This window comes from Streptomyces sp. NK08204, assembly GCF_020400585.1.
Classification (GTDB): Bacteria; Actinomycetota; Actinomycetes; order Streptomycetales; family Streptomycetaceae; genus Streptomyces.
This window is the reverse complement of record NZ_JAINVF010000034.1, coordinates 1-55883: the sequence shown is the minus strand read 5'-3', so window position 1 is coordinate 55883 and position 55883 is coordinate 1. Positions and strand designations below refer to the sequence as shown.

At 69.2% G+C, this 55883-nt stretch carries 52 protein-coding genes and 9 pseudogenes (1 of these 61 running past the window's edge); 28 read left to right on the top strand and 33 right to left on the bottom strand.

Annotation, left to right across the window (positions count from 1 at the left end; genetic code table 11):
* A protein-coding gene (locus tag K7G59_RS31800) for an MFS transporter (RefSeq protein ID WP_225840151.1) crosses the window boundary here: on the top strand, positions 1-333 show its end. It extends 1290 nt beyond the left edge of the window; 333 of the gene's 1623 nt are visible here — the last part of the coding sequence; the start codon falls outside the window, past its left edge; the stop codon is at positions 331-333.
* Between the two features lie 793 nt (positions 334-1126).
* Here the strand turns inward: K7G59_RS31800 and K7G59_RS35460 are convergent.
* Positions 1127-1294: a winged helix-turn-helix domain-containing protein gene (locus K7G59_RS35460; protein ID WP_374114316.1), complete on the bottom strand. Its 168-nt coding sequence runs from the start codon at positions 1292-1294 to the stop codon at positions 1127-1129.
* A gap of 158 nt (positions 1295-1452) precedes the next feature.
* Here K7G59_RS35460 and K7G59_RS31790 point away from each other — a divergent pair.
* Positions 1453-2210: pseudogene (locus K7G59_RS31790) on the top strand (transposase family protein); the annotation flags it as partial.
* Between the two features lie 39 nt (positions 2211-2249).
* Here K7G59_RS31790 and K7G59_RS31785 read toward each other — a convergent pair.
* The 5 genes from K7G59_RS31785 to K7G59_RS31765 all read right to left on the bottom strand — a co-directional run bounded on the left by K7G59_RS31785 (position 2250) and on the right by K7G59_RS31765 (position 5479).
* Positions 2250-3056, bottom strand: a complete 807-nt coding sequence (locus tag K7G59_RS31785) for a DUF1963 domain-containing protein (protein ID WP_225840150.1) — start codon at positions 3054-3056, stop codon at positions 2250-2252.
* Positions 3057-3361: 305 nt separating this feature from the next.
* Positions 3362-3961, bottom strand: coding sequence for a transposase (locus tag K7G59_RS31780; protein WP_225840156.1), 600 nt, complete (start codon positions 3959-3961; stop codon positions 3362-3364).
* 28 nt (positions 3962-3989) lie between these two features.
* Positions 3990-4382 carry a hypothetical protein gene (locus K7G59_RS31775; RefSeq protein ID WP_225840149.1) on the bottom strand — a complete coding sequence of 131 codons (393 nt, stop codon included), beginning with the start codon at positions 4380-4382 and terminating at the stop codon, positions 3990-3992.
* Positions 4383-4424: 42 nt separating this feature from the next.
* Complete coding sequence (locus K7G59_RS31770; RefSeq protein WP_225840148.1) at positions 4425-4652, bottom strand: transposase; 228 nt, start codon at positions 4650-4652, stop codon at positions 4425-4427.
* A gap of 146 nt (positions 4653-4798) precedes the next feature.
* Positions 4799-5479, bottom strand: a complete 681-nt coding sequence (locus tag K7G59_RS31765) for a triacylglycerol lipase (protein WP_225840147.1) — start codon at positions 5477-5479, stop codon at positions 4799-4801.
* 277 nt (positions 5480-5756) lie between these two features.
* On the opposite strand from K7G59_RS31765, the pseudogene K7G59_RS34840 reads away from it, so the two are divergent.
* From K7G59_RS34840 to K7G59_RS31740, 5 genes and pseudogenes are all read left to right on the top strand, one after another.
* Positions 5757-5921 (top strand): annotated as a pseudogene (locus K7G59_RS34840) (NAD(P)-binding protein); the annotation flags it as partial.
* A 401-nt stretch (positions 5922-6322) separates the two neighbouring features.
* Entirely contained in the window at positions 6323-6877 is a 555-nt protein-coding gene (locus K7G59_RS31755; RefSeq protein ID WP_225840146.1) for an FAD-dependent oxidoreductase, read from the top strand.
* Between the two features lie 55 nt (positions 6878-6932).
* Positions 6933-8213, top strand: a complete 1281-nt coding sequence (locus tag K7G59_RS31750; RefSeq protein WP_225840145.1) for an MFS transporter — start codon at positions 6933-6935, stop codon at positions 8211-8213.
* Between the two features lie 5 nt (positions 8214-8218).
* On the top strand, positions 8219-8512 hold the full coding sequence (locus K7G59_RS31745) for a sulfurtransferase TusA family protein (RefSeq protein ID WP_225840144.1): 294 nt from the start codon (positions 8219-8221) through the stop codon (positions 8510-8512).
* A 277-nt stretch (positions 8513-8789) separates the two neighbouring features.
* Positions 8790-9158: a VOC family protein gene (locus K7G59_RS31740; protein ID WP_225840143.1), complete on the top strand. Its 369-nt coding sequence runs from the start codon at positions 8790-8792 to the stop codon at positions 9156-9158.
* Positions 9159-9507: 349 nt separating this feature from the next.
* Here K7G59_RS31740 and K7G59_RS31735 read toward each other — a convergent pair whose 3' ends face one another.
* From K7G59_RS31735 to K7G59_RS31725, 3 genes and pseudogenes are all read right to left on the bottom strand, one after another.
* The gene (locus K7G59_RS31735) at positions 9508-10068 is read right to left on the bottom strand and encodes a hypothetical protein (protein ID WP_225840142.1); all 561 of its coding nucleotides are present in this window, start codon (positions 10066-10068) and stop codon (positions 9508-9510) included.
* Positions 10069-10947: 879 nt separating this feature from the next.
* On the bottom strand, positions 10948-12204 hold the full coding sequence (locus K7G59_RS31730; protein ID WP_225840155.1) for a PP2C family protein-serine/threonine phosphatase: 1257 nt from the start codon (positions 12202-12204) through the stop codon (positions 10948-10950).
* Between the two features lie 151 nt (positions 12205-12355).
* Positions 12356-12619 (bottom strand): annotated as a pseudogene (locus K7G59_RS31725) (DUF6193 family natural product biosynthesis protein); the annotation flags it as partial.
* A 297-nt stretch (positions 12620-12916) separates the two neighbouring features.
* On the opposite strand from K7G59_RS31725, the gene K7G59_RS31720 reads away from it, so the two are divergent.
* A complete protein-coding gene (locus K7G59_RS31720) occupies positions 12917-13819 on the top strand; it encodes an RNA repair domain-containing protein (RefSeq protein ID WP_225840140.1) in 903 nt (300 codons plus the stop codon).
* Between the two features lie 241 nt (positions 13820-14060).
* Here K7G59_RS31720 and K7G59_RS31715 read toward each other — a convergent pair whose 3' ends face one another.
* A complete protein-coding gene (locus tag K7G59_RS31715) occupies positions 14061-14387 on the bottom strand; it encodes a putative quinol monooxygenase (protein ID WP_225840139.1) in 327 nt (108 codons plus the stop codon).
* Positions 14388-14499: 112 nt separating this feature from the next.
* On the opposite strand from K7G59_RS31715, the gene K7G59_RS31710 reads away from it, so the two are divergent.
* Positions 14500-14940, top strand: coding sequence for a hypothetical protein (locus K7G59_RS31710; RefSeq protein WP_225840138.1), 441 nt, complete (start codon positions 14500-14502; stop codon positions 14938-14940).
* A gap of 610 nt (positions 14941-15550) precedes the next feature.
* Here the strand turns inward: K7G59_RS31710 and K7G59_RS31700 are convergent.
* The gene (locus K7G59_RS31700) at positions 15551-16489 is read right to left on the bottom strand and encodes a GDSL-type esterase/lipase family protein (RefSeq protein ID WP_225840137.1); all 939 of its coding nucleotides are present in this window, start codon (positions 16487-16489) and stop codon (positions 15551-15553) included.
* 117 nt (positions 16490-16606) lie between these two features.
* Positions 16607-17242 carry a transposase family protein gene (locus K7G59_RS31695; RefSeq protein ID WP_225840136.1) on the bottom strand — a complete coding sequence of 212 codons (636 nt, stop codon included), beginning with the start codon at positions 17240-17242 and terminating at the stop codon, positions 16607-16609.
* Positions 17243-17457: 215 nt separating this feature from the next.
* Here K7G59_RS31695 and K7G59_RS31690 point away from each other — a divergent pair.
* Positions 17458-17754, top strand: a pseudogene (locus tag K7G59_RS31690) (hypothetical protein); the annotation flags it as partial.
* 26 nt (positions 17755-17780) lie between these two features.
* Here K7G59_RS31690 and K7G59_RS31685 read toward each other — a convergent pair.
* Both K7G59_RS31685 and K7G59_RS31680 read right to left on the bottom strand, forming a co-directional pair.
* Positions 17781-18335: an NIPSNAP family protein gene (locus K7G59_RS31685; RefSeq protein ID WP_225840135.1), complete on the bottom strand. Its 555-nt coding sequence runs from the start codon at positions 18333-18335 to the stop codon at positions 17781-17783.
* Positions 18332-18802 (bottom strand): hypothetical protein, encoded by a 471-nt coding sequence (locus K7G59_RS31680; protein ID WP_225840134.1) that lies wholly within the window; start codon positions 18800-18802, stop codon positions 18332-18334. Before K7G59_RS31680 ends, K7G59_RS31685 begins: the two co-directional genes overlap by 4 nt.
* A 57-nt stretch (positions 18803-18859) precedes the next feature.
* Between K7G59_RS31680 and K7G59_RS31675 the strand changes: the two genes are divergently transcribed.
* Entirely contained in the window at positions 18860-19789 is a 930-nt protein-coding gene (locus K7G59_RS31675) for a YafY family protein (RefSeq protein ID WP_225840133.1), read from the top strand.
* A gap of 1014 nt (positions 19790-20803) precedes the next feature.
* Here K7G59_RS31675 and K7G59_RS31670 read toward each other — a convergent pair.
* Complete coding sequence (locus tag K7G59_RS31670; protein WP_225840132.1) at positions 20804-21778, bottom strand: YafY family protein; 975 nt, start codon at positions 21776-21778, stop codon at positions 20804-20806.
* Positions 21779-21858: 80 nt separating this feature from the next.
* Here K7G59_RS31670 and K7G59_RS31665 point away from each other — a divergent pair, with 80 nt between their 5' ends.
* The 4 genes and pseudogenes from K7G59_RS31665 to K7G59_RS31645 all read left to right on the top strand — a co-directional run bounded on the left by K7G59_RS31665 (position 21859) and on the right by K7G59_RS31645 (position 24557).
* A complete protein-coding gene (locus K7G59_RS31665; protein WP_225840131.1) occupies positions 21859-22593 on the top strand; it encodes an alpha/beta fold hydrolase in 735 nt (244 codons plus the stop codon).
* Positions 22594-22936: 343 nt separating this feature from the next.
* Positions 22937-23290, top strand: a complete 354-nt coding sequence (locus K7G59_RS31660; protein ID WP_225840130.1) for a hypothetical protein — start codon at positions 22937-22939, stop codon at positions 23288-23290.
* Positions 23291-23435: 145 nt separating this feature from the next.
* Positions 23436-23859: pseudogene (locus tag K7G59_RS31650) on the top strand (transposase); the annotation flags it as partial.
* Positions 23860-23903: 44 nt separating this feature from the next.
* Positions 23904-24557 carry a class I SAM-dependent methyltransferase gene (locus K7G59_RS31645; RefSeq protein ID WP_225840129.1) on the top strand — a complete coding sequence of 218 codons (654 nt, stop codon included), beginning with the start codon at positions 23904-23906 and terminating at the stop codon, positions 24555-24557.
* Between the two features lie 46 nt (positions 24558-24603).
* Here K7G59_RS31645 and K7G59_RS31640 read toward each other — a convergent pair.
* From K7G59_RS31640 to K7G59_RS31615, 6 genes and pseudogenes are all read right to left on the bottom strand, one after another.
* Positions 24604-25289: pseudogene (locus tag K7G59_RS31640) on the bottom strand (transposase); the annotation flags it as partial.
* Between the two features lie 627 nt (positions 25290-25916).
* Positions 25917-26373, bottom strand: a pseudogene (locus tag K7G59_RS31635) (transposase family protein); the annotation flags it as partial.
* Positions 26370-27038, bottom strand: a complete 669-nt coding sequence (locus tag K7G59_RS31630) for an HAD family phosphatase (protein WP_225840128.1) — start codon at positions 27036-27038, stop codon at positions 26370-26372. The pseudogene K7G59_RS31635 and the gene K7G59_RS31630, both read right to left, overlap by 4 nt.
* A gap of 45 nt (positions 27039-27083) precedes the next feature.
* Positions 27084-27833, bottom strand: coding sequence for a hypothetical protein (locus tag K7G59_RS31625; RefSeq protein ID WP_225840127.1), 750 nt, complete (start codon positions 27831-27833; stop codon positions 27084-27086).
* A gap of 838 nt (positions 27834-28671) precedes the next feature.
* Positions 28672-28947 (bottom strand): hypothetical protein, encoded by a 276-nt coding sequence (locus K7G59_RS31620; protein ID WP_225840126.1) that lies wholly within the window; start codon positions 28945-28947, stop codon positions 28672-28674.
* 44 nt (positions 28948-28991) lie between these two features.
* The gene (locus K7G59_RS31615; protein ID WP_225840125.1) at positions 28992-29222 is read right to left on the bottom strand and encodes a hypothetical protein; all 231 of its coding nucleotides are present in this window, start codon (positions 29220-29222) and stop codon (positions 28992-28994) included.
* Between the two features lie 102 nt (positions 29223-29324).
* On the opposite strand from K7G59_RS31615, the gene K7G59_RS31610 reads away from it, so the two are divergent.
* Together K7G59_RS31610 and folE are read left to right on the top strand one after the other, a co-directional pair.
* The gene (locus tag K7G59_RS31610; protein ID WP_225840124.1) at positions 29325-29774 is read left to right on the top strand and encodes a hypothetical protein; all 450 of its coding nucleotides are present in this window, start codon (positions 29325-29327) and stop codon (positions 29772-29774) included.
* A gap of 1 nt (position 29775) precedes the next feature.
* A pseudogene (gene folE, locus K7G59_RS31605) lies at positions 29776-30431 on the top strand (GTP cyclohydrolase I FolE).
* A 322-nt stretch (positions 30432-30753) separates the two neighbouring features.
* Here folE and K7G59_RS31600 read toward each other — a convergent pair.
* Entirely contained in the window at positions 30754-31212 is a 459-nt protein-coding gene (locus tag K7G59_RS31600) for a MarR family winged helix-turn-helix transcriptional regulator (RefSeq protein WP_086880703.1), read from the bottom strand.
* Between the two features lie 63 nt (positions 31213-31275).
* On the opposite strand from K7G59_RS31600, the gene K7G59_RS31595 reads away from it, so the two are divergent.
* Entirely contained in the window at positions 31276-31644 is a 369-nt protein-coding gene (locus tag K7G59_RS31595) for a VOC family protein (protein ID WP_168512773.1), read from the top strand.
* A 118-nt stretch (positions 31645-31762) separates the two neighbouring features.
* Here the strand turns inward: K7G59_RS31595 and istB are convergent, their stop codons facing one another.
* Complete coding sequence (gene istB / locus K7G59_RS31590) at positions 31763-32557, bottom strand: IS21-like element helper ATPase IstB (RefSeq protein WP_225840154.1); 795 nt, start codon at positions 32555-32557, stop codon at positions 31763-31765.
* A 1128-nt stretch (positions 32558-33685) separates the two neighbouring features.
* On the opposite strand from istB, the gene K7G59_RS31585 reads away from it, so the two are divergent.
* Positions 33686-33913 (top strand): hypothetical protein, encoded by a 228-nt coding sequence (locus K7G59_RS31585; RefSeq protein ID WP_225840123.1) that lies wholly within the window; start codon positions 33686-33688, stop codon positions 33911-33913.
* On the opposite strand, the pseudogene K7G59_RS31580 reads toward K7G59_RS31585, so the two are convergent.
* Positions 33906-34178, bottom strand: a pseudogene (locus K7G59_RS31580) (UTP--glucose-1-phosphate uridylyltransferase); the annotation flags it as partial. The gene K7G59_RS31585 and the pseudogene K7G59_RS31580 overlap by 8 nt on opposite strands.
* A gap of 425 nt (positions 34179-34603) precedes the next feature.
* Between K7G59_RS31580 and K7G59_RS31575 the strand changes: the two are divergent.
* Positions 34604-35881 (top strand): triacylglycerol lipase, encoded by a 1278-nt coding sequence (locus K7G59_RS31575; RefSeq protein ID WP_225840122.1) that lies wholly within the window; start codon positions 34604-34606, stop codon positions 35879-35881.
* A 622-nt stretch (positions 35882-36503) separates the two neighbouring features.
* On the opposite strand, the gene K7G59_RS31570 is transcribed toward K7G59_RS31575, so the two are convergent.
* Entirely contained in the window at positions 36504-36641 is a 138-nt protein-coding gene (locus K7G59_RS31570) for a hypothetical protein (protein ID WP_225840121.1), read from the bottom strand.
* Between the two features lie 371 nt (positions 36642-37012).
* Here K7G59_RS31570 and uppS point away from each other — a divergent pair, with 371 nt between their 5' ends.
* Positions 37013-37792, top strand: a complete 780-nt coding sequence (uppS, locus tag K7G59_RS31565) for a polyprenyl diphosphate synthase (protein ID WP_225840120.1) — start codon at positions 37013-37015, stop codon at positions 37790-37792.
* Between the two features lie 98 nt (positions 37793-37890).
* A complete protein-coding gene (locus K7G59_RS31560) occupies positions 37891-39300 on the top strand; it encodes an oxygenase MpaB family protein (protein ID WP_225840119.1) in 1410 nt (469 codons plus the stop codon).
* Positions 39301-39705: 405 nt separating this feature from the next.
* On the opposite strand, the gene K7G59_RS31555 is transcribed toward K7G59_RS31560, so the two are convergent.
* The gene (locus tag K7G59_RS31555; protein WP_225840118.1) at positions 39706-40974 is read right to left on the bottom strand and encodes a glycoside hydrolase family 3 N-terminal domain-containing protein; all 1269 of its coding nucleotides are present in this window, start codon (positions 40972-40974) and stop codon (positions 39706-39708) included.
* A 370-nt stretch (positions 40975-41344) separates the two neighbouring features.
* Here K7G59_RS31555 and K7G59_RS31550 point away from each other — a divergent pair, with 370 nt between their 5' ends.
* From K7G59_RS31550 to K7G59_RS31540, 3 genes are read left to right on the top strand one after another with little or no spacing between them, the layout of a single operon-like run.
* Complete coding sequence (locus tag K7G59_RS31550) at positions 41345-41713, top strand: hypothetical protein (RefSeq protein ID WP_225840117.1); 369 nt, start codon at positions 41345-41347, stop codon at positions 41711-41713.
* On the top strand, positions 41713-43017 hold the full coding sequence (locus K7G59_RS31545; protein ID WP_225840116.1) for a lanthionine synthetase C family protein: 1305 nt from the start codon (positions 41713-41715) through the stop codon (positions 43015-43017). The genes K7G59_RS31550 and K7G59_RS31545 overlap by 1 nt, the downstream gene beginning before the upstream one ends.
* Positions 43014-46121, top strand: coding sequence for a lantibiotic dehydratase (locus tag K7G59_RS31540; protein WP_225840115.1), 3108 nt, complete (start codon positions 43014-43016; stop codon positions 46119-46121). Before K7G59_RS31545 ends, K7G59_RS31540 begins: the two co-directional genes overlap by 4 nt.
* 78 nt (positions 46122-46199) lie before the next feature.
* Here K7G59_RS31540 and K7G59_RS31535 read toward each other — a convergent pair whose 3' ends face one another.
* Positions 46200-46754 (bottom strand): GNAT family N-acetyltransferase, encoded by a 555-nt coding sequence (locus tag K7G59_RS31535; protein WP_225840114.1) that lies wholly within the window; start codon positions 46752-46754, stop codon positions 46200-46202.
* Between the two features lie 538 nt (positions 46755-47292).
* On the opposite strand from K7G59_RS31535, the gene K7G59_RS31530 reads away from it, so the two are divergent.
* The gene (locus K7G59_RS31530; protein WP_225840113.1) at positions 47293-47643 is read left to right on the top strand and encodes a hypothetical protein; all 351 of its coding nucleotides are present in this window, start codon (positions 47293-47295) and stop codon (positions 47641-47643) included.
* A 198-nt stretch (positions 47644-47841) separates the two neighbouring features.
* Here K7G59_RS31530 and K7G59_RS31525 read toward each other — a convergent pair whose 3' ends face one another.
* Together K7G59_RS31525 and K7G59_RS31520 are read right to left on the bottom strand one after the other, a co-directional pair.
* Positions 47842-48063, bottom strand: a complete 222-nt coding sequence (locus tag K7G59_RS31525; protein ID WP_225840112.1) for a hypothetical protein — start codon at positions 48061-48063, stop codon at positions 47842-47844.
* A gap of 524 nt (positions 48064-48587) precedes the next feature.
* On the bottom strand, positions 48588-49505 hold the full coding sequence (locus K7G59_RS31520) for an alpha/beta fold hydrolase (RefSeq protein WP_225840111.1): 918 nt from the start codon (positions 49503-49505) through the stop codon (positions 48588-48590).
* A 113-nt stretch (positions 49506-49618) separates the two neighbouring features.
* Here K7G59_RS31520 and K7G59_RS31515 point away from each other — a divergent pair, with 113 nt between their 5' ends.
* Complete coding sequence (locus K7G59_RS31515) at positions 49619-50308, top strand: TetR/AcrR family transcriptional regulator (RefSeq protein ID WP_225840110.1); 690 nt, start codon at positions 49619-49621, stop codon at positions 50306-50308.
* A gap of 165 nt (positions 50309-50473) precedes the next feature.
* The gene (locus K7G59_RS31510; protein WP_225840109.1) at positions 50474-51538 is read left to right on the top strand and encodes a YihY/virulence factor BrkB family protein; all 1065 of its coding nucleotides are present in this window, start codon (positions 50474-50476) and stop codon (positions 51536-51538) included.
* A 479-nt stretch (positions 51539-52017) separates the two neighbouring features.
* Here K7G59_RS31510 and K7G59_RS31505 read toward each other — a convergent pair whose 3' ends face one another.
* From K7G59_RS31505 to K7G59_RS31490, 4 genes are all read right to left on the bottom strand, one after another.
* A complete protein-coding gene (locus K7G59_RS31505; protein ID WP_225840108.1) occupies positions 52018-53085 on the bottom strand; it encodes a Ku protein in 1068 nt (355 codons plus the stop codon).
* A gap of 497 nt (positions 53086-53582) precedes the next feature.
* Positions 53583-54410 (bottom strand): M55 family metallopeptidase, encoded by an 828-nt coding sequence (locus K7G59_RS31500; protein WP_225840107.1) that lies wholly within the window; start codon positions 54408-54410, stop codon positions 53583-53585.
* 22 nt (positions 54411-54432) lie between these two features.
* Complete coding sequence (locus K7G59_RS35455; RefSeq protein ID WP_225840153.1) at positions 54433-54861, bottom strand: winged helix-turn-helix transcriptional regulator; 429 nt, start codon at positions 54859-54861, stop codon at positions 54433-54435.
* Positions 54862-54886: 25 nt separating this feature from the next.
* Entirely contained in the window at positions 54887-55792 is a 906-nt protein-coding gene (locus K7G59_RS31490) for an NADP-dependent oxidoreductase (RefSeq protein WP_225840106.1), read from the bottom strand.
* Between the last annotated feature and the right edge of the window lie 91 nt (positions 55793-55883).

Sequence of the window (55883 nt, the reverse complement as noted above, 5' to 3'; positions counted from 1 at the left end):
AGTGTGATCGGAACCGCAGTGGGCGGCACGATCATGTCGATCATGTACCGCCGTGCGATCGAACCTTCGCTGGAGGGTGCACCCGGTCCGGTGCGGGATCAGGCGCGCGTTTCCGCCGAACAGGCCCGCCACGTCGCCACCGCTGTCCACCGGCCCACTCTTGCTCAGGCTGCTGATAATGCGTTTATCCATGCTATGCACGTCGGCGCGGGCTGGATCGCGGTCATCGCGCTCCTCGGAGCAGCTGTGCTGCTGATTACCTTGCCTACTGCCGAAAAGAAGAAGGGTCCGATACCGAAGCCGGACTACGAAAAGGCCCGCGGCTCCGTCTGACTGGCTGTTCGCTATCCGTCCTCTTGGTAGCTCGCGGTTGTCGAATCCAGCGAGAGGCAAGAGGCCCTGTTGTCGAAGTGTCGCGTGGTCGTGTTCGCCGAGTCCAGTTCGTCCGCTCCGGGTGTGACTGTCTCGCCCATCGGTTCGGGAACGCGACCGACCGGAGCGTCGGCCGCGGTACGGCTCGGACATGAGCGATGCGGAGTGAGCCCTGGGGCGGGATCTGCTGCCGGCGCCGGGGTGGCGTGCGGGCCGGGGCGGGCGTCCGGAGGGCTACTGCCACCGGCAGATGATCGACACGGTGCGTCACCTCGTCGACAACGGCATCAAGTGGCGGGCGAGGCCGCCGGCTTCCCGCCGTGATCATGGGTGTATGCCTTCTTCACCCGCTGGCGGGATGCAGGGCTGGTGGCCGAGCTGCACGACCGGCTGCGCGAAGCCGTCCGCACAGCTGAGGGCCGAAGTCCGGAGCCGACCGGGGCGTGGTGGACTCGCAGTCGGTGAAGGCGGACGCCACCGTTTACTCACGCCTCGCGGGGTTTCGACCCTGGGAAGAAGACGGGTCGCCGAGCTGGGTGCGGGCCCGGACGAGGAGGCGGCAGAAGTCGCGCCGTCCGAAGCCCTTCGGCTCGTCCTTACGGCCCCGGTACTCCCGCAGTCCGTAGACCAGCCTCGACCTGGACTTCGGCTTGAAGCAGCACATGCCCACCATGGACAGACGGCCCGTTTCCCCGGCCGCGGGCCCTCACGAGGGCGTGCGGCCGACCCGGCCCAGTCCTGGCCCGCGGCGGCGTCATCGACTGCCCAGCCTCGCCCTCGAAGGCGATCGACGCACCCCGGGATGCATCTCCACCGCGTGGTCGTCCCGCTCGATCGCCCGCCGGGACGGCTGCTGCCAGGACCAGCCGTGCCGCTTCAACAGCAGCCAGGTGCCCTCGACCGTGTACGAGACGTGAAGCAGCCGGCCGATCAGCGTCTTGATTCTCGCCAGGGTCCACCGCTGGTCCGGCCAGCCGTGCGCGAGCGGACCACTCCAGCTCCCGCTCCAGCCGCTCCACCTGGGCCAGCCCCAGCCTCGGGCACCCCGGCGAGCCCTCCACGGGTACCTCTCAGCGTTATCTGAGCTCCTTGATCGAGGAGTTGACCCAGCCGTGGCAGGCGAGTGTCGAAGGCCGTCGTCACGGCGCCCGACATGGGGAGAGAAAAAAGGGCTGCAAGCGCCGGCGCCCGGCATCAGCTCGTCTTCGTCGACCGACTGATGGCCACCCTCACCCACCTGCGGCACGATCTCCCGCACTCCGTGCTGGGACTGCTGTTCGGCGTCGACCGCTCCACCAGCACGCGGGCCGCCGGGGAGATACGTACTCTCCTGGCCCAGCGGGGCTGCGCGATACCCGACCGGCCCGGCTTGGCCTGCGCCTGCGCGCTGGCGGACGTGTTCGCCCATGCCCAGGCAGAGGGTGTCGAGCTCCGACTGGACGCCACCGAGATCCAGGTCCGTCGGCCCGTGGCCCCCCGCGGCGGACGACGTGCGTTCGTCTCGGGCAAGAAGAAGCAGAACACCATGAAGGCCACCGTGATCGCCGACCACACAGGGCTCAACGTTATGGACCCATGCCCTGCGACCCCGGCGCATGCATGACGCGACCGCTGCCCGCGACGAAGGCATCGCTGCTTCCAGCACTTTCCCGACGTGGAGGTCCTCCTGGACGACGGCTACCCCGGTCTCAGACGCGATCACCCAGCCAGGCGATCACACCGCCCCGGAAGCCGGACAAGAGCACACTGCCCGACGTCCACGCCCGCTGGGAACGGGACCGCCGCTGGCACTCATCCGACCGCATCACTGTCGCACACGCCCGGCCGACCACAAACGCCAAAGCGATTCACCCGCTGAGGTCCGCCGACCTCAGCTGTCAGTGGCAGTCGAAGCGCCAGCCCCACGGAAGGCCGGGGCACTGGCGGCAATGGAAGAAATAGACACCACCGCAGTCGCCCAACTGAATGTCGCCGGTGATGGTCAATAGGTGCTCCATGCGGTGTCCGCTTTCGCAGTTCGGCCAGTCGGCAGGCTGCGTCCAGGCGGGCCAGCCGCCGACCTTCGTGCCGATGATGTTGGAGTCGGGTGGCCATATGGAGCCGCCCGTCGGCAGCCGGAGACGAGGTTCCCAGGTGTCCCACATGTCCTTGGGTAGATCAAGCCACCTCGGATAGTCCTCCGCAACAATCGGGGACAACGTGGACGGTTCCGGCATGTTGTCCTCGTCGTACTCCCCCTCGCTCACCCCAGGGATCTCGGACAGCAGCCCTCCAGCAACGACCTCCGCCTCGTTGCGCCAGTACAGTTGCGGCATCACCGGCCCGGGATCCTGCTCATGTATCAGCGCGCACCACACCAGCTGCAGCAGGTCCTTCCCCGCCGGGAACTCCAACCCCGGCACGTCCCGGGCGAACAACTGGAGGATCGGCACCATCGGCACCGCCCCCGGGACAATCTCGGTGCGATTGCGCCAGTCGGACCCGAACGTCCAGTGGCCTTCCTGCGCGCAGTACGGCCACGGCTCGTCCGCGGGCCACAGCAACTCGCCCCCCAAGGAGCTCTCCCGCGCGCCGGGGTCGCCGGGCTCCGGGTTGAGGAGGATCGTTTCCCGAGCAAGGCCCGCGTACTCCGGTATCAGGGTGCGCAGATCCTTCGCGGGCAAGTCGGGTATGTCTCCGGGCATCATGGCTCCTCACGCGTACAAAGATCGACGGGACGTTGCGGGCACGTTAGTGCCTGCCACCGACAACCCCGCACAGCAACAGTCGTCTCATCACACCCCTTGAGCTTGACTCTGTCGGGGATCTTGCTGTCGTCTGCTCAGTCTCTGGCGGACCGCCAGGACCTCGGCCAGGGGACCCCGTGCTGGTCCAGAAAGTCTTGGAAGGCGGTCGGCGGCCGGGACGGGGGTGTTTCTCCGGTCGACGGCCGTCGGCTGAGGCGCTCAATGTGTGCGGCGATGGCTGTGAACGCGTGCTGTAGGTGGGCTTACTGCTGTCCCCGGTAGCGGCAGCGGCGCATGCCGTGTCCGTGGGCGAACTCGTTGATGGTGCCTTCCACTCCGGAGCGGACCGCATAGCGGGCCTGCCATTCGGGTGTCTTTTGCTCGGCGCGGACTCGGAGTTGCAGGTCGCGGAGTTCTCGCGGGGGGAAGCCCACGGTTCGGGCGCTGTCGGCGGTGATCGTGCAGCGGGTGCGGACCGGGCAGGGGCGGCACTGACTCTTGGTGAACCGTGCGACGACCAGAGGTGCCGCGGTGGGTGAGGAGGTCGGGTAGGGGCCGTGCCTTCCCCGGCTGTGGGCGCACCCCTCAGTCTCGCCCTGCGAGCAGCTGGCCTGCCGGCGGTCGAAGTCGATGTGGAAGTCGTCGCGGCCGGAGCCGTCGTTCTTGCGGTGCGGGTGGAGTTGACCGGCAGTGGCCCGGTGACCGTGACCTGGTGCTCGCGGGCCGCCTGTTCCAGATGGATCAGGGAGGTGTAGCCGCCGTCGACCGGATGTTCGACGGGCAGCAAGCCCACGGCGTTTCAGCCGGGTGTGGAGACCAGGCAGAGCCTTCGCGTCGTGGCCGGTGGCGTCGGTGGCGGCCACATTCTTGATCACGTTGACGCCGTCAGGATCACAGCTCTCGGTGACATGCGCGACCAACCCCTTCCAACGGGTGGCATGTCCGCGGCGCGCGTAGCGGGCCGTCGGGTCGTGAGGCGAGACGACCGCGAAGACGAGGTCGGCAGCCCGCCGTTGTCGGCGGTGCGTCAGCGCAGGCGGCCGACCCCGTCACGGGCAGGTGCGGAGCGGTGCCGGTCACCTCTTCCAGCGCGGCTCGCACCGCCTCGGTGATCAGTTGCAGCCGGGTCATGTCGCGCACCGCGGCCAGAACGTGGGGGGAGTCCGTGCGCTGGGTGGTGCGCTCGCGGACGAGACCGGTCTCCTTCAGGCGCGCGAGCGCGAGGTCGAGGAGACGGTCGGCGCGACCGCGCTCGGTGAGACGCTCTTGGAAGTCGGCCAGCACGCTGTGGTGGAAGCTGGGATCGTCCAGTTCCAGGGCCAGCGCTTACTTGAAATCGATGCGGCGGCGTACCGCCTCGGCCGCCTGCCGGTCCGACAGACCGAGCAGGAAGTGCAGCACACACACGGTGGCCGGCTGGGCGGGCGAGAGCCCTGGGCGGCCGTCGCGCGGGTACCAGTCGGCGAAGTCCTCGTCACGCCACCGCCAGCCCAGGTGGTCTCTCACCCACATCGCCGTCGTACCACCCGGGTTGCCCGCCCGTACCATCTGCATGGTCAGAGAAGGAACTTGCTCACCAGAACGGGCATGGAGCGACAACGGGCACCTCGACAACTGCATCGGTCCTTGAATAACAGAGCCGAGCATGCCCGTTGATCATGCTGCCCACCGGGTATCCCAGGGTCCCCGACAGAGTCGGGCTAGCCGATGTGCTTCTTGACCTGCTCGTAGACCGCCTGGTCGCTGTGCAGTTCACTGTGGCCGAGGCAGGCGGTGGTGGTGTTGACGGCACCGGAGAGGGCCACGCTCTTCCTGGGGCTGATGATCACGTCGCACGGTGAGCGCCAGGTGGCGTAGCGGACGGTACCTGGGGTCTCGTCACCGGAGTTGAGCGAGTTCAGGAACTTGGATCCCGGTCGCATCTCGACGCAAGGGGCACCCCCGCACAAACGTGCGATGTCGGTCCCGTGGTTGGGCCCCGCCAGGGACACCCACGCGTCCACCTTGGCAGCGCCGCCAAGGTTCTTGAGGTAGTAGCGGGAGGACAGGGCGCCCATGGAGTGGGTGATGACGTCGACCTTGGCAGCGCCGGTGCGGTCCAGGACCCGCTCGATCTCCTCGGCGAGCCGGGCGGCGGTGGTGGCGTTGGACCGGGTGGCGTCGTACGTCCACCGATCGAGGTAGCCGGCCGGCCATCCGTCGGCCCGGAAGCGGTTGGCCATGGTCCGCCAGGTGGAACCGTCGGAGTTCCAGCCGTGGACGAAGACGATGGGGTCGGGACGCAGGGCCCGGTGCCGGCCGTCGGCCGCCGACGCGGCGGCGGGAAGAACGGGCACGAGCGCGAGGAGGAGCAACAGGCTCCGCGACAGATTCCTGATCACACGCGGTTTGTAACGCGCTGGTGGCAGGACCGGCAGGTCCCGACGCGTAGCCTCACCCGACCGGCGGCGGTGTTTCACCGCAGAAACGTGACAGCCCGTCGGACGCACGACCTCGACAGACCCCCAAGGGGCCGGGCCGGTCGGTGCGGCCGGTGTGCTGCTCACTCCATCCGGGCGGCCCTACGGTCCAGAACACGGCGAACCCCGTCCACGCGATCGCGAAGGCCCAGACGACGAGAGTGCCCGCCGAACCAGGTCCTCGTAGCCGAGCCGTCTCGTGGTCGGCGCCGGCGCCTGCGGACTGGCCGCGGCCACCGTGCTGCACGCCGCCGGCCCCGACACGCTCTGCCTGGTGGCCCGCGACCGCACGGGCGGACGCCTGCTCTCCGCCCCTACCACGCAACCGGAGCGGGCCCTGGACCTGGGAGCCACCTGGTTCTGGGACGGCGAGGAGCACATCCGGGACCTGGCCGCACGCACCGGTGCCACCACCTTCGACCAGCACCTCGCCGGCGACACCCTGCTCCAGGAGAGCACCGGCACACGCCGCCTCACCGGCAACCTGCTCGGCACCCCTTCCCACCGCTTCGCCGCCGGAGCCCACAGCATCACCACCGCGCTCGCCGCCACACTGCCCAGCGGCGCACCGCGACTGTGCGCACCCGTCACCGCCCTCCGCCCGGGACGCCGAAGGCCGCCTTGCCGCGATCACCCCAGCCGAACCCCAGTACGCCCGGCACGTCGTCCTGGCCGTCCCCCGAGCCCTGGCCACGGAACGGATCGACTTCGGCAACGCGCTCCCCCGCCGACCTGGTACGCCTCGCCCAGGCCACCCCGGTCTGGATGGGAGCGGTCGCCAAGGTCGTCGCCCACTACCCGGCGCCGTTCTGGCGGGAGGCAGGACTGGCGGGAGCCGCGTTCAGCAGGACCGGCCCGCTCCAGGAAATCCACGACATGTCCGGGCCCGAAGGAGAGCCCGCCGCACCCTTCGGCTTCGCTCACGCCCGCACCGTCCGCCCCGGCCTCGAACTGGCCGTCACCGCCCAGCTCACCCGCCTCCTCGGCCCGGCCGCAGGCGTCCCCGATGTCCTGCACGTACAGAACTGGAGCGCCGAGCACTGGACGTCCCCCTCCACCGTGCAGCGCCTCGCCGACTACTCTCTCTTCGGCCACCCGCTCTACCAGCAGCCGGCGCTCGACGGCCAGCTGCACTGGGCATCGTCCGAAACGGCGACCGAGTACGCCGGGCACATCGAAGGCGCCCTCGCCGCCGGGGAAACAGCAGCACGATCCGTCGTAACGGCTCTGGAGGACACCGACAGCCTGATCACCGACCTCGCCCGGGTCTCCCCACACCAGTTGACGCCCCACCGCGCGCACCGGCCCACAGCTCACTGAACTGCGCCGAGGGCGTTGCCCCCACCATCCCGACAGCCCTGCTCCGGAAGAGAACATGACCCATACCGCACCCGCCGACACGACGGGCCACATACCCGACGCCGCCCTGTCCCAGCGCCGTATCCTACGGGTCCTGGTGGCCTCGCAGGTCCTCAGCGGCGCCGGGCTCGCCGCCGGCGTCACCGTCGGTGCTCTCCTGGCCCAGGACATGCTCGGCTCCACGAGCCTGGCCGGACTGCCCAGCGCCCTGTTCACCGCTGGCTCCGCCCTCACCGCCATCAGTGTCGGCCGCATCTCCCAGGCCCGCGGCCGACGCCCCGGACTCGCGGCCGGCTACCTCGCCGGGGCGGCCGGCTCGGCCGGCGTCATCATCGCCGCCGTCCTGGACAACCCGGTGCTGCTGTTCCTCGCCCTGGTCGTCTACGGCGCGGGCACTGCCACCAACCTCCAGGCCCGCTACGCCGGAGCCGACCTGGCAGCCCCCGGCCACCGTGCCCGCGCGGTCTCCACCGTCCTGGTCGCCACCACCCTCGGCGGCGTCGCCGGACCCAACCTCGCAGCCCCCACCGGCACCTTCGCCGAACACCTCGGCATCCCCCACCTCGCCGGCCCTTTCATCCTCTCCGGCGCCGCCTACGCCCTCGCCGCCGTCGTCCTCGCCGTATCGCTCAGGCCCGACCCACTGCTCCTGGCCCGCAAACTCGCCCAGGCCGAGGAAGCCGACACCGAACCCGCCCGGACCGCCACGGCCGCCGACACCGCCAATGCGGTCGGCACGGACGAGGGCGGCGGGGGCGTCGTCCTCGGGGCGCTGGTGATGATCCTTACGCAACTCGTCATGGTCGCGATCATGACGATGACACCGGTGCACATGCACGACCACGGCCACGGCACCGCCGCCTCCGGCCTCGTCATCGCGATCCACATCGGCGCCATGTACCTGCCCTCGCCGCTCACCGGCTGGCTCGTCGACCGCTACGGCCGCATGAAGATCGCCGCCGCGTCCGGCACCACCCTGCTGGCCGCCGGCATCCTCGCCGCCGCCGCGCCCGGCGACTCCGTCTCCCTCCTCGCCCTCGCGCTCGCCCTGCTGGGACTGGGCTGGAACTTCGGCCTCGTCTCCGGCACCGCGATCATCACCGACACCGTGCCCCTGGCCACCCGCGCCAAGACCCAGGGCCTGGTCGACGTCTCCATCGCCATCGCCGGCGCCACCGGCGGCATGGCCTCCGGCTTCATGGTCGCCGCCACCAGCTACCCCGCCCTCGCCCTCACCGGCGGCATCCTCTCCCTGGCCCTCCTGCCCGCCGTCGCCGCTTCCGCCTACCGCCGGTGAGCCCGATGAACCACGAGATCCCTGTCCCGGACATCACCGTCGACGGCACCGGCCTGCTCTGCGTAACCCTCCTGCTGCGTCTGCGCGAGGAGGTCGACGGCGCACCGCCGGGCGCTGTCGTCCACGTCATCGCCACCGACCCCGCCGCCCCGCTCGACCTGCCCGCTTGGTGTCACATGACCGGACACCGCTACCTCGGCCCCGTCCCCGGCGGCGAAGGGCCGGTGTTCGCCCTTCAACTGGCCGCCGACGCGCTGCCCACCCAGGCCGACGCTCCCTGGCACCCAGCAACCCCGTAGCCTCCGGCGAGAAGCTCACCGGCGTCCCGGGGCTGGTCCAGGACGACGTAGTGCACACCCTGGTTGTCCTCGAAGTCGGCAGGCAGATCATGCCCATTGAAGCTCCGCCATCTTGAAGTGGCTGGTCAGCGGGGTGGCGTGACCTCGTTTCGGGGTGCTCGTGCTGGTCGTGGGCGGCAGTCTGAGTGGTAGGTCGTCCGGCGGGTGGTTTTGCCGATGAGTTCACCGTCCTCGAACGGTCTACCCAGCGACACGACTGTTCTCGACTAGGAGTGCCATGTCCACCATCCAGCCAGTGATCATTACTGCCGACCAGGACGTTCTGCTCGGCTTCTATACGAAATTGTTCGGCGCTGAGGAGATCTTCCGGGTACCAGCGGAAGGCCCGGCCTTCTACCTCGGCTTGCGCATCGGAGACACCGACCTCGGGCTGGTGGCCAAGGCGAACCCGGGGACCGGGGCGGCACCGCGGATCCTGCTCAGCATCGGTGTCGACGACGTCGACGAGACGCTCGGCCGGGTGGAGGCGCTGGGCGGCTCGGTCCGTAGCGGCCCCAACGACATGCCGTGGGGACAGCGCGTCGCCCACATCCAGGACCCCGACGGCAACCCGGTGAACCTCACCCAGCCGATCCCGGCCCGGTGACGCTGTTCCGGGGGCATGTGCGACGGAGTCGCCGCTGGGGCAGGCACCTTCGCCGGAGACGTGCGCCTGGACGTAAAGGCAACGACTCGGTCTCGTACTGCCGGCCGTGCTTTGACGCGCCGTAGCCGAGCGACCGACTGCGTTCTCTGACGGGGTTTCACCTGGCGTCGGCGGCAGTTTCATCACCCAGGTCTTGAGCCGATGTCTGCCGACCGGGCGCATGCATGCTTTCGAGGCTCTCGTGAGGATCAGTTCGCGCGATGGCGGATTTCACGGGTGAGGCGAAGATAATACTGTCGTAGCCTTTCCTGCTGGAATTCGAAGGAAGCAGTGGCGTCTCGTGATGCGCTCAGTTCCCCCAGCCGGTCAGGGTCAGTTTGATCACGCCGGTCTTCGGCGAGACTTCCCGGACAGTCACCAGATCGACGTCATTCTCTTTGGGATCGGAATATGCGTGGTTGAGGACGCAAAATCGTTGTCCGCGCTTGAGATCGCTGAAAGCGATGCCGCCGGTGACATGTGGGGCAGAGTTTTCGGACGCCACGCAGTCCTGTCGACTGTGAGCGTCGACCACCTGATAGGCTTCGCGGTCCTGCGACACGAAGTAGAGTTTCATCTCGCCGCCAGCCATGCAGCAGGCCCGTATATCGGCCCCTTCGCCATTCGTCTGCACATACGGCTTTGAGTGTGAGGTGCCGAATACCGCGTATTCGTCGTTCTTCAATGTGAGGGAGACGTACCTGTATCTCAGCAGATCGCCGGGACGTGGCGACTCGGAACCGGTCGATTTTTCCTTCGCGTTTGATGGCTGGGGGATTGTGTCGGATGCGTCCTTCTCGCTCGAACACGCCGTGATCGCCCAAACGGAAACCATAGTGAGCAAGGCAAGGAATAAGATCCGTATCCGCATGATGTCAAGATTGCCAGGGCCGGTCCTAGACGGCAAGGCCCTACTGACTTCGGCTCGTCAGGGTGGCGCTGGGTCGTCGAGGTTCACCGTCGACCCCGCGGGAGAGGCTCAGCTGGCCACCGTCTATTGGTCGACGGCTGAGCAGTACCTCGGCGAGGAAGAGGATCGCCACCCGTGCCACTCCGTAGCGGTAGCCGCCGAGCGGGCTGCGCCCTTGCTGACCACCTCTCAGTTCCCGTCCACTTCACCGGCTCGGGCACCACCGACGTGGACGCCGAACTGCGGCCCGGAGATTGGCCGCCCCGGCGGGGGCGGTGCGGCCCCACGCACCTCGAGGGCGCAGCCGTCGTGGCCCCCGCGGGACCACGGCCGGGCGTGGCGCTCCCGCAGATAGCAGCGCTGCCCTTCGTCGCGCACCTGGGCACATCTCGTCGGCCGACTGTCCCGTGACTCCCGTGACGTGCTCACCTGATCGACTCACGTTCATCGTCGCGCGCTGACGCCAGGTCGGTTTCCCTCGCCGTGGCCACCGCCTGGCGGAAAAGCCTGCCCAACGGCATCAGGGACCCCGCCATCCGTAGCACCGTCCTCGCCGCCCTCGCCGCCCTCGCCGTCACCGCCCAGGCCGACCACGACCCCGACAAGCGCCGAGGCCCTCGTCAGCATCGGGCCAGGACTGGCATGCGGCCCTGAACAAACCTTTCGCGCGGGCCACCCTGCCGCAGCCACACGCTCCGACCGGAACCTGATCACAGACCAATGGCCGGGACCGGGTCGCCGCGCAGAACAGTTGATCACGCCGGGCGGACCACAGCGCGAAGTCGCCCCTCGGCGCCGTCATACCGGACGCGCGTCTGGGTCAGGTCCGCGACCGGGGCTCTAGAGGCGGATCACGATCAAGGCGACGTCGTCGCGCCCGCCGCTGGCCACTCCGAGGCGGGCGAGCAGAGCATCGGCCAGGCGTTCGGGGCCGAGGCGGGCATGGCGGGTGAGAACGTCGGTGAGCCGGCCAAGGCCGACATCGATGTCCTCGCCACGGCGTTCGATGAGCCCGTCGGTGTAGAGCACGAGAGTGTCGCCGGGGGTGTAGGGCATGGCGGCCTGGGGTCGGGGAACGTGGGTGGGTCGGGCTCCCAGCGGTGGATCAGTGGCCTGGTCGAGCAGGTCGAAGGTGCCGTCGGGGTGCACGAGGACCGGCGGGGGGTGGCCGGCGCTGCTGTAGGTGATCTGGTTGTGGCGGGTGTTGACGACGGCTTTGACCGCGGTGGTGGCCAGTGCTCCTTGCACCGATCGCGCGTACAGGCCCAGGACTCCTATCGCTGGGGCGGGCTCGCGAAGCGCCCGGATGGCGGCGGACAGCGCGCTGCGGAGCATGCCCATGACGGCGGCGGCGTCCAGGCCGTGACCGACGACATCACCGACCGCGACGGCGAACGACCCGTCGTCGGGCAGGTCTACCACGTCGTACCAGTCGCCACACACGTTCAGTGATCCGGCGGCGGGTAGGTAGCGCACCGCGACATCCCGGTGCCGGGCCAGGTCCGGGGACTGGAGCATGGCTTCCTGAAGGGTGACGGCGACCTGGCGCTCCCGGGCGTGGGCCTGGCGCAGCTCCTCATTCAGCCGCTGCAGGTCGCGGGCCCGCGCGTACAGTTCGGCCTCCATGGCCTCCCGTTCGTTCAGCGCCCCTGTTGTATCCGGGCGGCTGGGGTGAGAGAGCACGAACTCGGTGACGTCTTCCACGCGGTGGATAATCCACATCACCTGCCCATCCGGTCCGAGCACGGGGGTGTTGGTGGGGGACCACCACCGCTCCTCGAACCCTCCCGGTCGGCCCGGCAGGGGGATGTCGTACTTCTGCACCGCCATGGTGTCCGGCTCCCTGGTATGCAGGACCCGGTGGAAGGAGGCGCTCAGGTTCCGTGCCCCCTCGGCCTCGGGGTCGGCCGGGTTCTCGGGGAAGGCGTCGAAGAAGTACCGCCCGAGCAGTTCCTCCCGCGCTCGGCCGGTCGCCGCCAGATACGCCTGGTTGACATCGGCGATCACCAGGTCGGGGCCCAGTACCACGTACGGACTCGGGGTCGCAACGAACAACGCCTGGTAGTCGATCTGGGCTGTCGTCACACACGCTCCCATCACGGTCCTCGCGGCCGCCACCGCTCCAGCTTCACTCCACTATGCGTCCTGCCAGTACCGCCACCCGGCCAGCACACGCTGCGGGAGCGTCGTCGAAACCTCTGGTCACCACAGAGCCGGCCGACATCCCCAGCCCGTCGTCGACGCCGCGTCAGGTGACAGCTCGAGAGGTTCCGGCCAAGGCAGGTCCACAGCCGGGAGGAAGCCGTGCCACCACCCTCGCGACGGCCTGTTCCGCGGTCGCAGCCAGCCCCACAGATTCGCTGCACAGAGGACCACAAACCCAGTACCGGGCTGCAGTCACGTGCTGGGTGTAAGGAATGCCCCACATCCACGGCCACTCAGTGCAGCGACTGAAGTGCAGCTCTCCCAATCCAGTCCAGGGAAACAACTGACGCATGCGTGGTTCTGCATGGGCGACCTCGAGCCGACCCGGCGCTGGTTGCCGTCCAGGTCACACCATGGGAGAGAGGCGGTTTCGTATCGCTCCACGGCCCCCGTGGGCCCCATCACGGCATCACGGACGGTCGCCTGCTGCACCCGTCGCCCGCACCGGTCCCGATCCTGACGAGACGGCTCGCCTCGGCACCTGGCACCCCCGTCACTCATCGCACCTGATGTGTTGCGGTACGTGAGGAACGACCCTGGAAGACAGGGTAGGCGGCACCCTGGAGGAGCAGGTCCGACGAGACGCGAGGGGAGAGGAGGCGTCATGCGAACCAGCGACGAGGTCTATCACCAGGTCCGCTGGGATCCGCGGTTCGACCCGGCCCGGTTCGTGCTGGGGATCAGCCAGCGCGGGGGTTCCTTCAAACGCATGGCGCTGGCTTCCTTCGTACCCGGGGGCGACATCCCGTGGCACCGGGTGGTGTTCATCGAGGCGGACGGCGAGGTGGTCTGGGACCGGGCGACGAGGGTGGACCGCATCGACGCGTCGGGCGCCGGCCGTGTGCGGAACCCGAAGGCGGACCCGGGCTTCGGCAAGGGAGAACCCGTCGGCGTCCTCGGCTTGTCCCCGACGGCCCGGACGGCAGTGGCCTGGATCCCGCCCGCGGAGCTGTGGCCGCCGATCCAGGACATCCGCCAGGATTACGATCCACAGATCCACCGCTGGCCGCCGCACGTCAATGTGCTCTTCGGCTTCGTGCCGGAGTCCGACTTCGAGCGGGCCGCCCCGCTGCTCGCCGCGGCGACGGCCGAGACACCCGTCTTCACCGCCCGACTGGACGGGGTACGGACCTTCCGGCACAGAGCGGACTCCACCGTGTGGCTCGACCCGACGGCGGCCGGAAAGGCACCGTGGACGGACCTGCACCGCGCACTGAAGCAGCGGTTTCCGCGCTGCCATGGGCCCGCCGAGAACTTCACCCCACATCTCTCCCTGGGCCGGACCCGGGATCCGCGGCGAGTCACCACCGACTGCGCCACCCGGCTCGACGCCATGACGGCGACAGTCTGGGAACTCGTCCTGCTCTCGCGCAGCGGTCACGGACCGATGCGGCCATGGGCCACGGTCGCCCTGCGCACGGGCGAGATCCGCCGGCTGCCCCCACCCGGCGTCGAAGCGCCTGGCCCGGAGGACACGGCATGGCTCTCCGAGATCTCCAACAGGTGAGGTCATGGCCAGGTGAGACGAAGCGCCGCCGGGGATCCAGGCCGGATGCACGGAGTGTCCGAGCCGTCACTGACGTGCGTGCCGTGCCGTAGTTGCCGAGCATGACGCAAGCGAGGTGGGTCCACTGCCTCCCGGCGATGAGCGAGGCCCTGGCACCGCACGCACGTGCGTGCCCGGAGAGGGGCATGTCCCGGCTCCGGAGAACGCGGCGATCGTGTTTCCACGATCCTCCGCGCCGCCGTCAGCCCTGGACGGCCATTTCCCCGAGCAGGGACCAGTCATCCTGCTCCAGGACCGCGTTGACGATGCGCGGCGTCTCGACCAGGTGGGGTGGCAGGGTCTGCTGTGCCGACTTGAAGTGGTCGGACTGAACATGCGCGGCACCAGCGTCACCGTCCCGGAACGCCTCGACGAGCACATACTCGGTCGGATCGTCGAGGCTGCGCGACCAGTCGAACCACAGACAGCCGGGTTCCCTGCGCGTGGCCTCCGTGAACTCGCGCGAGATCTCAGGCCACCTCTCCGCGTACTCCGGCTTGATCCGGAACTTGGCCGTGATGAAGATCATTTCACGCTCCCTGATCGCATTTGATCTTCGCCCATCTTAGGACGCCGGGCGGCCACCGAGCGCCGGCGTGAGGCGCCTGAAGTTCTAGATGTCAATGCTCGGGAATCCAGCCATGCAGATCCGCAGGGGTGGAGTGGACAGCTCGCTCGGGTCGGCGCGCGTGGCGTCCTGCGCCGAGGGGCGTTCGGTACAGGACACCTGTGCTTGCCGGTGGTTACGGCCGCACGGTGGTCAACGCCGAGACCACGCGGCTGAGCTCGCGCTCGCCGCGTCATCAACGAAGCGTGTCCGCCATCACGGGGGAAGGCCCGGCCCCGGCGTCGAGACTGCCGACGGTGACCTGATTCCTGCCGACACCGTCTATCACGGCCACGGGTTGCAGCCTGGTGGCTCGTTCGTCGTGCGGCGCGCGGTGGCCGGTGAAGAGCCGCCTTGGGTCTTTCGGACAGACCGGAAGGCCACGGCCCTCGACCACGACACGGAGACCGTCTATGTCACGTACGACGATGGCGAGACAGTCGGACTCGATCTCCGCGACGGCAATGTCCGCTGACGCCAGCATCTGGCTGTTGCCGGAGTATCCGTCGTGCCGACCGCGCTGACCGTTGCCGAACCTGGCCGGCTGCTCATTGGCACCACCGACGGGCGACTTCTGGACTGCTCGGCCGTCTAGGAAGTGCCGGTGCTGTCCAGGTACAGCGCGTGCCTTGCCGATCAGAGCAGCCCTGTCACGTTGTCGGTCGAGGGAACGAGAGCGCCGTCGCGGTCGGGCTCGACCTGCCCGGCTCGCTTCGCGGCGGCGGTGACCGTCGGCGCCGGGGCGCAGGATCGCGTGAGCTCCTGCTGGTCGACGTCGTCGACGCTGGGTGGTCCTCACTGCCCCGGCCGACGCGGACATCGCAGGGATCAAGGCACTCCTGAACCAAGGGCAAGAAGAGGGCTGGTGGCACTACGAAGTCGGTGGCGGCACCGACGAGTGGTGGCAGGCCCGACTCCTACGGACAGCCTTCGCCATCTTCGAAGGTGCTGGTCAGAGAGGCTGCCATGACCGTTCAACGGGGTGCTCGTGCTGGTCGTGGGCGGGAGTCAGCGGTCTTGATCGCCTGACGGGGCCGGGGCGGTTTCGCCGGTTTCTCCGCGTGACGGCCCATCAGGCCCGGTGTTCAGCAGCTGAGGGCGCTCAGATGCCGGTAGAGCTCCTTGTGCCCCTCATGGTTGGGGTGCAGACCGTCAACGAGCAGGTGGGGTTGGTCGCGGAGCGGCTCCCATATGTCGAGGTAGTCGATGTGGTTGTCCTCGCACCAGGTCTGCAGGGTGGCACGCAGTATGAGCGCCCGCGCCGTGGTGAAGCGCAGGCCCTCGAAATCGCCGACCCGTGTCTCATCGAGCCAGGCCGGTCCGACGACGACCATGCGCGCGTTGTGTCGCTGGGCTGTCGTGGCCAGCGAGATGAGGTGGTCGGTAATGGACTGCAGCCCGTCGCGGTCGGCGTCCGACGCGGCGAGCGACACGGCGGAGTCGTTGATCCCGGCGGCCACGATGAGTGTGTCGGGGTGGCGGGGAGCCAGGAGTTGAGGTGTCTGCTCGCTGACATCCGCCAGGGTGCTGCCGGGGACAGCCAGGTTGAAGACTCGGTGCTCGCTCTCGTTCGCTGCGATGTGGGTTGCCGCCAACTGCGCGGCCCAGCCTCCCTGGGGGTCGCAGCGTCCATAGGAAATGCTGTCGCCGACGATCACGATGCGCGCCGCTGAGCGCAGCGGCCTCGCGTCCAGGTAGGCCCAGGCGGTCTCCCCTGATGTGAGGAGCACTCGCCGCCGGGCGTAGTCGTCCACTTCGTAGTCGTCGGCAGCGGCCAGTTCCTGGTCGCTCAGGCGCAGGACGGCGCCTTCGACCGTACCGCCGAGCGTTCGCTCCAGGGTCAGGTGCACGTCCTGGCCGCTGGTGGCGATCACGGACTCATCGGTGATCGCCAGGGGCCTGGTCCTGTAACCAGCCAGTGATCCCGCGGTCGTCGGTACAGTGCGACCGAAGAGCGAGGTCTGGACTTGCTGGTCCAGCAGTGTGCCGAAGCAGAACAGGGCGTGGGGGCGAGACTCGGTCACGTCGCGGCCTTTCACTCGAAATGATCAACTCACCCTATCGGCCCTTCGATTCTCGCCACTGTGTCTCTGACGAGGGGCTTCGCCTTGATCGTCGGTTACCGGGTCCTGCGAGGTCGGTCAGCAGAGCAGGGCGCGCAGGAGCTGTGTGGCGCGGGCGGGGTCGGTGCGGAGCTTGGTGAGGATCCGCCAGCTCTTCAGACGGGCGAGGCCGTGTTCCGACGGGGGCGCGTCCGGCGGCCAGGACGCGGTCGGCCTGCCTCCGGCCCGGGGGAGTTTGCGGGCGCGGGTTGCCCTGTAGCCGGTGACGATGACCTGGCCGTCGGCGTCCTTGGGTTCGTCGGCGCCTAGGAAGCCGAGGTCGGCGAGCGTGCCGCGACCGGTCCGCTTCAGGTGCTCGACGATCTTTTCGTGGCGGGCGGCTGCGTCGTGAGGGCGTCCCGTCCGGGATGCGGAGATCCGGATCAGTCGGCCCTTCTCATCGAGCAGGGTGAGGAAATGCAGGCCGTGGCGGTGGCGTCTTCCGGAGCAGCTGGGCCGGTTCGCCTTCCCGGTGCGGCGCTGGGTCGGGACCGGGGTGCCGTCGATCAGTACGGCCTGCCCGCCCCGCCGGGCCATCGCGCGAAGCGCCCGGTCCAAGCGCGGGGCTCCCGCGGCGAGCAGGTTGATCATCTCGTCGCGCCAGCGCCGCAGGGTGGACTCGGGCACGTCGTTGCCGCCGGCCAGGTCGAGCAGGCGCTGGTCGTGTCGCGGCATCGCCAGGACGAGCACGCTGTCCGGCCCGCGGGCAGGGACCGCCAGGGGAACCGACCGCCTTCAGGTGGGAGCGCAGCAGGTCGGCGAGGTAGGCGACGATGCGCGTCGACCGGTTCAGCTTGCACCGGTAGACGAGGCAGAAGCCCCCGGCCGGCGCGCCCCGGCCCCGGAGCGCTGGCGCCGGGCCGGTCGGGCGCGTCCGCCTTGGCTACGCCCGCACTTCGACCGCCCGGCAGTCCCTCGACGCACAGCTCGACTCCCCTGCCGGGGCCGGGGTGACACGCGTCTCCAAGGAGAAGATCTCCGCCGTTGCCATCAAGCGCCCGGAACTGGTGGCCGCCGTGAAACTCGCTGGGGAGATCCGCTCCTCCGGCGTCGCCGTCACTCGTCGTCCACGAACACGACTCGGCCGCGGTACCGAACTCGCCGCACTCTCGACGTCCACGACGTCCTCCCCCGTAAGCGCGACAAGTCCACCGTGGCGCGGGTGTCATCGACGACTCCATCGCTGATCAGAGGCATTTCTGCGGCGGTGTTGTCACCCGCGAGTCGTCACGGGTTCCAGCCGCAGCCGCCGGATCGGCCAGGGTGGTGCCTCGGCCGGGCCGAACCAGACCCGGACGTCCATCCCAGTGCGGACGGGCAGGAGGGGATAGTCGTTTTCGGCATGCTCGGTGCGGTGCAGCGCATGGAGCGGTCCCAGGTGCCGGGCGGCGTACGCGTCGAAGGCAGCCGCGTCCGACGGCTGGCAGACCGTCGCGACCACCTCGCGGGCGCCCGACTCCGGCGTGAAGCCCGGACCGCGCAGCAGCAGTACGTCGTCGCTGTCGATCATGGTGGCGTTGGCCGCGTCGCGGTGCTCCCGCCAGACCGTGCCGGTGTAGAACGCCTCGAGCGCGCGCCGGCGGTGCGTCATGTCGGGGAACGCGCGCAGCCAGACGAAGCGGTCCGGGTCGTCGAGGTCGCGGAACCGGCCGCCGACGGTGATGCCGGCCGCCTGCTGGCCGGTCACGAACTCCCGCTCGAACAGCTCGATCAGTGTCTCCCGGGCGCCGGGATGCAGGGTGTACTGACGGAGTTCGACGATGCTCATGCGCCGGCCGCCCCGGTGCGGGTGAGGTCCATGATCCAGTTGAGCTCCCAGGTACGGCCGCCGTCGCCGGAGAACTCCTGCTCCCAGCGGGCAGCTTCCGGGCCGAGGCGGTACCAGGTGAAGTGCACCTGGATCGGACGGTCGTCGTAGGTGTCCTCGCCGTGGAAGTCACCGCGGTCGCCCGTGAAGCCGCCGATCACCGGGGGATCCAGCCGGCCGGTCCGGCTGTCTGACCAGTGGATCGACCACTGGTGCGTTTCGCGGTCGAACAGCCGCAGGGTCACGCCCTGGCGGCCGAGGGTGGGGAAGGTGATCTCGTCGATGTTGCCGACGCCCCCGAACAGCGGCTGGACCACCGAGTGGCCGGGGAACTCCTCCCAGGTGGTGGTGCCCGGGCCGCCGAGCGGGGTGGTGAGGCGGCGGTTGGCCACGTTCCAGGAGCCGTGCAGGAAGTGGAAGTCGTCCATGCGCCGCAGGTTAGGGGAGCTCCCCTGACATCCACTGTCAGTGGATGTCAGGGGAGCATGCGTGCGAGCCGGCTGGTCACCCTGCTTCTGCTGCTCCAGAACCGGGGCCGGATGACGGCCCAGCAGCTGGCCGAGGAACTGGATGTCTCCGTCCGTACGGTCTACCGGGACGTCGAGGCGCTCGGCGCCGCCGGTATCCCGCTTTACGGCGAGGCTGGGCATGCGGGCGGCTACCGACTGGTCGACGGCTACCGGACCCGCCTCACCGGACTGACCGCGGACGAGGCGCAGGCTGCATTCCTCGCCGCGCTCCCCGGCACCGCCGCCGAGCTCGGCGTCGGCGAGGCGCTCGCCGCCGCCCAGCTCAAGTTGCGGGCCGCCCTTCCGGCGGAGCTGCGCGAGCACGCCGGGCGGATCCAGGAACGCTTCTTGCTGGACGCCCCCGGCTGGTACGGCGACGCCGACCCTACGCCTCACCTGGCCGCGGTCGCCGACGCGGTGTGGGCGCGGCGGGCGGCGGTCCTGCGGTACCGGCGCTGGCGGGCACCGGAGGAGATCGAGCGGCGGGTGGAGCCGTACGGGCTCGTACTCAAGGCCGGCCGCTGGTACCTGGTCGCGGGCGGGCCGTCCGGGATCCGCACCTACCGGGTCGACCAGATCGTCGAACTCCACTCGCTGGGAGAAGAGTTCGTCATCCCGGACGGGTTCGACCTGGCCGCGCACTGGAAGAGCTATCTGGCCGGCTTCCGGGACCGGCTGCACACCGGGGAGGCTCTGGTACGGCTCACCCCGGAGGGAGCTCGCCGCATCGGCGTGACACCGGCAGGTGATGGATGGACGGAGACTTGGGTGCCCATCGAATCGATCGACCACGCCCACGGAGAGTTCCTGCGGCTGGGCACCGACGTCGAGGTCATGGCACCGGCCGGACTCCGCGACCGCATCGCCGAAACGGTACGGACCCTGGCCACCCGCTACGAGGGGTGACGCCGGGCAGAGGGATCTTCCGACCGCAGCACCGGCCACTCGCATCGCGGCCTACCCGACACCCTCACAGCGTGTAGCACCTGGTGCGCCTCCTCACCCGAGGAGTGCAGCATTCTTGGCGCCAACTCTCAGCCAGGACAACGTCCGGCCTGGTGCGAGGCCGCCCGCGCCGACGGGGGACGTCCAGGAGGCGGGCAGAGAGACGGCGGTCGATCAGCGTGGTGTTGCGCTGCTTGTATGCCTCTCGGCCGAAGCCGGGTGGGCGGCCTCAGCGGCTGCCTCTGCGCAGTCGGTTGCCCCGCGCTTGTCCGCCGGATGCAGGTCCCCGGCGTTCAGGCACAGCACTTCATCCGCCAGGCGGCGGACTTGTAGAGCATCTTCCAGAACGTCTTCTCCCGCAGGGAGACGGCCAGTCCCCCAGGGCGCCGATCTGGTATCCGGCGAGGGCCTTGGTGCGGTCCGGCAGTGCCGGCCGCCGCTCGATGCCGGTCGTCGGATCGCCTGTGGTCCAGCCGGGGCGCTGCCACCAGCCGATCGTCTCGCGTGCGATCGGCAGCTCTCGGTTGACGCTGTCGGCGTCCATCTGTCCGCCCGGGACACCGCCGGCTCGGCCGGCATCTCAGGCGGAGCGGGTTCGTCGACCGCGGTGATCGGGAGGCGGGCGGCTTTGCGCCCCGACGGGCGGGCGGTGGCGCTGACCGGCGGCAAACATCCATCCCACGTCGTCAGCGGGATCCGGTAGATCCGCGCGGAGGACTTCCCTATCCCGGCGCCGGTGGGGTACCGCTCGACCGCCGCTGTGTATGTGAACGAAGCGTCAGACAGGGGCACCATCCAGGCGCGGCACGCATAGCGCGCCCCCGCTCCCGGGTTCGGGCGCTGGTTCGATCGCCACGCCCGCCGCGTCCTTCTGGCACTGCCGCATAAATGCGCACACCGCACCCCGGCGGCCGGAATGGCTCGCCGCCGATCGCGATGATCAGCCCAGGGGCTCTGCCGCAGTAACACCGGCATTTACTGGGGCAGTTCTTCCAGCCCCCGCTGGGCGGCTGCGGTGAGCTGGTCGGCGAGGTTCCTGAGTGCCTGTCGTAGCTCGTCGGGACCGTGGACGGTGATGGGCCATTCCAGGGAGGCGAGCAGGTGTGCCATGCCGTCCAGCCGCTCTGCCCTTGCGCGCATGAGGACACCGGTGGGCTGGGCGGTCAGGGTCACCGCGGAGCGGGGCAGCCGGCGCGCGATCTCATCGAGTGGGCCATGGATCGTCACCTCGACCTGCCAGCGGTAGGGCCCTTGGGCCAGGGTCGAGGTCAGGTGGGCCGCGGGGTTGAAGCCGTCGGGTGCGGTGAAGCTGTTGGCTCGGGGCGTGACGGAGGTGATGCGGTCGATGCGGAAGGTGCGCAGGCTGTCGCGGTGGTGGTCGTGACCGATGACGTACCAGCGACCGGTGTGGAAGACCACGCCGTAGGGGTCGATGTCGCGTTCGGTGTGTTGCCGGCGCCAGGACTGGTGGCTGATGCCGACGGTTGTGCGGGAGCGGGAGGCCTGGGCTAGTGCCAGCAGGGTGCCGGTTCCGGGTGCCTGTCCGACGACGGCGTTGGCGGTGAAGGAGAGGGTCTCCCGCATGGCGGCGAGCGGTTCGCGCAGGGCGTGCGGGAGTACCCGCTCGATCTTGGCCAGGGCGCCGGCAGTGGCCGGTGCGGCGGTGCCCATGCCCAGACGTTCTGTCGCGAGCAGCCCAAGGACGACGGCGAGGGCCTCGTCGTTGGTGAGGACCAAGGGTGGCATCCGGTACCCGCGGGCCAGTCGGTAGCCGCCGTAGCGGCCCCGCTCGGCCTCCACGGGGATGCCCAAGTCGCGTAGGTGGGACACGTACCGGCGCACGGTGCGGACGTCGGTGTCCAGGCGGTCGGCCAGCTCCGCCCCGGTGAGCTGGGCGTTGGACTGGAGGAGTTCCAGCATGGTCAGCACACGGGTCAGGGGATGCGACACGGATCACTCGGCATTTCAGGGCGGGTTCTGTCCTGTATCGACTCTACGCTCCGGGCGGCACCTACTTCTGGGGAGATGACATGGCCACCTTTGTACTCGTTCCCGGCGCCTGGCTCGGGGCGTGGGTCTGGGAAGACACCGCCCGCGCTCTGCGGGAACGCGGCCACACGGCGCTGCCGTTGACGCTGACGGGCCTGGCCGAGCACACCGACCAGGGCGGACCCCAGACGGACGTGGACACGCACATCGCGGATCTCACCGACTTCGTTGAGCGGAACGATCTGCGCGACGTCACGCTTGTCGCCCACAGCTACGCGGCTGCCCCGGTCACCGGGGCGGCCGGACGTCTCGGCGACCGGCTGGAGCGCGTGGCCTACGTGGACAGCGCCCCGTTCGCCACGGGCATGTGCATGCTCGACCTCATGCCACCGCAGGTAGCGGACCAGCTGCGCCAGCAGGTCTCCGCTTCCGGCGACGGGTGGCGCCTGCCGATGCCGCCCTTCGAAGTCCTGGGCATGTCCAACAACCTCGACGGGCTCGACGAGGGCCAGCGAAACGTCATGCGCGCGCGTGCCACCCCTCAGCCGTTCGGCACCTATACCCAGCGCCTCGCCGGCCCCGCCGAGCTCGGCGTCGGCGTGGACCGTGTCCTGATCGCCTGCCATGACTTCGCGGGCCTGCTGGATGCAGGTGTGCCGGTGCTGGCCTTCCTGAACCAGCCTCCGTGGCGACGCTTCGACCTGCCCACGGGGCACTGGCCGATGCTGTCGGCACCCGCCGCACTTGCCGGCATTCTCGATGCGGCCGTCTCCTGACCGCGCTGGATGAGAGGCAGGTCCCGAGCTTGATCACGAGAGCGTCCGCAGGCTGCGGGCCCACGCTCAGGCCCACGGATGTGCAGCGGAACGAGCTGGGCGTGGTGCCGTTCGTGCCAATAACGAGCCTGTCTTGACGACGAGTTCAGCGATCACATCGGCCGACAGCCCCGGATTCCTCCGGTCGCTGGTGATCGCTGCACGACTCGCGCTCCCCCACTCCACGACCATGGTCGACGATCAGAACTCGACGCCTCACCACGTACCGTGCAGAGCTCGTCAGGCGTGTTGTGAAAGTGCACTGGTGGGCGGCTGAATCCTGGTAGGGCAGTACAGTCGCGGCATGGCGAAACCAGTGGTGCGGGCAATCGAAGACGGGGGGCGTGCTGTGGACGATCCGACCGAGGACGCCCTGCACGACCTGTTGGCTGATATGAACCTGTGTCACCGGTTCGTGATCCTCGAAAGGCTCGACCTGGAGCCTGTGGATCAGCACTACATGCAGGTGTACCTGAATGACGACATGAGCTACCAGGTGGAGTACCGCGAAGGCAGCGCAGACAAGCACTTCCAGGCTCACGTCCCACGACCGCATGAGATGGTCGGCCCGGAGCCGATCGCCAAAGTGATGATGGACTGGGCGCACGATCGCCAGGGATGGCGTGAGGCGATGGCGTGGGTTCCGATGCCCTTCTAGAGCGCCGTCACAGCCACTCGTTGGGTCGATGTCCGCGCCGATGGCGGGTACATCGTCGCGCCGGGCACCCGCACGACCGACTGCGTCCACCGCGCGGTGGGCGATACCCAGCTTCCAGGGCCGCTCCCGGTTCGGCTGGAGGAGGAACTCGTCCGTACCGGCCACGTCACTCGGTAACCATCCCCTCTACGTGGTGATGGCGGTGACCGTGGACGGCACCCGCGACATCCTCGGCATCTGGGCCGGCGACGGCGGCGAGGGCGCGAAGTAGTGGCTGCACGCGTTCACCGAGCTGAAGAACCGCGGCCTGGACGACGTGCTGGTGCTGGTCTGCGACGGGCTCAGGGGCCTGCCTGGGGACCTTCGACATCGAGATCCGCAAGGTCGTCCGCGGCATGAACGCGATCGAGAGCGTCAACGCCCGCTTCCGCAAAGCCGTTCGCGCCCGCGGACACTTCCCGAACGGGGCCGCCGCGATGAGGTGCGTCTACTGCCGTGACCGCAAACGATCAGCGGCGTGGTGTGACGGCTGGGTGTCGGCAGCGGTGGATGTCGCGCAGGTCAGCTGAAGGTCGTGCCGTCTCTGTCAGTTGCCTGGTCTAGGGTCGCCCGCATGGCTGAGCCCTCCTTTCTGACCGCCGTTCGCGAGTCGTACGACACGGTCGCCGCCGATTACGTCGAACGCGTCCCGCCTCCAGCCGAGATGGACCCGCTGTCACGCGCGATGCTGGCGGGATTTGCCGAACTGGTGCGGACGGCCGGTCTGGGGCCGGTCGCGGACCTGGGGTGCGGCCCCGGACGCGTGACGGCGTACCTGGCCGGGCTGGGGGTGTCCGTCTTCGGCGTCGATCTGTCGCCGAAGATGGTCGGGCTGGCCCGGCACGCCTATCCGAACCTGCGGTTCAGTGAGGGCTCGATGACCGCGCTGGAGATGGGGGACGACGAGCTCGGCGGCATCCTGGCCTGGTACTCCACCCATCACACGCCCCCGCAGTGGCTGCCGGATGTGTTCGCCGAGTTCCACCGCACGCTCGCGCCCGGCGGCTACCTGCTCTGGGGAGACTACGTCGGCAATGAGCGGCTGCAGCCGACCCACGGCTATGGCCGTCCGGTGTCCTACGAGTCGTACCTCCTGCCCCTGGACCGCATCGTCGACCTGCTGGACCAGGCCGGACTCGTCGTCACCGCGAGACTGGAACAGGAGCCCGGCGGACGCGTGAACAGACCGCACGCCTGCCTCCTGGCCCGCAAGCCCGAAACGCCCTGACGGGGCTCGTTCCCGGGGTGGGGCCGCTCGGCTGGACCGCCGCCGATCACGGGGCGGGCGGTCGGACCGCTGGGTCGAGAGGAAGGTCGCCCCAGCGGATGCCTTTCTCGCTGCTGACACGGGCGCGTTCCCGGCGCTGCGCGGCCAGGACACCTGGATGGCGTGCGTCCTGGTTGCGCCAGTGCACGTAGAGGTGCAGCGCGCAGGTCTGGACTGTGTGGTTGGGATGGTTCGAGTTGACGAGGATGAACTGCCGCAGCGGCCCGAAGTGCGCCTCGGCCGGGTTCGCCCAGGACGCGTTGGGCGGCGTGAAGCAGAGCTCGCCCTTGTCCCTGGGCGCCCATCGGCGGATGCTTGCTGCCCTCGTGGGCGGAGAGGTTGTCGCGGATGACGTAGCTGGGGGCGCCGTCCGGGCGGGCCGCCCGGATGCTCTTGAGTGCGGCGAGGCTGTGGTCGGTGCCTTTGCGGCGCCTGGTTGACACCCCAGAGAGTGTCGTCACCGAGGGAGTAGCGCCGTGGAAGTAGCGTACTCCGTAGGTGCGGTGACAGGTCGCCGGCAAGCGGCCGGGCTTGCCCTGCTTCGCCCAGCACAGGCCGGCGGTGGGGGCGGATGCCGAGCGGGCCGAACTCGTCGAAGGCGAAGGTGCGCTCGGGCCGCTCGGTCAGCGCGTACTCGATCCGGTCCAGCTTGGCGTCGAAGCCGGGGTCGGTGGACTCCTTCCACGTCTTGGTCGCAAGACGCTGGCCGCGCCCACCGGCCTCACCGCCAAGCAGGCCGCCGCCGAACTCGCCGATGCCACCGGCGTCACCACCCTGGGAAGCCCGACCGACAACACCGCCTCCTGCTCCGACAAAGCCGCCGGCAAAAAGAGCCCGCCCCGAGCGGCTGCCTGCAGCCCATCACCACCGACACGCTGTCGATTCACGAGTACCCGTCACCCGGAGTCGCCGCCCACCGAGGCCACCGGAGACTGGCGACAGGTCGGCCGGTTCGCCCTCGCCCGGGATGCCCGAGACCAGAAGCTCACCGGCGACGGCCGCCGCGCCGACCCGGTGAAGGCCCTCCAGAAGTCACGGTTGTTACTTGGGACTGATCCGCCTCAAGTGGTGGCTGCGCGGGGGCCGTCGCCGGTCGTACCGTGACGGGCGTGGGCCCGGGTGTGCGGGAGTCCGCTGATGTCGGCGGCAGGACGGCAGCGGTGTTCTGTTCTTCGGTGTGCCGGTCGCGGCACTGGCAGCGGATGCCGACGAGCAAAGGCGGGGACCGAGGCGGTCCAGGCCGGCCAGACATCCAGTTGCCCGGCGTGCGGGGTGTGCTGGTTCGGTCGGCGTCGAACGTTCCCTCTCGGCATCGTACTGCGCGTCTATGACGACCTGATGGTTGGTCGAATACCGGTAGTTCTTCGACTGCTCGGCCACGGCATGGTCCCGGGTGGGCCCAGGGTTCCGTCCACGATCAGCACGGCGCCCTTGCAGAACCGCTTGCGAGGCTGCAGGGCCAGCGACGGCCCGAGATGCGCGATGGTGCGGTAGGCGGCCGGCTTCGAGATCCCGAACCACGGCGCAAGCTGCCGCAGCGTCAAGTTGATGCGCCGAGAGGCGACAACGAGCAGCACCAGGTCTTCCAGAGGCAGACTCCATGGCCGTCCCCGACGTGCGTCGTCGGCGCCGTCGCGTCGCATCGCGGTGATCAGTCTGCCGAGCAGCGTGGGCTCAGCCAGGTGAAGGGGGCTATCCGAGTCGGCTCGGAAGCCGTGATCACACCAGCCGCACGAAGATCATCCCAGTGATGCCCGGTGCCGGCGGACGGGCTCAGGCTGCGGCGTTCCCGTGAGGCCCGGATGCGAAGGCCAGGATGTGCGGGACTGCCTCGCGAAGTCTGACGAAGTGGCGATGCACGCCCTCCACCGCGACGGTGGCGTTCACACCCCACACCGTCATCCCGGCCCGCAGCCCGGACCGCACTCCGGACGGGGCGTCCTCGATGACCAGGCAGTCTCCCGGACTGGCGCCGAGCTGCTCAGCTGCTCGCAGATAGGGGCCGGGAGAGGGCTTGCCCTCCTCGACAGCGGCCGCGTCCACGATCACGCCCGGCACCGGCAAGCCCGTCCGCAGAAAACGGCCACGCACCCGGTGCTCGTAGTTCGAGGTCACCAGCGCCCAGGACTCCAGTGGCAGGCCGTGCAGCAGCTCCGACGCGCCGTCGAAAGCCGCGTAGACGCCGGAGCGGACGTCTTCGTCCTCCAACTCGTGCAGCGTGGCCAGGCACTCACGCGGATCGTGGTCCGTAGCGACCTGGGCGAACGTCTCCATCGGCCGCGTCCGTAGAGCCACCTGGTAGACCTTGCCTGCGTCCAGACCGTACCGCTCCGCCCAGGTTCCCCAGACCCGACGCTGGTTACTCACCGCGTCGATCAGCGTGCCGTCGACGTCGAACAGGACGTACTTCATGCGGCCCGGCCGCCCAGGTTCACTGGTCACGCATCGATCACGCCAGGCGGCGGGCAGGCCATCGCGGTACATCTCTTAGGACTGCCGGGCGGTCTCGGAGCGCGTGCGCTCGTACTCGACGGGGTCCAGGATCTCCCAGGCCGCTTGTCCGATGGCAAGGACCCCGCGGGCCGGCAGGGTCGCGGCACCGATACGCACGCAGTCCGGCAAATGAGCGGGGTGGCCGAGGTCAACACCGTTGAACACAGCTCGTGAGGTTTCGACAAAGTAGATCCGCTGCGGCATGAGCATTCCGGTATGGCCACTCGGCATGACGCCGGAGAAGCGCATGTCGCCCATTCCGAGCGCGCGGGCCAGTCGCTGTCTTGCCCGAAGCCAGAGAGGAGTGCGCCAGGTGGAAAGGGGGAGTACCGCGCTGACGCTGTTCAGAAGGTCCAGGAGCCGGGTGGACGTGGCGGTCAGGGTCCAGTCCAGTGCGGGGGAATCCATCGTCACCCGCAGGGAGGCCGGCCCCGTCCAGGCGACCTGTATGTGCGCGTGTCCCGTGCGGTCGCACGCGGCGCCGTAGTACCTGGGGCACGCGGTGTCCAGGCGGGCCCCGTCGACGTCGATCGACCAGTTGCCCTCTGGATCGCGATGCCACAGCGTGCGGTACGGACCGAAGTCGTTCTCCGGGAAGACGCGCAGCGCGAGCACGTGACCGGAGTCGAAAGGCAGCCCGAACACACCCCAGCCTTTGACGTACTCATGTCCCGGCCAGGGGGCTCGGCCCCGTACCGCCGGGAGATCCGACAACCTGGCGGACAAATCGAGCATCTCGATCACCCCGGAGTGTCGTCCGTGTGCCTCAGACCCCCAGCTCCAGCGTAGGGGCTGCCCGAGGCGCGAGGCCCTGTGGCGGTGACGGCGTCGGCCGCCCGCTGGGCTCGTCGATCTGGACGAAGCTGACCGCGGACGAGTACGACGCCTCGGGCGCCGCTGGCGCCGGCCTCCGAAGCCGGAGCCGAAGCCAGCGAGGCCGGCCGGCCTCGCCCGGGAGGACCCGGTCGTGGAGCAGCCGGCGCCGGATCTCCCGTGACTGCAGCCAGGCGGCCAGGACGCCGGCGATCTCCTCATCGATGAGGCTGAGGCATGCGTCGGGCATGCTGCACCCTCGCCGACCCAGCGCCGGAATGTGCAGCGCGCGGTCTCCTCTCGATTCCACCAGCCGCTCCGCACCGGTCGACCGCCGGTGGAGCGCAGCAAGTGTGGTAGCGGACCGCGGCTCAGAGGCGGCATGAGGCCACTGTGCAGTCGCGCACCAGTCCTGCCAGCACAGCCCCAGCCGCAGCCCCAGCCCAGGGAGGGCGCGACGACACGTGGCGACGGCCGCTCCGCAGGCTGAGCACGGATACCGGATACCGGTCTGGCGGGTGCAATGCACTCACGGGCTCCGGATCGAGGCAGCGGCCCGTCAGGGGCCGAACCCGGGGCGGCCATTCGATGCCCAGGGCTGTGAGGATCTACAGGTCATTGAGCGTGCCCTGCCTCCTTGGAGCTTGCTGTCCTGTGCCACCGCCGAACCTTGAGTGTGTGCCGGCCAAGTGAGAGTGGCCTGGGCCACCCACGTGTGATGTGGTCTGCATCCAAGTCGGCGCGTCGGCCCCGGCGGCGTGACGCGTCCTTATGGGCTCTCCAGCCAATCGGTGTACCAGGTGCGAAAGTCATGGCTCACCGGTACGAAGCCGCCCCAGTCCGGATCGATCTGCCAGATCTGGCCGGCTCGCGGGCCGTTCAGGACCAGCCGTGTGAAGATGCCGCAGCCCTGTTCGGACAGCACGAGCGTGCCCCGTGTCAGTGCTTCGGCCGGTGCGCCGATCCGGCCGGGCAGAGGTTCGGTGAGAGGGAATGGCTCGGCGAGCCGGCCCGGCAGTCGGTCTTCCCGCCACTCCGCGTCCACAGCCCACTCCTCGTCGGCCTGCGGACGGGAGACGGTCAACGGCATCAACCCGTGGCAGGGTCCAGCGGGGCCGTTGCCCACCTCCGCGACGAAAGACCGGTACTCCACCGGCAGATCGAGCCATGGGACTCCTCGAAGGCCCGGATCTCCGCCTCCGACAGCCGGGGCGCCAGCTCGTACCGGTGCGTGTCCGCCCCGAAGCGCTCCAGCCCCGGGTCCCGTGCCGCCATCTCGCGTATCCGTGCGCGTACGCCGTCCCCGTCCCAGCTCTCCATCCAGCGACCGTAACAAGAGCATCCACGCCCCGGTCCGCCGCGCCCTCAAGCTCGGCTTCTTCGCCGGTGAGGGTGAGGCGGGCGCCGGGCGCGCTGCCGTACATGGACATCGCCGCACTGATCACCTGGGTGGTCACCGCCCTCGGCGGCTTTTACATGCTCGGCACCTGGATCCAACGCGGCGGCATCCGACAGCAGCAAACGGGGACCAGCCGCCTGCCTGCCTCGGTCGTTTTCGGGCACTTCACCCTGGCCGCGATCGGACTGGTGGTATGGATCATCTACGTCGCGGCCGACAAGAGCGCCCTGGCCTGGACCGCGTTCGGTCTTCTGCTGCCGGTCGCCCTGCTCGGGTTCGTGATGCTGGCCCACTGGATCCCCGTCTACCGCGACCGCGTCTCCGTCAGGGCCGCCGCCACAGGCCCGGGAGCGGAAGGCACCGTCCCTGCTGAGCGGCATTTCCCGGTGGTGGTCGTCGTGGCACACGGGTTGCTCGCCGTGGCCACCCTCCTGCTGGTCCTGCTCACCGCTCTGGGCGTCGGGGGCAGCTGACATGAGCGAACGCCACCGTCGCACCACCGCACGAATAGACCTGGACGGCGACGATGAGGCAGTGCCGGTACGGCCCGCCCTGCGGGTCGTGCACGAGGCAGAGGGCGTGGACCTGGCCGCCGCGGAAGCTGCGGCCGGCCAGTTCCTCAACGCCCTCGGCGTCTCCACCGCCTCCGAGAGCCTGCGTGGCACACCCGGCCGCATGGCCCGCGCATACGCCGAACTGTTCAGCCCCCGCCCCTTCGACCTGACCACGTTCCCCAACGACGAGGGCTACGACGAACTTGTCCTGGCCCGCCGCATCCCGGTGAGGACCGTCTGCGAGCACCATCTGCTGCCCATCGTCGGCACCGCCCACGTCGGCTACCTGCCCGGCGCCCGCATCCTCGGCCTGTCGAAGCTGGCGCGCGTCGTCGAGCACTTCTCCTGCCGCCCTCAGATCCAAGAACACCTGACCAAACAGATCGCCGACTGGCTGCAGACCCATCTGGAGCCCAAGGGCGTCGGCGTGGTCATCGAGGCCGAACACGCGTGCATGACCCTGCGCGGCGTGCAGGCCGCCGGCTCCAGCACCTGACCTCCACCCTGCTCGGCCTGCTGCGCTCCGACGCCCGCTCCCGCAGCGAATTCCTCGCCCTGACCGGCGCAGCCTCATGACCACCGCTCCTGAACCCGGCTGCCGCGCGATACACGGGCGGTGGCGCGAACGCTGCCGGAGCCCGCGGTGTCAATCATGGCTTCAACGGTTTGAGTTGGCCCCATTTTTCCGGCTTGAAGTGGCTCCACTCGAAGATCGGTTGGGCGGAGATTCCGGCTTGAAGTGGCCCCGGCTTCCGGGTCAAGTCGGCCCCGGCTCATAGCCGGCTCATCGCAGTGGAGGGTGTAGTCGGGGTCTGTCGGTGTCCGAGGTCGTCGACACGGATTTCAGGCTCGGCTGCACTCCTGTCCGAGCGTGACGAGACGTGCGCCGCGGAACGAGCTATGCACCCTCGTTGTCACCACGCAGGGAATGGATCATGCTCTGGAGGATCCGGAACGCGCCTGACTGCTCGGTCTCGGTCAGGCCGGCCAGCATTCTGGCCTCGACGGACCGGACGGCTGCGCTCGCCTTCTCGAGGCTTCGTCGGCCGCGAGGCGTGAGCCGCGCGGGAAGCACCTTCCCGACGGGTGCCTCCGCAGGCCTGGTCACGTAGCCGTCTCGTTCCAGGGCCTGGAGCAGCACGTTCATCGTCTGCCGTGTCACGAACGCGCCCCGCGCGAGCTCGGAGTTCGACAAGCCGGGTCGTTGCGCCAGCAGCTCGAGGCAGGAGTAGTGCGTCACGCTCATCCCGAGCGGCCGCAGCACTTCCTCCATGGCCGCGCGGAGGGCGCTCGACGCTTCTTTGAGCAGGTAGCCCAGTGACGTCTCCAGGTCGACGCCGACACCTTCTTGACTCATGTCAGTATTCTGACATAGATTGCCGCATGTCAGAAAACTGACACGAAAACAAGGAGCGTCATCATGCCCGCCACCGGCCCCGACTTCATCTCGCTCCAAGTGCGCGACCTCGACGCTTCACAGGCGTTCTACGAGCAGTACCTGGGCCTCGTCCGCTCGCCGGCCGGACCTCCGCACGCCGTTGTCTTCGAGACGAAGCCGATCGCGTTCGCACTCCGCGACGTCATTCCCGGCACCGACCTCGCATCCGTCGCTCAGCCCGGCATCGGTGCCGCGATCTGGCTCCACGCCACCGACGTCCAGGCCATCCACGACGCGCTCGTCGCCGACGGTCACACCATCGTCTCCGCACCGATCGACGGCCCCTTCGGTCGGACCTTCACCTTCGCCGACCCCGACGGCTACCAGGTCACGCTCCACGACCGCGCTTGATCGCCCCAAACGCCACCGGACGATCATCAGCGGTTGCGCTCTGGGCTCGTGCGTGACGGTGCGACTCCCCGCCACAGGTTTTGACATTGCTTCCCCGGGCTCGTCCCGTGCTCGCTCGCTATGACTGCTTGCGCGGTTCTTGCTGCTTGGCCTTCGTGCGGGCGAGCCGGTAGGACTCGGTGCCGGTTTCGATGATGGTGCCGTTGAAGGTGAGCCGGTCGACGATGGCCGCGCAGAGCCTGGGGTCGGTGAACGTCTTCGTCCAGCCCCCGAACGATTCGTTCGAGGCGATGGCCACACTGTTCTTCTCCTCCCGCTCGGTCAAAACCTGGAACAGCATCTCGGCTCCGCGGCGGTCGAGTTCGAGGTAGCCCAGTTCGTCGATGCACAGCAGGTCGACGCGCCCGTAGCGGGCGATGGTCTTGGTCAATTGTTTCTCGTCGGCGGCTTCGACGAGTTTGTTGACGAGCTTTGCGGCGAGCGCGTGGCGGACCCGGAAGTCGGCCATCGCGGCGGCGGAACCGAGGCCGATCAGCAGATGGGACTTGTCGGTGCCGGAGTCGCCGATCAAGCAGAGCGGCTCGCCCTTCTTGACCCATTCGCAGGTGGCGAGGTTGTTGATCAGGGCCGGGGTGACGTTCTGGTTGGCCGTGTAGTCGAATTCCGAGAGCCACTTCGAGCGTGGGAAGCCAGCCGCGCGGGTCCGGCGCTCGGAGCGGCGGCGGTCGCGGTCCTCGCACTCGGCCATCAGCAGCTCGGCGAGGAACCCGCGGTAGGTCAGGTGCTCGCGCTCGGCGCGGGCGACGGTGTCGGCGAACTGGGCCCGCATCGTCGGCAGCCGCAGGACCCGGCAGGCGGTGTCGATCGCGGCGTCGGAGGCGGGCTCGGTCAGGGTGTGGTGCGGGCCGGTCATCGGGTTTCCCTTCCAGATCGGTGCAGGAGCTGGTCCCAGCGTTCGAGGGTGGGCAGGGGCCGTTGGTCGGCGGGAAGGCGGGTGGCCCGGCGCTCGGTCAGGCTGGGCAGCGGCAGGTCCGGCGGGGCGACCGGCTCGGGCAGGACGGTGGTGGCGGTGACGGTCGGGGACCGGCCCTCGGCCTCGGCGACCTTGCGGGGCCCAACGTGCGGAACGCGTGGACGTGTCCGTCGAAGAACGCCTCCTGTCCGCAGGACGCGGTGACGCGGTGATGCGGTGCACGGCCTTGCCGGAGTAGGCCAGCCGGAACGCGAACACGAAGCACTTGGTGCGTTCGCCGGCCAGGTCCACCCATGCCTCGCCGAAGTCGACCTCCGCGTCCATGCCGGGCTGGTTGTGGCGGATCACGAATCCCGCCGCCGGTGTCGCCCCCGCCGCCTCGGCGATCTCCTGCCGACGCCGGTGCACGTAGTCCCACACCGTCGAGTAGGCGATGTCGGCGCCGGCCTCCTGTTGAAGCCGGCTCAGGATCCTTTTCGCCGTGTGCCGCTGCTTCGGCGGGGCGTCCAAGTCGTCGAGCAGCCACTGGTCGATCGTCTTCTTGAACGGCTCCAGCCTGGGCGAATGCCGTCGCGGCGTCCGACGCGGAGCGGGCACGGTCGAACACAGTGCCTCGCGTACCAGCCGACGGTGGACCCGGTACTTGCGCGCCAACACGCGGACCGACAGCCCCTGCTGCCACGAGTCCTGGCGGATCAGCAGGAACAGTTCTTCCTTCGAGGACGCCACCCGGCATCGCCCCCTCACGGCGACCTACCGCGAGCGTCCCAGCCCCAACTCCAAGGGGGGCCAACTCAAGCCGGAACAACCCCCGAACGCTCCCGCGCGCCCCGCCAGTGGGGCCAGTTCGAGCCGGAAAAACGGGGCCAGTTCAGACCGTTGACGCCAAATCAGGAGCGGCTGATGTGATGCACAGCAGGCGACACGACGGGGCGATGCTGTGCCGCCTCCGGGGACGTACCGGCCCAGCGCCGCCGGGGTCGTCGAGGAGGGCAATGCGGGCAGTGGGCGCTTGCCGACCGGCTCTTGGCTGGAGGCCGGCGCCGCCACCGACTACAACGCGAACCCATGGCAGACGAGAGCAACGTCCGTCTGGAAGGCCTCAGGGAGCAGGCCGTGGACCGCAACGCGACCCGTGCCGTCCTCGGCCAGCCGCAGACCAAGATCTACACCAGGGTCAAGCTCCGCGAGGGCGACCCCTTCGAGTGGCTGTGCCTGTACCGCGCCTGCGTCCTGCCCCATGGCCTGTCCCGCTCCTGCACTGGGGCGCCCCGCGAACAGGAGCGGATCAGGTAGTGGTCCCGGGCGCCGGCGCGACGCCCTCCGGGCCGTCTTGCCGGCGGACCAGATCCCGCAGGACAGGCCCGTACTCGGGATGGGCAAGGGCACGGGCGAACTGCGCCACGAGGCAGTCGGCAGGGATACCAGCGTCGTACCAGGTGCCTTGGATGACCCGCCCGTACACCGCGGGGTTGGCGGCGTAGGCGTTGATCGCGTCGGTCAGGTGGACCTCGCCGACCGGCTGTCCCTTCGGGGCGGCCTCGTGCCACCGGCGGGGCTGCCGGTCGCCTCGGCAGCCAGGATTTCTCTGCGGCCGGTGTGGTGTGGCTTGTCAACCGGCCACCATGATCATCTTCGCCGGCACGGTATGGAGCACTGCACGATGCCTCCGCGTGTCAGCCCGAGTGCCAACCAGCCGTGTATCGGGATCGCGCACGCCTACGTATCGCGCATCAACGATCTTCCTACGCGAAGGTCACCAGCCCAGCGTGAGAACAGGTGGAGGGCGCAAGAAAGCGGTTCCCCGCCTCGACCGGTGGGTCAGACGCCGCTCAGCGCGTCCACAAGGAGGGCTGTAACAGCCGTACGGGTGAGGGGCAAGCGATTTCCCTTCGCAGCGGTTACGGGTTGCGGTCATGCTGACGCTGTTTCTTCCGCCGTCCAGTCCCTCGCCGGGATTGGCGCCGAAGCACGCGAGGAGTGCACATGCCCGCAGAAGACGTACAGTCCGAGGCGTCGTTGGGAAGCCTGACCCTCAGCTCCCCGCTCACCACCACCTCTACGACCCCACTGTCGACGCCCAGTCCGTACGCCACCTGGGAACTGCCGTTCGGAAAAGCCTGGGTCCACCTGAACGCGGACCAGCAGTTCACTCGCCCGGTGCTCATCGCCGACGGGTTCGAACTCGGTGCCTCCGACCACGCCACCCTCTACAACGGCCTCAATGACAACCTGCCCGACGAGCAGAACCCCAACAGGCCCCGCTACCACTTCCTCGACAAGCTCAAAGACCGCGGCCGAGCCGTGGTCCTGATCGGCTTCAATGAGCGCAGCGCCTCTCTCCTCGACAACGCCAAGGCCATCCGCGAAGCCGTCATCAAGGCCAACGCCGAGAATGTGGGCGGCACCAAGCTGATGGTCGGCGGCTTCAGCATGGGCGGCATCCTGGCCCGCTACGCGCTGGCGAAGATGGAAACCGACGGGGAGACGCACGGCACGGAGGTGTACTTCTCCTACGACAGCCCGCACCGAGGGGCCGTCATCCCCATCGGCCTTCAGGCGTTCGCCGCGTTCATCCCCAACCTCGCCGGCCAGGCCCCCGACCCGAACAACGACTTCTACCAGTACGTCAACAGTCCGGCAGCACAGCAGATGCTGGCCTACTACTACGACCACGAGAAGGATGAGGTCGGCCTGCATCCGCTGCGCCAGGCCTTCCTCGACGCGCTGCAGGAGGTCGACTTCTGGCCCCGCCAGACCCGCCGGATCGGGGTAGCCAACGGCACCGGCAACGGCGTCTCCGGCTCCGCCCCTGCAGGCCAGATCGCTGTCCAGAGCACCGGCCAGCGCCCCTTCCCCGGCACCACCTTCTACCTCCAGAGCCAGGGTGAGACGGTGCAGGTGGCGCTGCTGCGCCGCTACAAGTGGACTGGCGGCGTGCTGGAGAAGACGGTCACCACCTCTGGCCTGCCAGAGCTCGACGGCGCACCCGGCGGCACCCTCGCCTCCTATGGGCTGGTCGCCAAGAAGATCGTCGAGGCGGGCGGCGAGGTCGAACTGCACTACCCCGCGGTGTGCTTCGTGCCCAGCGTCAGCGCGGTCGACGTCCGTGAGGTGACCAACCAGGAGGACCTCTACACCCCGGCCGACTCGCTCGCCGGGGAGAGCCAGCTGCACGAGTTCCGATGCGCCAGCACCAACACTCTCCACACCAGCATCGTCCCGGAACTCTGCGAGTGGCTTCTCGAGCGGTTGCCCGAATAGCATCCCCAGTTCGCCGCCAGGCGGGACCCTCACAGCAGGACCGTCCGGGGCCCTGTGCCCGGCGCGGATACCGACCGATGGAGAACGAGGCATGGCCGGCTGCGGTCATGCCTCGTTCCATGCAGCGAACCGCACGGGGCACCGGCTCAGGCCGGAGTGCCAAGGGCAGTGAACCTCCCGGCCATGGCAGCACGGCCGGGAACAGTGTCAGGCGGTGGCCGGTCCATGCTTGACGTCGGGGCGGTCCCGTTGCAGATGCATCGGTTCCGATGCTGTTGGGGTGGGGCCGGTTCGTCTGGGAGCCGGGTGCTGGGGAGGCGAAGTTGTCCGGCAGCGGAGTGACCAGTACACAGGAGCCGTTTGCGGAAGTGTCGGACACCGCGAGGCCGTGGGATCCGATGGGATCGGCCAGGCGGTAGAGAGCTCCGCCCCTCGGTGATCCGTCCGCGTTCATGCCCTGCGGGGCGGCGGATACGCGGGGAGTCACGGCACCCCACTGGCCTTGCGGCCAAGGCGCCAGGGGCCGGGTCGGCGCCTTCGTCGTGCCGGGCAGGGCGGACGGCCGTCTCGGGCTCGACGGCGAGGTCGGCGTCGTATCGGCTGGTGCGGCGTCTTCGCACCGTCAGCGTCCCTCCGAAGCACTGCCGACGCGGGCCCGGACGGGGCCGGTGACCTCGTTGAATACGGCGAGGATGCGGGGGTAGTCCGGGTGCTCGGGCAGGTCCGGGGACTCTTCCTGATCCCATTCCGGGACATCCATGTCGACGTCGGTGTAGTCGGCCGTACGAACGACGGCCTGTCAGCCCGGCCGCCGGCGACATCGCAGCGGGACGTATCGAGCGGGCCCGCCTGCCCCGCGCTTCAGCAATCTTCCTGGGGGATGGTCACAGGTCCGAGCGTCAGCAGACTGGACAGGAGTGCCAAGGGTGAAGTGCCTGAAACGGAACGGCCTGCGGGGACCTGTACTGGCAACCTGCCAGGAGTGACCGGGTCAGTGCGTTGCTCTGAGTCGTCGTCGATGTGTGATGCCGCTTGCCGTTGTCGAGCAGTCGCGGGAGCGGTGCACATGGGGCCGCCGGATGCTCCTCGTACCGCGGGAAGGCCTCGCAGTCGGCGCTGAGGGAGGCGGGTATGTCACGTCGGCAGGCTGTAGGCGCTTCCGACGCGCATGGTTCAGGCGGCGAGAGGTCCCGCGGAACGCCACGTCATGTGGCCTGTGTGATGGACGGCAACGGGCGGTGGGCCGCGCGACGGTCGCTGCCGCGGACATCGGGCCACCGTGCGGCGGAGACAGCGGTGATCGACGTCATCGAGGCAGCCCGCTCGGCAGGCATCGGATGGCTGAGCCTGTATGCGTTCTCCACCGAGAACTGGCGCCGCCCGAGCACCGAGGTCGACTTCCTCATGCAGTTGGTGCGCCGTGTGGTGCGCAAGCACGCCCCGCTGCTGCACGCGCGCGGCATCCGGTGCCGCTTCCTGGGTGTGACCGATCCGCGGGTACCTGTGCCACTGGCCCGGGACTTCGCCGACCTGATGATGCTGACCGGTCGCAACCGGGGCATGACGCTGACCGTCGCGTTCGATCACGGCGGGCGCGGGGACATCGTGGAAGCCGCACGGTCACTGATCCGCAGTGGCGTGCCGGCCGAGGCGGTGAGCGAGCAGAGCTTCGCCGCGCACCTGCCCTTTCCCGACACTCCCGACGTCGACCTGGTCATCCGAACCTCCGGGGAACAGCGCATCTCCAACTTCATGCTCTGGCAGGTCGCCTACGCCGAATGGGTCTTCCCGCCGGTGCTGTGGCCCGACTTTCGCGCACCGCACTTCCTTGAGTGCCTGCACACCTATCAGCAACGCGATCGCCGTTTCGGCGGCGTGCTGCCGCACCAGAACGGAGACCCCCGACCGTGACCCACGCAGACAGCGGCTTCCCCAGCAGCAACGGTGCCGGTGCAACGTCTCGCGACGGCAGTTCCTCACGGCCCGGCACGGAAGAGGGAACAAGGCCCGTGCTCGGGCCCGGCTCGCAGTTCCACGAGTTCTTCAACGACCCGCGCTGGGCACTGACCATCATCCGAGCAACCGTCCTCGAGGCGGCCCACCCGCAGATCGGCGCCGCGCTCATCGACAACTCAACATTCGTCGCCCACCCCTGGCGACGGCTGCGCAACACCCTCGTGAGCACGCAGCGCATGTTCGGCGCTGACGATGCCGTCCGGAACAGGGAGGCAGCCCGGCTCAACCGCCTGCACGCACGGCTGAACGGCACCGACGCCCGAAGCCGCCCCTACGACGCGATGAACCCCGATGTGCGGGCCTGGGTCGTTGCGACGATGTTCGAAAGTGCCGTCACCATGTACCGACTGAGCGGACAACCTCTCGAGCAGCAGGCGATGGAACGGCTGTATGCGGAGTTCCAGGCGTTCCTCGCGGCCTTGGGAGACGAAGCCGGCCACCTGCCGACTTCCTTGCACGAGTTCTGGAACTACTACGACCGGGTGGTCGAGGAGGATCTGGAGAACACGGAGGCGATGCGCATCATCCTCTACAAGCTCTTCGACCACCTCCCGGCCCCGCCCCTGCTGAACGGCCTGCCCACCCTGTGGGCGGCCGGCCGCACCGTCGCCGGCCCCATCGTCGGAGCGATCACCGTAGCGTCCCTGCCCGAACCGTTCCGCCGTAGGACAGGGCTGCCGGAACTGCCCGGCGCCCAAACCTTGATGCAAGGCGCCTACTTGGCCGCCGGCCTGGCCCGCTTCCTCCCCGGCGGCTGGATCAAGGCCGACAGCATCGCCGACCTGCTCGCCCTCTCCCCCGGCAGCGACGACCCCCGGGCACGCACGATCACCGCCCTGCGCGACAAGGTGAACCGGGCCGGAGCCCTCATCCGGCTCGTCACTCCTCTCCCCCCGCAACCGAAGCCCGCCGAGGAAGGCGGGATGCAACGCAGCGCGGAAGAGTTCTTCCAGGAGGTGCTGGACCAAACCGGCAACGGCTACCTGGACTGGCCCGACCTCGCGGCCATGGCCCGCGAGCTGTCCAGCCGCCTCGACCTGGACGAACCCGAAGAGACCAGGCTCTACAACGCCTTCGCCGACTGGTGGCGGGAACTGCAGCACGCTCTCGACACCGACGGCGACGGCCGCATCAGCGCCCACGAGTACGCCGCGGCCGTTCCCTCCCTGGCCGGACCCGCACTGATCAACGTCGCAGAAGTCCTCTTCGACGCCACCGACAAAGACGGCAACCAGACCATCGACGCAGACGAATACCGCACCCTGTTCCGCACCGCCTTCCACCGCGACACGGCCGGCACCAAGGTGGCGTACACCCGTAGCGCATTCGTCAAAGACTTCCTGTCCTTCATGTCCGGCCGCCAGCGCTCCACCCCCTACGACCCACTGCTCGCACAGGCATGAAGCCGTGACCACAAGCCATCCGACCCCGCAGCCAACCGGGTGCCTGCGGGGTCCCACCGAGGTGTGCGGGTTCGTGAGACGCCGGCTCACCGGCAGTTCGACGAAGCTCCTCCTCGGGCTGCGCTCGGACGTACGGTAGGACTTCGACACCGCCGCGCTACCCGAACTGGCGGTGAACACCCTCTCGGAGAAGACCGTCTCAGAGCAGCTCCAGGACCTGCACCATCTCGTCCGGCTGCACGGGCGGTGCGGCGTTCCGGCGTGCCGATGCGGCGCCGGTCGGCCAGGCCGGGGTTAGGTGCCCGGCCCAGTGCCATGCCGTGTTCCGCACCTGACGAACGCCGGGACGATGCCCCGAGCCCGGACCTGATCGCGGCGGGCATCGGGGCTGCGACCCGCTCGCGCTCAGGAGCAGAGATTCACATGCCGTACGGCCAGGACGTGCCCCGCCGCGTCGATGAGGCGGCTGCGGGCGAGGCGTCCGCCGGCCACCGCATTGGTGATCGCAGAGGCGATCGAGGAGGTCTGGGAGCTGACATTGCCCCCCAGGTCGAACAGGACCATGTCGGCACCCGAGCGCAGGGCCTGGACGGCGGCGGCGGGGACACTGAAGCCGGCGGCGGAAATCGCCTTGGCGCTGAGCGAGTCGGTGACCACCAGCCCCTTGAAGCCCAGCTTGCCGCGCAGCACGTCATGGATGTCGGTCGGTGACAGGCTCGCCGGATTGGTGCCCAGGCCCGGCACGATGTTGTTGGACACCATGATGGCCGGTGCACCGGCCTTGATGGCCGCCGTGAACGGCGGGATGGCCACCTTTTGCAGGGTGGACCAGGGCAGTGTGTGGGCAGGGCCGAAGTCGGAGTTGTAGCTGGAGCCGCCAAGACCCGGGAAGTGCTTGACGACGGGTATCACGTGTCCGGCGCGCAAACCGTTCATGTACGCGACCCCGTCCTCGGAGACCACCGAGGTGCTGCCGCTGAAGGAACGCCATCCGTCGGGGTTGGTCCGACTGGGAGCCACGTTGCTGCCGTCGACGTCGACCACCGGCGCGAGGTCCATGTTCACCTGGGCGGCCGCCATCTTGGTGGCGACCTTCGTGACGTTCTGCTGGATCTGGGCCGGGGTCCAGTGCGTGCCCATGTACGCGGGCCACGGCAGGGACCCCACGAGGTTCGCCATGCGCTGGATGCCGCCACCCTCCTCGTCGGTCATCACCAACAGGCCCAGGTGGCCGGGTACATGGGACTTCAGGGCGGTCAGCCGGGAACCGAGGTCGGACGGCGCCTTGCTGCCGAACAGCAGCACACCGCCCGCGCCGGCGCCCACCTCGGAGACGACGTCGGACACGGAGGTCTCCGACACCGGGACGGCGATGGTCAGCATGGCCAGCCGGCGGTTCGACCACCCGGCCAGCTTCGTGCTGTTGGTGCACGCGGCGGCAGTGAGGTCGGGCCCGAGGAACGCAGAGGAGAGGGGGCGCGCGGCAGGCGGAGCGAGGGACGCGCCGAGGTCACCGGAGTGCGCGGCCGCCTTGGGTGTGCCTGTGCCGCAGCCCGCCAGGAGGACCGCCGCCACGGCGGCTGCGGTGCTCAGTCTGCGTGCGTTCGTGGCCCGGCCGGCACGCCACGGCCGTGCTGTCTCGCTTCTGTCGTCACGGTACGGCAGGACATTCATCGCCCGGTCTCCTTCCGGAAGACGCGACAGTGCCCGTCGCGCTGAGGGCCGTATGAGCATGAGAGGGGCTCCACAAAGTGTGAGATGCCCTCCAGCCCAGGTTTTGTTCGCTGTGCCGCGGTCGAATTGTTCGCTGGTCCGCGGTTGCCGTCCCACCAGAGTCTCGCGTCTCTCCTCGGCCCGCCTTTAGGGCGGTTGGAGCGCGGGAGCAGGTGACGGAGGCCCCGAAGTCCGCACCGGACACCGGGCCCGGCGCATCCGCCACAACCTACCCGCGGCGCCACAGCCGGCTTGGGTTGCAGCCTTCACCCGCGGTGCCATAGTGGGAAGGAAGGACTTTGCCCGGCGACCGATTGCCGAAGGTTGCGCCATGGAAGATGCGCAAGCACACGCCGCGTTCAGCGATGACCAGTTCGACCTGGACATCCGCGTCAAGGTGACCACGCGGGCAGTGGACAGGTTCGTCCGCGAAGACACCGACAGCTGCGCCAGTACCTGCGGCGATGAATGTACGAACAGCTGCGCCAGCACCTGTGAGGGCGGCTGCACCGAGCGCGACACCCCCAACGAGACCGAGACGTGTCAGACCTGCGGCTCGTGCACCTCGGAATGCGACACGCTGCTCTACGAGGACCACTACCACCTGGAAGTCAGTCAGGTGCGCGCCGACGGGGTCACCCGCAAGGTCGCCGGGGAGAAGGTCATCCGCCGCGTCGAGCGCGCCCCACGGGAAGGCTGATGGTCCCACTCGCCTGGCTGCCGGCCGTCGGCAATCCGGACACCGCCGCCTCCGTGCGCACCATCGCAGTGGACGTGCTCTCCCGGCTGCGTGACCCCGACGCCGTCGAAGGAACAGCCCGGACGACGCCGCTCCACGGACGCCCGCGCCGGCTACCCCACAGCACCGCCCAGGGGTCCTGCGGTCTGGCTCTCGCCTTCGGGCACCTCGACCGATGCCTGCCCGGCGAAGGCTGGGACCTGGTGGCGCACCGCCACCTCAGCCGCGCCGTCGACGGCACCGCGTCGAACCCCGTGACCACCTTGGGCCTCTTCGCGGGCCTCGCCGGAATGGCGTTCACCACCTCGTACCTGGCTCACGGGCAGCGGTACCGGACGCTGCTCGGCGGCATCGACGACAGCCTGTACGCCCGGATTCCCCGCCGACTCCCCGCTGTCGGCGGGGAAGGCTTCGCCGTCGGCACGTTCGACCTCGTGTCGGGGTGGACCGGTGTGGCCGCCTACCTCCACTCCCGGCCTGCCGGCCGAGCCCGGGATCGCGCGCTGCGTACGGTGCTCACCTGGCTGGTGGACCTGTCCCGTGACATCGACGGGGTCCCGGCCTGGCACACGCCTCATGCCCTCATCGCGGACGAGAGCATGCGCGATCGATACCCGACCGCGGTCGCCAACTGCGGTCTCGCCCATGGCATCACCGGCGTCCTCGCCGTACTGGCCCTCGCCCATGCCGACGGCCCGGCCGTCGCGGGGCACACCGAGGCGATCCGCCGAACCGCGGCGTGGCTCCGTTCACATGAGCTGGACGACACCGGAGGAGGTGCGTACCCGTCGGTGGTCGCGCTCGGCGAGGAGGCCCCCGCCCCGTCGGCAGCCCGCGACGCCTGGTGCTACGGCAGCCCAGGTGTCGCCCGCGCCCTCTGGCTCGCTGGCACCGCCCTCGGCGACCCCGACCTGACCCGTGCGGCCGTCGCGGCTCTACGGGCGGTCCTGCGGCGCCCGGTCGGCAGACGGCGTATCGACTCGCCGGGGTTCTGCCACGGCATCGCCGGACTCCTGCAGATCACCCTCAGATTCGCCGCCGACACCGCGGACGAGGAGATCGGCGCCGACGCGCGCCTCCTCGTCGACCAGTTGGTCGGCGAGTACCAGCCCCAGGCTCCCTTCGCCTACCGCAGTGTCGAGCCCGACGGCACCCGCGAGGACCGGATCGGCCTTCTCGAGGGCGCCCCAGGAATCGCTCTCGTCCTCCTTGCCGCCGCCACTCCCGAACCACCGGCCTGGGACCGGTTCTTCCTGCTGTCATGACCGCCGACACCCCCCGCGGCTCCGGAACGCGTCCACCCGGCACACGGGCATCAGGGCTCTACCGGCCCCTCGACTTCTTCATGATCCGCACCCCGATCCTGCCGGTCACGGACTACCCCGCGGCCGAGGACCTCCACCGCGCACCCGCCACAACTCGCGTCCGCAACAACGAGAACGCGTGGCGTGCCGTCGTCGTGTCCTCGCTGCCACTCGCCACCGCCTTGCGGGGCCGACCGCGGACCGAACGCGACCAGCGGCGCCTCGAGTCGAGCATCCTGCGCTACCTCATCCGGCTCACCACCCGGCCCACCCCCTTCGGGCTGAGCGCCGGTGCCGCCCTGGGGCGGTGGGGCTCCGTCACCGACGTCCGCCTCGCCGACCGGCCGCCCCACATCCACGCCCGTCTCGACATGCACGCCCTCATGCACTTCGTCACCGCCCTCGAATCGCGAACCGAGATCCGGCAGACGACCAAGGTCATCGCCAATCCGGCCGTGCTGCACCGCGCCGGCCGGATCACGCTGAGCGGTGTCGAAGCGGTCCACGGACCGAACGGCGGCGAGAACGTGACCCTGCGCGCCACCGGCGCCGTCACTCGTGCCCTCGCCCTCGCCCGCACACCCATCGCGTACGCCGACCTCGCCACCGACCTCATGGAAGCCGTCCCCGGAGCCACTCCCACGAAGGTGCACGACCTGCTGTATCACCTGTGGCGGCACGCGTTCCTCCTGACGGACCTCCGGCCGCCGCTGACCCACCTCGACCCTGCGGGCCACGTTCTCGACCACCTCGCCCGGATTCCGGAAGCCGCTGCCCAGTTCGCGGAGCTCCGCGAACTGCTGGCCGCGATCCATGACTGGGAAGGGCAGCCGCCCGGCGCCGGCGCCGCCGCCTTTCCGGTGCTCGCCGACCATGCCCGTCGCGTCACCGGCGTCGAGACCGCCACACCGCTCCAGGTCGACACGGCCGTGTCCCTGGCCGCCGGGGAGGTGTCCCACAAGGTGGCCGACGAAGCGGTGCGGGCGGCCGAACTGCTGCTGCGGCTCACCCCGTTCCCCGACGGGTTGCCTCAGATCACCGCGTACCGGCGTGCGTTCGAGGTCCACTACGGCACCGACCGCGACGTGCCTGTCCTCGAACTGCTCGATCCCGTCGCCGGCCTTGGCCCACCGTCCCTCTTCCCTCCGGTCGTCCCCGCCGACGCCACGCGGACCGCCACCTTGCTCCACCTCGCCACCGGAGCCCTGCACGACCACCTCACCAGCATCGACCTCGACCAGGACACCGTCGACCGGCTCGCATTGCGGGAGGTCGTCCCCGAGCGGCTCCCTGTGTCACTCGACCTCTACGCCATGGTCGCCGCCCCGTCACCCGCTGCCGTCGACTCAGGTGACTTCCAGCTGATCGTGGGCGCCAACGTCGGCGCCGGAGCCGCCGGACGCAACCTCGGTCGCTTCGCCGGCATGCTCCCCGGAGCAGTTCCCGCCCTCGCCGCCCTCGCCGACGCCGAACAGGCCATGGAGTCCGGCCGCGTTCTGGCCGAACTGGTGTACCTCCCGGAGAAGACCCGGTCCGCCAACGTCGTCGTCCGGCCCGCGATCCGCGACCACGAGGTGGGCATTCGCACCAGTGCCGCGGACGGGCCGGCTCGTTCCATCCCCCTCGACCGACTCGCGGTCCGCGTCACGAACGGCAGGTTCGCACTGATCTGGAACGACGACGACACGGGGACCGTCCAAGAGGTCAGCGTCTGCGCAGGGCACATGCTCAACCACAGCCGAGCCCCCGCCGTCTGCCGTTTCCTCGCCGAGGTGAGCCGCGACGGCACCGCCCAGCTCTCCGCCTTCGACTGGGGCCCGGCCCGTGACTTCCCCTACCTGCCGCGTGTCACCTCGGGACCGGTCGTACTGCGCCTGGCTCAGTGGCGCATCGACCACACCATGGCGCACGAGATCGCCGGGCAGCGGGACCGGTTCCCGGCCAGGTTCGACGCCTGGCTCCGCCGGTGGCGGGTGCCCCGCCACACGTACCTCACGAGCAGCGACGCGGCTGCGGACCATCGGCTTCTCGTCGATGTCACCGCGCCCTCCCACACCGACGAGATACGGCGAGCCCTGAGTCGTGTCCGGCCTGGCGGCACCGTGACCCTCCAGGAAGCCGTACCCGGCCTGGACGACGCCTGGGTCAGCGGGCCGAACGGGCGCTACACCGCCGAGCTCGTGGTGTCCATGACCCGCCGCGCCCCCACTCCTCGCCGTACTGGGCCCCGTACCGCCGAGGCCCGGGTGTCCAGGGCGGACCGGTTGCGCCCACCGGGCAGCGACTGGACCTTCGTCAAGCTCTACGGTTCCCGGCAGGAGGAGGAATCCGTCCTCGTCGGCGGCATCCGCGATCTCGTCCGCTCCCTGGACCACCAGACCGACCGACGCCATTTCCTGCGCTACGCGGACCCCGACCCCCACCTGCGGCTGCGCCTGCGCGGCAACCCGGCCAGTCTCTTCCCCGCACTCAGCGACTGGGCAGGCGCCCTGCTCGCCGACGGGCACATCTCGCGGTTCACCTTCGACGTCTACGATCGTGAGATCGAGCGCTACGGCGGTCTCAGCGGGATGGACGTCACCGAACAGCTGTACACCGCCGACAGTGGCGCCGTGCTCGACCTGCTCTCCCTCGACCACACGGGGAAGTCCCCGCTCGACAGAACGGCCGTCGCCCTGCTCAGCATCGACGACCTGCTGGACGGACTCGGCCTGAGTGCAGCCGACAGGCTCCGCTTCTACCACCGCCACACCCCCGCGCAACGGCTCGCGGGCATGCAGTACCGCGCACGCAAGGCCGAATTCTGCGATCTGCTGCGCGAACCGCCGCCCCGCCGCATCGGCGACATCCTCACCGAACGACGTCCCCACCTGGCGGACGCCGCCGACCGGCTCGCTGACCTGAACCGCCGTCAGCAGCTCGGCAAACCGCTGCCCGAACTGTGCGACAGCTACGTGCACCTGCACTGCAACCGCCTTCTGGGCGCGGACCGTACCGCCGAGAACACGGCCCTGGAGCTGTTGTACCGCACGCGCCGCAGTCTGGTGTCCATGCCCGAACCCTGACCGGGGGATGCACGGCGACCTGGTCCACGTGGGCCACACCCTGCCGCACCCCGCTCCGCTGAGCGTCGGCAAGCGATGTCAAGCTCCGTCGCTACTCGAATGCGTCCGAAGCCTCTTCTCCAGCAGAGTGAAGGACTTGGACGCTCCGCTCGGTTGTGGCTTGCCCTCCTTGTGGCCCACGACACGGTAACCGGCCTGCTGGTAATAGGCGTTGAGCTGTGCATTACCGGCCACGCAGTCCAGGCGCACACATGTCCGTCCCGCCGCAGCCACTCGGCGTTCCGCGGCGCTCAGCAGCAGCCTCCCCGTGCCGGGCGCGGCGACCTCGCGGTCCACCATGAGCCGGTGCACGTATCCGGCTACGGGCGGCTGCGGGCCCCAGGCAGCCTCGTCCTCCCACCACAGCTCCCAGGCGCCGGCGATGCGCTCGCCGGCCTGTGCGAGCCAGACCTCGCCGCGCGCCATGACCCGGCGGAAGTGGTCCTCGTCCAGTTCTCCCGGCTGCCATTGACCGGTGACACCGCGGCGGAGCATCCAGCGCGCCGCCTCGTCGCGGAGGCGGACGAGGGCGACCGAGTCGGCCTCGGTGGCAGACCGGAAACGAAGATCATTCACCCAGGGATCCTCGCACATCCGTCCGGTCAGCAGGGGCGACGGGCGGCCTTCAGGCGGTGCGCATGCCGGTCCGGCAACTCAGCAGGTACTCCAGGGCGTTGCGGACCTGATGGAGATCAGGGGCCGTCTGGGCTTGCAGGTCGAGCCGCATGAGGGTGGGCAAGGCCCGGGCGGCGGTTGTCGTCTTCGGTCCAGGCTCAGGCCGCCCGCGGACAGGCGACACGGGTGAACCGCCGCGCGGATCGATGGGCGACGGTCGGTCGTGGCTTCGGGGACATGCGCTGGGGTGGTGGGCTGCAAAACGACCCGGAACACCCTCTGCCGACATCATCGACCCCCGTTACGCCAGGGGTGGGTGGCCTGGCAGGTGGCCGAACCCGCCACCATTGACGCAAAGGTGGCCGCCCGACCGCAGTTTCCTACTGCGGGCAGTGATCGTGTGCGCGCCCGTACGGGCAGAATCGGCAGGGCGAGGACCCCGCGGGCGCGTACAGGGCCGTGGGAGGACCGCGCAGTGCACAATCGTCCTGACCATATCGAGTACTGACGGAGCATCGTGAGCAACTTCCCTTCGGGCGTGACCGGCGCCATACGCCATGCTCTGGCGCTCAACCTGCGCCACCATGCCCAGCAATTCGGCGCGGACAATCTGCGCTGGTCTGATCTCTACGTGGACGTGATCACAGCACTGAAGTGGGTTCACTCCGAGAGCCCCGAGACGGCCGTGTACGTGGCCCGTCACGCCCTGCAGGACGCAGCGGACGAAGGTGACCGCCAGCCCGTGCCCCTGAAAGATGCTGCGCTTTGCCTGCGGCACTCCCTGACTCAGGCCAGCGTGCCGTTCGGGAAGTGGTCGGAGACTCAGGCGGAGGCGTTCGTGACCACTGTCCTGCTGGACATCACCTGACATCTGCCCCACACCGCACGAGGGCCCCGGGACCACCGCCCGCTGACAGGTCCGGGGCCCGTTGGCGTCCTGTCACACATGACGCGAGAGACATGGGGCTTGCCTGCCTCTACCAGGTGGCGCGCCATGGGCAGGCCCGGAACCGGGGGGAAGGGGATGCGCCGGCCCGGCTGGGGGGCCGGGCCGGCGCAGTGTGCGTTACGGGTGCGATATCTCGGTGGTGACCTGGTCGTACCGGACGAGACGGGGGGTGAAGGAGTACGAGGGATATTTCTCCTGGAGGCGTGCCGTGGCATCGTCGAGATACGCCCACATGTCGGCGGGGTCGGCACCGACGCCGAACGTCGCGTCGTTCAGCACCTCCATGTCGGGACTCGAGATGTAAGCCACGTACTTGAGGGTCTGGCTGCCACTGGCCATGAGTGTCTCGGCCTCCTTCGAGGTGGTGTGTGGTGTGTTCAGGTCCTTGCCGCCCGCGGTATCGGCGGCCTGTGCTGTTCCGGTTGCCGTGAGAAGTGTCGATGCGGCAACTGCGCCGGTGGCACCCAGGAGTGCTCGCCGGGAAATGTCTGACACAGTCCTCCCCCTGCTCTGATGACCCTCTCTGCGAGGGTTCGCGGCTGACGTTACAGCCACGTTTTCACTGTGGGAGGCCCATTGCGGTGACTCGGGTCCCGGTGTCGGAAGCCAGTGGTGTCCCTGGTTCTCCAACCCCATCTCGACGCACCGCTCCGGCTGGGCCGCGCGCCCGATTTCCGCACACAGCTCTTCCCGGACGGGTGCCACTGCCGGCGCGTAGAAGCGGGCCTCGCCGGTGACGACAAGCAGCGCGGACGGGCTCGGAGCGGCGCCCGTGTTGCCGCCCGGTCCGCCCCTTGTCTCGACCGACCCGTGTCATCCCTCAGACCGAGCCGTCCCCCCGGGCCCGTCGGATGCGGGGGCTGTCAGTCGAGGGAGTCCATGAAGCTCAGCATCCGGCGGTTGACCGCGTCCGCGTGGTCGATCTGGGGTCCGTGGCCGGTGTTGGAGATGATTTCGGCTCGGGCGCCTGCTATCAGGCGTGGGACGCGCTCGACTTGCCTGTGCGGGTGCACGAGGAGGCTTCGCTTGCCGAGCAACAGGTACAGCGGGGTGCGGATGGTGGACAGTTCGTCCTCGGACAGCGGCAGTGGGGCGGGACGGCGTATGCGGTAGGCGCGCACACCCAGCCTGACCATGGTGCGTAGCTCCGGCACGATGAGGACCGGCTGTTCCAGCCACGCCGCCAGTCGTGGGCGCAGTGCCTTGGGTGCGAAGGTCGCGAACAGGCTGACGAAGATCCAGACGAAGAAGCGCAGACCCACCTTCTCCAGGCCGCCGGGGTCGAGGAGTGTGACCGAGGCGAGGCGGTCAGGCCTGCGGTGCGCTTGGTTCAGGGCGAGCCATCCGCCATAGGAGGAGCCGACCAGGTGCACGCGTTCGAGTCCGAGCGCGGCGAGTGTCTCGTCCAGCCACTGTGCGGCGCGTTCGGGTTGATGGATGGCTTCGCGCTGGACGCTGCGTCCGGGATCACCCGGGGTGTCGATCGCGTAGACCGGGCGGGCGGCGCTGAGTGCGGGAGTGTTGGGGTACCACATGGCAGAGCAGGAGCCCGCTCCGTGCACCAGGACGACGGGGGTACGTGACTGGGCGACCGGGTCCGTGGGGCCGTACATGTAGACGTGCGTGGTGCCGAAGGATGTCTCCACGTCCGTTTCCGCGTGAGCGGACGCTCCCAGCGCGTACACCGCATCGCAGGCCGCGAAGTAGCGCTCGCGCCAGGTATCGCTCACATAGCGGCCGACATCGGCCTGGGTGCGGGTCTCGGTCTGGGACACGGCCACCTCCGGGGTGTCGATTCTTTATGGTACGAACGTATCACCTTGATGATACGGCTGTATCATCAAGGTGGACGGGAGCACCCGGCCAGTGGAATCAGCGAGCGGAGGAGCGGTCGATGCCCAAGCGCGTGGACCATGCGGAGCGGCGTAGCCAGATCGCCGAGGCGCTCCTTCGGGTGGCGGCGCGACGGGGACTGCACGCCGTGGGTATGCGCGATGTGGCAGCGGAGGCGGGGATCTCACTGCGGCTGGTGCAGTACTACTTCCAGACCAAAGAGAAGCTGCTGCTCTACGGGCTGCAGCATCTGGCCGAGAGATTCGGGCGCCGCGTCACCGCCCGGCTTCGGGCCGCCGGCCACGATCCGGGGCCGCGCGCGATGATCGAGGCGATGCTGATGGCGGCATTGCCGACCGACGAGGAGAGCCGCACCTTCCACCTCGTCTACACCTCATACGCCGTTCTGTCCGTGACCGACGAGGCGCTCGCCGCCCAGCCCTTCATCAAGAACCCCGATGCGGCCGAGAGCGCCCTCGTCGAACTTCTCCGGCAGGCAGAGGAGAGCCGTCTCATTCAGCCTGGTGTGGACGCACGGCTGGAAGCTGTCGGCCTGCTCGCCGTGTCCGCCGGACTCGGCACCAGCATCCTCGTCGGCCAGCGCAGCCCGGAGTCGGCCGCCGCAGTCCTCGACCACCATCTGGACCGGATCTTCCGCGACAACCCTGCCGACGCGCAGGGACACGGACGCGGCAGCGGGGAGGAGCACAGCCGGAGGCGCGACCAAGGGCCCAACCAGGGACGCGACTAGAGAAGCCGGTGGGCCGCATCGTGAACAGGCCGGACGATGAGCGCGATGAGCAGGCGCTGGATGTCGTTGCAGGACAGTGGCAACAGTTCTGCCAGCGCGGGGCCGACGGGCGCGTTTCGGGGCGCTGATGGCTTAGGTGGGGACCTCAAGGGTTACCCGGGCGGTATGGCGAAGCCACATCTTCCAGGTCGGAAAACGCACCACGGCAGCGACGAGGCCCAGGCCCGCGAGGTGCCCACGCCCGAGGAGATCGGGCCCGGACCCGATGTGGAGCGTCAGGCACCGGACACACCGACGAAGCTGCCCAGACGGGTCTGGGGTGCCGTGCTCAGGGGCGCGCTTGGGGAGTTCAAGGACGATGAGCTGACCGACCGCGCGGCGGCCCTGACGTACTACGGGGTCCTGTCGCTGTTCCCGGCCCTGCTGGTGCTCGTGTCCCTGCTGGGCGTCACCGGCAAGTCGGCGACCGACTCGGTGCTGGCCAACCTCAAGAAGCTCGCCCCCGGCTCGGCCCGGGACATCATCACCCGGGCTGTAGAGCAGTTGCAGAACAACGCCGGCATCGGCTCCATCATGGCGATCGTCGGGATTGCGTTGGCGGTGTGGTCAGCCTCCGGCTATGTGGCCGCGTTCATCCGCGCGGCCAACGCCGTTTACGACATGCCGGAGGGACGTCCGGTATGGAAGATCCTTCCGGTGCGGATCGGGGTGACGGTCGTGCTGATGGTGCTGGCGGTGGTCACGGCACTGATCGTGGTGTTCACCGGCGGCCTGGCCCGTCAGGTCGGTACCGCGCTGGGCATCGGGGACACAGCCCTGACGGTGTGGTCGATCGCCAAGTGGCCCGTCCTGGTCGTCCTGGTCGCCCTCATGATCGCGATCCTGTACTGGGCCAGTCCGAACGCCAGAGTGAAAGGCTTCAGGTGGATCACCCCGGGCAGCCTCCTCGCCCTGGTGATCTGGATGATCGCCTCTGCCGCCTTCGCGTTCTACGTCGCCGGCTTCGCCTCCTACAACAAGACCTACGGCACCATGGCCGGCGTCATCGTCTTCCTCCTCTGGCTGTGGATCACCAACCTCGCCATCCTGCTGGGCCTGGAGTTCGACGCCGAGACCATACGCCAGCGGGCGATCGCCGGCGGCTTGCCGCCCGAGGCCGAGCCGTACACCCAGCCCCGCGACACCCGGAAGTGGGACGAGAAGGACCGACGCCGCATGGGTGGTGTGTGACCCGCACCCGTTGATCGTTGCTGCAGGTCGGGGACCTGGACATACTTGGCCCTCTCATCTCGTGTGGCTCATCTCGAACAGCCCGCGCAGACAGCCGGCCGACCGGCCCCGGCCAACGAAGGAGTGGTTCCCCCACGACGAGGTCGACGGCCGGCCCGACTCCTTCTCCTCCCGCCCCGATTCCTCCTCCTTCCGCGCTCCGGGCACACCGCCGCAGGGGCACCCCACGGGAGCCGGACGCCGGGCCTGCCATCCGGCCGCCATGACAGCGCTCGAGCGGGTCGGGTGCTGAGGGGCCGCCCGTCAGTCGCGTCGTCGTCAGGCTTACCCAGGACTCCTTGTCGTCCGGCTGTACGGGCCGGTGCCTGGATTGACGGGCCTGGTGGCTTGCGCCGCTGTGCCAGTGGTGCGCGGCGCCGTCGCAGGAGAGATGAGGGCCGAACATGCGGCACGTCGGCACGCGCGGCCGGTGGCGGCGGTCAGGCGGAGCTCTTCGTGCGGCGTCGTGTGCTGCGGGTCAGTGCGTCGATGAGTTCGTCGCGGCTCATCTTCGACCGGCCCGGCAGGTCCTGTTCGCTCGCCCGCTGGTACAGCTCCGCCTTGCTCAGCTTCTGCAGCTCCCGCCTGCCGCTGCCACCGCCGCGGGCCGATGCCGCCGCGGCCTTCTTCGGCGGCGCCTTCGCCGGCCTGCCTGCTGAAGACCGGACTGCCTTGCGCGGCGCCGTCCTCCTCTTCCGCCCGGCGGCCGGCTCCTCGCTGCCGCGGCCGGCCCGGGCGGCCTGCAGGCTTCCCTCGAGGACCTTCATCAGGTCGACGACGTTGGTCGCCTCCGGCGGCTGCTCTGCCACGGCGATCTCCTGGCCTTCGGCCCTGGCCCTGATCAGCTCACGCACGTGCTCCTGGTAGGTGTCGCGATAGCGGGCCGGATCCCAGTCGGTGCTGAGCGCGTCGACCAGCTGCAGCGCCATGTCCAGCTGCTTGCCGCGCCCCGCCCGGTCCGAGGGCAGCTCGGGCAGCTCCTGGCCAGGGTCACGGACCTCATCGGCCCAGTGCAGCGTCTGCAGCACCAGCACCTGGTCCTCGGCACGCAGCGCAGTCAGGTACTGCTTGCCCCGCATGACGAAGGTGGCTATCCCGACCTTGTTCGACTGCGCCAGCGCCGCGCGCAGCAGCTCGTAGACCTTGGTGTACTCCTCGCCGCGTGGGGCGATGTAGTAGGGGCGGTCGAAGTAGACCGGCTCGATCCGGTCCAGGTCGACGAAATCCGAGATGTCGATGGTCTGGGAGCGGCCCGGCGCGATCTCGTCCAGTTCCTCCGGCTCGACCACGATGTACTGGCCCTCGTCGACCTCGAAGCCCTTGACGATGTCACTGGTGTCGACCTCGTCGCCGGTACGCTCGTTCACCCGCCGGTTGCGGATCCGGTCCGACGTGCCGCGCTGCAACTGGTGGAAATGGACCGTGTGGTCTTCCGTCGCGGCGTACAGGCCCACGGGGACGGTCACCAGCCCGAACGTGATCACGCCTGTCCAGATCGCCCGAGCCATCACGATGCTCCGTCCCCTGCACATGGCAGCGATGTCGATCTCAGAATCCGTGGCAATCCGAATGTCACGACCGGTCACCACTCGGTGGCCGATCGGCCACGAATCCGAGACCCGCTGGTCAGCCTGTTCGGTCAGGGGAGTGAGTCGGACGTGAGGCAGACCCCTTATCGACAGTCTCCTGGCGGCGCGGTCCTTCGGCCACTTGTCCGCGCTGGGGGTACGCGCTTGAGAGTCCCACCGTGACTTCAGTGTTCGCCGTTTCGCCGTGGAGATGGTGAAGCCGTCGAAGATCCATGTCGCCAGGTGACCGCCGGGGCAGGAGCACTCTCGGGGGCCTACTGGTCGGTGACGGCGCATAGTCACGGGTGAGACAGACATCGGCCAATGCCGCGCACATTTCTCCTACCCGGCCAACGACCCCGCGGCCGGGACGCCCGGTCCCGCCCATGCCGCCGTGAGGCAGCACGCGGTGTCCGCCCAGCCATGACCCTCGAAGGTCAGCAGTACGGTGGCTGATTGGTCAGGGATGCTGCCACCCGCATCCACACACCGAACAGCCGATAAAGGCTGGGCAGAGCGCCCTGCGCCTGAACGGTCCGGCTGTCTGTCGAGGCGACCCCTGGGATTCCGAGGAGCGTCGAGGCCACGGAGGCCGACTGCCAACGGACCGTGAGGGTGGACGCGCCACCAACTGCCGAAGCCTTCCGCGGTGTGGAAAGAGCGGCAGCGACCGTTTTCTCGATAGCCGCACGTGCTTCTTCCGCCGGGCGCAGATCTGCCGCGAACCGGTCCCGCGCATACTTCACGGCCACGGTCCTCACCGAAGCGTCCCATTCCGTCATCTCGGCGCAGGCACAGTCGTCACCAGTGAGGACCGTCACCGGAACGCCGATGGCGGCCGCGGTGGCATGGGCCAGGCCGATCTCACCCACAGGCCGGCCGTCCAGCCACATGTCTTCGATCTCGTGCCCCATAAAGCTGTGACTGAGTACGCCGAGCGCACCGGCCCGCGAGTGGTAACCGACACAGACCACAGCGTCGTGCTCGGGAGTGAGGCCTTCCAGCATGAGCATCTGCTTGGGCTTGCCACGGATGAGGCGGGCTGCCGGGTGCAGGGACTCGGGCATGAGGTTGCGCATCGGGCCATGGGCATCGTTGACGGTGATGTCGGTGGCGCCGGCCGCGATGGCGCCACGCACGGCTGCGTTGACGTCCTCCGCCATCATCAGCCGCCCACGCTCGTAGTCCCGGCCGCCGGGCTGAACATCGTCGGCGTCGACGAGTCCCGTGACGCCCTCCATGTCTGCACTGATATAGAGCCGCACCGCGCACTCTCCTCAAGCTTGATCACTCAGGAGACGACTGCCTCTCGTCTCTTGGTTCCTTTGGTTCCTTCAAGGGCGGCAGAGCCCGGCCGTCGGGAGTGCGGGTGCAGGTGGCGTGCCCTGGTGGGGGCTGGTCGTCGGTGACGAGGCCGGCGTCGAGGAGCTCGCGCAGCCGGTCGGCGCGCATCTTGGCGCTGATGCGGGCGATGGCGGTGCGGGGTTCACCGAATCGGCGGGGCTGGTGGTCAGGGTGTGGAGGATGATGCCGTTTCCACTTCTGGCCGAGGACGCGACCGCGGCGGCGAGGTCCGCGTCCGCCATAAGCGGTGCGGGTGTGGGGAGGGTGCGCGTGCTGTCGCGTTCGGCCTTCTGTCGTGTGCTCGTGCCCCGGCCCTGGGGTTCGGGGCGGGCCGCAGCCGGCCGGGGGATGTACCGGCTGGCTGCAGCCCAGCCGCTTCGCTCGGCGGCATGGGGGGTCAGGGCAGGAGGACGGCCTTGCCCTGGTTGCGGTGGGCCTCCAGGTCGGCGTGCGCCAGGGCGGCCTCGGCCAGGGAATAGGTGCGCCAGACCGGGACGGTGAGCAGTCCGTCGGCGGCCAGCTGCACCAGTTCCGGCAGGGCCTGGCCACCCTGGTCGGCGGTGCCGGCGCTGAAGCGCACGCCGTGCTGCTGGGCGGACATGTCGGCGATGGTGATGACCTTGGCCGCATCGCCGGTCAGGGCGACGGAGTCGGCGAGCACTCCAGCGCCGGAGGCATCGAATACGAAGTCCACCCCACCCGGGGCGGCGGCCTTCACCCGCTCCACCCAGCCATCGCCGTAGTGGACCGCGGTGGCTCCAAGGGCTGTGACGCGCTCGACGTCCTTCTCCCCTACCGTGCCGATGACGGTGATGCCGCGGGCGACGGCCAGCTGCACCGCGATGAAGCCGACGCTGCCGGCCGCGCCGTGGACGAGCAGCGTCTGGCCCGCCTCGACGCCCAGCTGACCGAGGACGCGGTGCGCGGTCTGGCCGACCGTGACCAGCGAGGCGGCGACCTCCCACGACAGGGCTGCGGGCTTGGCCACCGGCCGCTCCAGCAGGGCGTACTCGCTGTAGCTGCCGCCGACGGTGGCGCCGAGGACCTCGTCCCCCACGGCCGCATCCGCTCCCTCGCCGACCGCCTCGACGACACCGGCCGCGTCCAGGCCGGGGGTCACCGGGAAGCGCGCGGGGGCGACCTTGGCCATCAGGCCGGATCGGATCTTCATGTCGAGCGGGTTCACGGATGCGGCCTTGACCTTGATCCGGACCTGGCCCGGACCCGCCTCCGGCGGGGCGACCTCGGTCGGCCGCAGCACCTCGGGCGTGCCGTACTCAGAGAAAGTGATCGCGGTGGACATAGGGAACTCCCAGGTAGAGGTAGGTGGAGAAGGCGAAGCACACGGGCTCTGACTCACTGTGCGGCTACGAAGGCGGCCAGCACGGTGGCCG

Excerpts from the sequence above, each read along its gene's own strand:
- K7G59_RS31785 (WP_225840150.1), bottom strand. The coding sequence starts at position 3,056 with ATGCCCGGAGACATACCCGACTTGCCCGCGAAGGATCTGCGCACCCTG.
- K7G59_RS31770 (WP_225840148.1), bottom strand. The coding sequence starts at position 4,652 with ATGCAGATGGTACGGGCGGGCAACCCGGGTGGTACGACGGCGATGTGG.
- K7G59_RS31755 (WP_225840146.1), top strand. The coding sequence starts at position 6,323 with ATGGGAGCGGTCGCCAAGGTCGTCGCCCACTACCCGGCGCCGTTCTGG.
- K7G59_RS31750 (WP_225840145.1), top strand. The coding sequence starts at position 6,933 with ATGACCCATACCGCACCCGCCGACACGACGGGCCACATACCCGACGCC.
- K7G59_RS31745 (WP_225840144.1), top strand. The coding sequence starts at position 8,219 with ATGAACCACGAGATCCCTGTCCCGGACATCACCGTCGACGGCACCGGC.
- K7G59_RS31740 (WP_225840143.1), top strand. The coding sequence starts at position 8,790 with ATGTCCACCATCCAGCCAGTGATCATTACTGCCGACCAGGACGTTCTG.
- K7G59_RS31735 (WP_225840142.1), bottom strand. The coding sequence starts at position 10,068 with ATGCGGATACGGATCTTATTCCTTGCCTTGCTCACTATGGTTTCCGTT.
- K7G59_RS31730 (WP_225840155.1), bottom strand. The coding sequence starts at position 12,204 with ATGGGAGCGTGTGTGACGACAGCCCAGATCGACTACCAGGCGTTGTTC.
- K7G59_RS31720 (WP_225840140.1), top strand. The coding sequence starts at position 12,917 with ATGCGAACCAGCGACGAGGTCTATCACCAGGTCCGCTGGGATCCGCGG.
- K7G59_RS31715 (WP_225840139.1), bottom strand. The coding sequence starts at position 14,387 with ATGATCTTCATCACGGCCAAGTTCCGGATCAAGCCGGAGTACGCGGAG.
- K7G59_RS31710 (WP_225840138.1), top strand. The coding sequence starts at position 14,500 with ATGCAGATCCGCAGGGGTGGAGTGGACAGCTCGCTCGGGTCGGCGCGC.
- K7G59_RS31695 (WP_225840136.1), bottom strand. The coding sequence starts at position 17,242 with ATGCCGCGACACGACCAGCGCCTGCTCGACCTGGCCGGCGGCAACGAC.
- K7G59_RS31685 (WP_225840135.1), bottom strand. The coding sequence starts at position 18,335 with ATGAGCATCGTCGAACTCCGTCAGTACACCCTGCATCCCGGCGCCCGG.
- K7G59_RS31680 (WP_225840134.1), bottom strand. The coding sequence starts at position 18,802 with ATGGACGACTTCCACTTCCTGCACGGCTCCTGGAACGTGGCCAACCGC.
- K7G59_RS31675 (WP_225840133.1), top strand. The coding sequence starts at position 18,860 with ATGCGTGCGAGCCGGCTGGTCACCCTGCTTCTGCTGCTCCAGAACCGG.
- K7G59_RS31665 (WP_225840131.1), top strand. The coding sequence starts at position 21,859 with ATGGCCACCTTTGTACTCGTTCCCGGCGCCTGGCTCGGGGCGTGGGTC.
- K7G59_RS31660 (WP_225840130.1), top strand. The coding sequence starts at position 22,937 with ATGGCGAAACCAGTGGTGCGGGCAATCGAAGACGGGGGGCGTGCTGTG.
- K7G59_RS31645 (WP_225840129.1), top strand. The coding sequence starts at position 23,904 with ATGGCTGAGCCCTCCTTTCTGACCGCCGTTCGCGAGTCGTACGACACG.
- K7G59_RS31615 (WP_225840125.1), bottom strand. The coding sequence starts at position 29,222 with ATGGAGAGCTGGGACGGGGACGGCGTACGCGCACGGATACGCGAGATG.
- K7G59_RS31610 (WP_225840124.1), top strand. The coding sequence starts at position 29,325 with ATGGACATCGCCGCACTGATCACCTGGGTGGTCACCGCCCTCGGCGGC.
- K7G59_RS31600 (WP_086880703.1), bottom strand. The coding sequence starts at position 31,212 with ATGAGTCAAGAAGGTGTCGGCGTCGACCTGGAGACGTCACTGGGCTAC.
- K7G59_RS31595 (WP_168512773.1), top strand. The coding sequence starts at position 31,276 with ATGCCCGCCACCGGCCCCGACTTCATCTCGCTCCAAGTGCGCGACCTC.
- istB (WP_225840154.1), bottom strand. The coding sequence starts at position 32,557 with ATGACCGGCCCGCACCACACCCTGACCGAGCCCGCCTCCGACGCCGCG.
- K7G59_RS31585 (WP_225840123.1), top strand. The coding sequence starts at position 33,686 with ATGGCAGACGAGAGCAACGTCCGTCTGGAAGGCCTCAGGGAGCAGGCC.
- K7G59_RS31575 (WP_225840122.1), top strand. The coding sequence starts at position 34,604 with ATGCCCGCAGAAGACGTACAGTCCGAGGCGTCGTTGGGAAGCCTGACC.
- K7G59_RS31570 (WP_225840121.1), bottom strand. The coding sequence starts at position 36,641 with ATGGATGTCCCGGAATGGGATCAGGAAGAGTCCCCGGACCTGCCCGAG.
- uppS (WP_225840120.1), top strand. The coding sequence starts at position 37,013 with ATGTCACGTCGGCAGGCTGTAGGCGCTTCCGACGCGCATGGTTCAGGC.
- K7G59_RS31555 (WP_225840118.1), bottom strand. The coding sequence starts at position 40,974 with ATGAATGTCCTGCCGTACCGTGACGACAGAAGCGAGACAGCACGGCCG.
- K7G59_RS31550 (WP_225840117.1), top strand. The coding sequence starts at position 41,345 with ATGGAAGATGCGCAAGCACACGCCGCGTTCAGCGATGACCAGTTCGAC.
- K7G59_RS31545 (WP_225840116.1), top strand. The coding sequence starts at position 41,713 with ATGGTCCCACTCGCCTGGCTGCCGGCCGTCGGCAATCCGGACACCGCC.
- K7G59_RS31540 (WP_225840115.1), top strand. The coding sequence starts at position 43,014 with ATGACCGCCGACACCCCCCGCGGCTCCGGAACGCGTCCACCCGGCACA.
- K7G59_RS31535 (WP_225840114.1), bottom strand. The coding sequence starts at position 46,754 with ATGTGCGAGGATCCCTGGGTGAATGATCTTCGTTTCCGGTCTGCCACC.
- K7G59_RS31525 (WP_225840112.1), bottom strand. The coding sequence starts at position 48,063 with ATGGCCAGTGGCAGCCAGACCCTCAAGTACGTGGCTTACATCTCGAGT.
- K7G59_RS31515 (WP_225840110.1), top strand. The coding sequence starts at position 49,619 with ATGCCCAAGCGCGTGGACCATGCGGAGCGGCGTAGCCAGATCGCCGAG.
- K7G59_RS31510 (WP_225840109.1), top strand. The coding sequence starts at position 50,474 with ATGGCGAAGCCACATCTTCCAGGTCGGAAAACGCACCACGGCAGCGAC.
- K7G59_RS31505 (WP_225840108.1), bottom strand. The coding sequence starts at position 53,085 with ATGGCTCGGGCGATCTGGACAGGCGTGATCACGTTCGGGCTGGTGACC.
- K7G59_RS31490 (WP_225840106.1), bottom strand. The coding sequence starts at position 55,792 with ATGTCCACCGCGATCACTTTCTCTGAGTACGGCACGCCCGAGGTGCTG.